47 protein-coding genes and 8 pseudogenes (2 of these 55 only partly in view) are annotated in these 57,671 nt (G+C 62.0%); 20 read left to right on the top strand and 35 right to left on the bottom strand.

Going from position 1 to position 57,671, the window contains the following annotated elements; all coding sequences use genetic code 11:
* Both OKW39_RS31100 and OKW39_RS31105 read left to right on the top strand, forming a co-directional pair.
* On the top strand, positions 1–1,009 hold the final stretch of the coding sequence (locus OKW39_RS31100) for a molybdopterin-containing oxidoreductase family protein (protein ID WP_429564410.1). Its footprint begins 1,139 nt before the window's first position; only the last 1,009 of its 2,148 coding nucleotides appear in the window; its start codon lies off the left edge, out of view; the stop codon is at positions 1,007–1,009.
* Positions 1,010–1,530: 521 nt separating this feature from the next.
* The gene (locus tag OKW39_RS31105) at positions 1,531–1,842 is read left to right on the top strand and encodes a hypothetical protein (protein ID WP_090806639.1); all 312 of its coding nucleotides are present in this window, start codon (positions 1,531–1,533) and stop codon (positions 1,840–1,842) included.
* Positions 1,843–1,848: 6 nt separating this feature from the next.
* On the opposite strand, the gene OKW39_RS31110 is transcribed toward OKW39_RS31105, so the two are convergent.
* From OKW39_RS31110 to OKW39_RS31120, 3 genes and pseudogenes are all read right to left on the bottom strand, one after another.
* Positions 1,849–2,742 carry a class I SAM-dependent methyltransferase gene (locus OKW39_RS31110; protein ID WP_429564411.1) on the bottom strand — a complete coding sequence of 298 codons (894 nt, stop codon included), beginning with the start codon at positions 2,740–2,742 and terminating at the stop codon, positions 1,849–1,851.
* A gap of 261 nt (positions 2,743–3,003) precedes the next feature.
* Entirely contained in the window at positions 3,004–3,687 is a 684-nt protein-coding gene (locus OKW39_RS31115) for a SagB/ThcOx family dehydrogenase (protein ID WP_429564412.1), read from the bottom strand.
* Between the two features lie 250 nt (positions 3,688–3,937).
* Positions 3,938–4,080, bottom strand: a pseudogene (locus OKW39_RS31120) (nitrate reductase); the annotation flags it as partial.
* Positions 4,081–4,261: 181 nt separating this feature from the next.
* Here OKW39_RS31120 and OKW39_RS31125 point away from each other — a divergent pair.
* From OKW39_RS31125 to OKW39_RS31140, 4 genes are all read left to right on the top strand, one after another.
* The gene (locus tag OKW39_RS31125; RefSeq protein ID WP_187610734.1) at positions 4,262–5,095 is read left to right on the top strand and encodes a class II glutamine amidotransferase; all 834 of its coding nucleotides are present in this window, start codon (positions 4,262–4,264) and stop codon (positions 5,093–5,095) included.
* 309 nt (positions 5,096–5,404) lie between these two features.
* On the top strand, positions 5,405–6,697 hold the full coding sequence (locus tag OKW39_RS31130; protein WP_429564413.1) for an NRAMP family divalent metal transporter: 1,293 nt from the start codon (positions 5,405–5,407) through the stop codon (positions 6,695–6,697).
* Between the two features lie 211 nt (positions 6,698–6,908).
* Entirely contained in the window at positions 6,909–8,270 is a 1,362-nt protein-coding gene (locus OKW39_RS31135; protein WP_429564414.1) for a metallophosphoesterase family protein, read from the top strand.
* Between the two features lie 300 nt (positions 8,271–8,570).
* The gene (locus OKW39_RS31140; RefSeq protein WP_429564415.1) at positions 8,571–10,817 is read left to right on the top strand and encodes a sensor domain-containing protein; all 2,247 of its coding nucleotides are present in this window, start codon (positions 8,571–8,573) and stop codon (positions 10,815–10,817) included.
* A gap of 102 nt (positions 10,818–10,919) precedes the next feature.
* Here OKW39_RS31140 and OKW39_RS31145 read toward each other — a convergent pair whose 3' ends face one another.
* Positions 10,920–11,171 carry a DUF4148 domain-containing protein gene (locus OKW39_RS31145; protein ID WP_262419825.1) on the bottom strand — a complete coding sequence of 84 codons (252 nt, stop codon included), beginning with the start codon at positions 11,169–11,171 and terminating at the stop codon, positions 10,920–10,922.
* A gap of 53 nt (positions 11,172–11,224) precedes the next feature.
* Here OKW39_RS31145 and OKW39_RS31150 point away from each other — a divergent pair, with 53 nt between their 5' ends.
* From OKW39_RS31150 to OKW39_RS31160, 3 genes are all read left to right on the top strand, one after another.
* A complete protein-coding gene (locus OKW39_RS31150; RefSeq protein WP_184066277.1) occupies positions 11,225–11,458 on the top strand; it encodes a hypothetical protein in 234 nt (77 codons plus the stop codon).
* Positions 11,459–11,517: 59 nt separating this feature from the next.
* Entirely contained in the window at positions 11,518–13,278 is a 1,761-nt protein-coding gene (locus OKW39_RS31155; protein WP_429564416.1) for a tannase/feruloyl esterase family alpha/beta hydrolase, read from the top strand.
* A 224-nt stretch (positions 13,279–13,502) separates the two neighbouring features.
* Positions 13,503–14,096 carry a ParB-like protein gene (locus tag OKW39_RS31160; protein ID WP_429564417.1) on the top strand — a complete coding sequence of 198 codons (594 nt, stop codon included), beginning with the start codon at positions 13,503–13,505 and terminating at the stop codon, positions 14,094–14,096.
* 13 nt (positions 14,097–14,109) lie between these two features.
* On the opposite strand, the gene tssJ is transcribed toward OKW39_RS31160, so the two are convergent.
* The 3 genes and pseudogenes from tssJ to OKW39_RS31175 form a co-directional block, all read right to left on the bottom strand.
* Complete coding sequence (tssJ, locus tag OKW39_RS31165) at positions 14,110–14,631, bottom strand: type VI secretion system lipoprotein TssJ (RefSeq protein ID WP_429564418.1); 522 nt, start codon at positions 14,629–14,631, stop codon at positions 14,110–14,112.
* Positions 14,632–14,654: 23 nt separating this feature from the next.
* A pseudogene (gene tssG / locus OKW39_RS31170) lies at positions 14,655–15,332 on the bottom strand (type VI secretion system baseplate subunit TssG); the annotation flags it as partial.
* 702 nt (positions 15,333–16,034) lie between these two features.
* On the bottom strand, positions 16,035–16,331 hold the full coding sequence (locus OKW39_RS31175; RefSeq protein ID WP_090806660.1) for a hypothetical protein: 297 nt from the start codon (positions 16,329–16,331) through the stop codon (positions 16,035–16,037).
* Positions 16,332–17,101: 770 nt separating this feature from the next.
* Between OKW39_RS31175 and OKW39_RS31180 the strand changes: the two genes are divergently transcribed.
* The 3 genes from OKW39_RS31180 to OKW39_RS31190 all read left to right on the top strand — a co-directional run bounded on the left by OKW39_RS31180 (position 17,102) and on the right by OKW39_RS31190 (position 19,893).
* Positions 17,102–18,394, top strand: coding sequence for a cation:proton antiporter (locus OKW39_RS31180; protein WP_429333650.1), 1,293 nt, complete (start codon positions 17,102–17,104; stop codon positions 18,392–18,394).
* A gap of 411 nt (positions 18,395–18,805) precedes the next feature.
* The gene (locus OKW39_RS31185; protein WP_018423012.1) at positions 18,806–19,084 is read left to right on the top strand and encodes a DUF1488 family protein; all 279 of its coding nucleotides are present in this window, start codon (positions 18,806–18,808) and stop codon (positions 19,082–19,084) included.
* 17 nt (positions 19,085–19,101) lie between these two features.
* A complete protein-coding gene (locus OKW39_RS31190; RefSeq protein ID WP_090806666.1) occupies positions 19,102–19,893 on the top strand; it encodes a phosphate/phosphite/phosphonate ABC transporter substrate-binding protein in 792 nt (263 codons plus the stop codon).
* Positions 19,894–19,926: 33 nt separating this feature from the next.
* On the opposite strand, the gene OKW39_RS31195 is transcribed toward OKW39_RS31190, so the two are convergent.
* Genes OKW39_RS31195 through OKW39_RS31210 form a run of 4 tightly spaced genes read right to left on the bottom strand, consistent with a single transcriptional unit; the run spans position 19,927 to position 25,725 of the window.
* Positions 19,927–21,996 (bottom strand): acetyl/propionyl/methylcrotonyl-CoA carboxylase subunit alpha, encoded by a 2,070-nt coding sequence (locus OKW39_RS31195; protein ID WP_429564419.1) that lies wholly within the window; start codon positions 21,994–21,996, stop codon positions 19,927–19,929.
* A 52-nt stretch (positions 21,997–22,048) separates the two neighbouring features.
* Positions 22,049–22,834 carry an enoyl-CoA hydratase/isomerase family protein gene (locus tag OKW39_RS31200; RefSeq protein WP_429564420.1) on the bottom strand — a complete coding sequence of 262 codons (786 nt, stop codon included), beginning with the start codon at positions 22,832–22,834 and terminating at the stop codon, positions 22,049–22,051.
* A gap of 49 nt (positions 22,835–22,883) precedes the next feature.
* The gene (locus OKW39_RS31205) at positions 22,884–24,491 is read right to left on the bottom strand and encodes a carboxyl transferase domain-containing protein (RefSeq protein WP_090806672.1); all 1,608 of its coding nucleotides are present in this window, start codon (positions 24,489–24,491) and stop codon (positions 22,884–22,886) included.
* 52 nt (positions 24,492–24,543) lie between these two features.
* Positions 24,544–25,725: an isovaleryl-CoA dehydrogenase gene (locus tag OKW39_RS31210; RefSeq protein ID WP_429564421.1), complete on the bottom strand. Its 1,182-nt coding sequence runs from the start codon at positions 25,723–25,725 to the stop codon at positions 24,544–24,546.
* A gap of 247 nt (positions 25,726–25,972) precedes the next feature.
* On the opposite strand from OKW39_RS31210, the gene OKW39_RS31215 reads away from it, so the two are divergent.
* From OKW39_RS31215 to OKW39_RS31230, 4 genes and pseudogenes are all read left to right on the top strand, one after another.
* Complete coding sequence (locus tag OKW39_RS31215; RefSeq protein ID WP_429564422.1) at positions 25,973–26,758, top strand: TetR/AcrR family transcriptional regulator; 786 nt, start codon at positions 25,973–25,975, stop codon at positions 26,756–26,758.
* A 39-nt stretch (positions 26,759–26,797) separates the two neighbouring features.
* Positions 26,798–27,070: pseudogene (locus OKW39_RS31220) on the top strand (DUF72 domain-containing protein); the annotation flags it as partial.
* Between the two features lie 188 nt (positions 27,071–27,258).
* Positions 27,259–27,579: an Arm DNA-binding domain-containing protein gene (locus OKW39_RS31225; protein ID WP_244145138.1), complete on the top strand. Its 321-nt coding sequence runs from the start codon at positions 27,259–27,261 to the stop codon at positions 27,577–27,579.
* A 141-nt stretch (positions 27,580–27,720) separates the two neighbouring features.
* Positions 27,721–28,497: a tyrosine-type recombinase/integrase gene (locus OKW39_RS31230; RefSeq protein ID WP_429564423.1), complete on the top strand. Its 777-nt coding sequence runs from the start codon at positions 27,721–27,723 to the stop codon at positions 28,495–28,497.
* A 308-nt stretch (positions 28,498–28,805) separates the two neighbouring features.
* On the opposite strand, the pseudogene OKW39_RS31235 reads toward OKW39_RS31230, so the two are convergent.
* The 6 genes and pseudogenes from OKW39_RS31235 to OKW39_RS31260 form a co-directional block, all read right to left on the bottom strand.
* Positions 28,806–29,953, bottom strand: a pseudogene (locus tag OKW39_RS31235) (IS3 family transposase); the annotation flags it as partial.
* Positions 29,954–30,007: 54 nt separating this feature from the next.
* Positions 30,008–30,409, bottom strand: a pseudogene (locus tag OKW39_RS31240) (3-keto-5-aminohexanoate cleavage protein); the annotation flags it as partial.
* 141 nt (positions 30,410–30,550) lie between these two features.
* Complete coding sequence (locus OKW39_RS31245; protein ID WP_429564424.1) at positions 30,551–31,897, bottom strand: MFS transporter; 1,347 nt, start codon at positions 31,895–31,897, stop codon at positions 30,551–30,553.
* Between the two features lie 53 nt (positions 31,898–31,950).
* Positions 31,951–32,742: an SDR family NAD(P)-dependent oxidoreductase gene (locus OKW39_RS31250; RefSeq protein ID WP_429364022.1), complete on the bottom strand. Its 792-nt coding sequence runs from the start codon at positions 32,740–32,742 to the stop codon at positions 31,951–31,953.
* A 76-nt stretch (positions 32,743–32,818) separates the two neighbouring features.
* Positions 32,819–33,289: a 2,4'-dihydroxyacetophenone dioxygenase family protein gene (locus OKW39_RS31255; RefSeq protein WP_429364024.1), complete on the bottom strand. Its 471-nt coding sequence runs from the start codon at positions 33,287–33,289 to the stop codon at positions 32,819–32,821.
* A gap of 118 nt (positions 33,290–33,407) precedes the next feature.
* A complete protein-coding gene (locus tag OKW39_RS31260) occupies positions 33,408–33,968 on the bottom strand; it encodes an RBBP9/YdeN family alpha/beta hydrolase (protein WP_090810162.1) in 561 nt (186 codons plus the stop codon).
* Between the two features lie 256 nt (positions 33,969–34,224).
* Between OKW39_RS31260 and OKW39_RS31265 the strand changes: the two genes are divergently transcribed.
* Positions 34,225–35,268, top strand: coding sequence for an AraC family transcriptional regulator (locus OKW39_RS31265; protein ID WP_429565466.1), 1,044 nt, complete (start codon positions 34,225–34,227; stop codon positions 35,266–35,268).
* 77 nt (positions 35,269–35,345) lie between these two features.
* Here OKW39_RS31265 and OKW39_RS31270 read toward each other — a convergent pair whose 3' ends face one another.
* Positions 35,346–36,263, bottom strand: a complete 918-nt coding sequence (locus OKW39_RS31270; protein ID WP_429564425.1) for a LysR substrate-binding domain-containing protein — start codon at positions 36,261–36,263, stop codon at positions 35,346–35,348.
* A gap of 99 nt (positions 36,264–36,362) precedes the next feature.
* On the opposite strand from OKW39_RS31270, the gene glaH reads away from it, so the two are divergent.
* The 3 genes from glaH (at position 36,363) to OKW39_RS31285 (ending at position 40,545) form a co-directional block, all read left to right on the top strand.
* Positions 36,363–37,298 carry a glutarate dioxygenase GlaH gene (glaH, locus tag OKW39_RS31275; protein WP_429564426.1) on the top strand — a complete coding sequence of 312 codons (936 nt, stop codon included), beginning with the start codon at positions 36,363–36,365 and terminating at the stop codon, positions 37,296–37,298.
* Positions 37,295–38,575: an L-2-hydroxyglutarate oxidase gene (lhgO, locus tag OKW39_RS31280; RefSeq protein ID WP_429553351.1), complete on the top strand. Its 1,281-nt coding sequence runs from the start codon at positions 37,295–37,297 to the stop codon at positions 38,573–38,575. The genes glaH and lhgO overlap by 4 nt, the downstream gene beginning before the upstream one ends.
* 242 nt (positions 38,576–38,817) lie before the next feature.
* Positions 38,818–40,545: a PHA/PHB synthase family protein gene (locus tag OKW39_RS31285; protein WP_090806685.1), complete on the top strand. Its 1,728-nt coding sequence runs from the start codon at positions 38,818–38,820 to the stop codon at positions 40,543–40,545.
* A 145-nt stretch (positions 40,546–40,690) separates the two neighbouring features.
* Here OKW39_RS31285 and OKW39_RS31290 read toward each other — a convergent pair.
* The 17 genes and pseudogenes from OKW39_RS31290 to OKW39_RS31370 all read right to left on the bottom strand — a co-directional run.
* Positions 40,691–40,900, bottom strand: a pseudogene (locus OKW39_RS31290) (acyl CoA:acetate/3-ketoacid CoA transferase); the annotation flags it as partial.
* 37 nt (positions 40,901–40,937) lie between these two features.
* A complete protein-coding gene (locus tag OKW39_RS31295; protein WP_429333634.1) occupies positions 40,938–41,873 on the bottom strand; it encodes an electron transfer flavoprotein subunit alpha/FixB family protein in 936 nt (311 codons plus the stop codon).
* A 14-nt stretch (positions 41,874–41,887) separates the two neighbouring features.
* Complete coding sequence (locus OKW39_RS31300) at positions 41,888–42,637, bottom strand: electron transfer flavoprotein subunit beta/FixA family protein (protein ID WP_090806690.1); 750 nt, start codon at positions 42,635–42,637, stop codon at positions 41,888–41,890.
* 216 nt (positions 42,638–42,853) lie between these two features.
* A complete protein-coding gene (locus OKW39_RS31305) occupies positions 42,854–44,062 on the bottom strand; it encodes a CaiB/BaiF CoA transferase family protein (RefSeq protein WP_429364028.1) in 1,209 nt (402 codons plus the stop codon).
* Between the two features lie 83 nt (positions 44,063–44,145).
* Positions 44,146–45,467 (bottom strand): annotated as a pseudogene (locus OKW39_RS31310) (methyl-accepting chemotaxis protein).
* 269 nt (positions 45,468–45,736) lie between these two features.
* A complete protein-coding gene (locus OKW39_RS31315; RefSeq protein WP_429333632.1) occupies positions 45,737–47,032 on the bottom strand; it encodes an MFS transporter in 1,296 nt (431 codons plus the stop codon).
* A gap of 517 nt (positions 47,033–47,549) precedes the next feature.
* Positions 47,550–49,145 (bottom strand): IS66 family transposase, encoded by a 1,596-nt coding sequence (tnpC, locus tag OKW39_RS31320; RefSeq protein ID WP_429562207.1) that lies wholly within the window; start codon positions 49,143–49,145, stop codon positions 47,550–47,552.
* Between the two features lie 92 nt (positions 49,146–49,237).
* Positions 49,238–49,594, bottom strand: a complete 357-nt coding sequence (gene tnpB / locus OKW39_RS31325) for an IS66 family insertion sequence element accessory protein TnpB (protein ID WP_165572787.1) — start codon at positions 49,592–49,594, stop codon at positions 49,238–49,240.
* Positions 49,591–50,046 carry an IS66-like element accessory protein TnpA gene (tnpA, locus tag OKW39_RS31330; protein ID WP_429354897.1) on the bottom strand — a complete coding sequence of 152 codons (456 nt, stop codon included), beginning with the start codon at positions 50,044–50,046 and terminating at the stop codon, positions 49,591–49,593. Before tnpA ends, tnpB begins: the two co-directional genes overlap by 4 nt.
* A gap of 534 nt (positions 50,047–50,580) precedes the next feature.
* The gene (locus OKW39_RS31335; protein ID WP_429364030.1) at positions 50,581–51,405 is read right to left on the bottom strand and encodes a GntR family transcriptional regulator; all 825 of its coding nucleotides are present in this window, start codon (positions 51,403–51,405) and stop codon (positions 50,581–50,583) included.
* Between the two features lie 526 nt (positions 51,406–51,931).
* Positions 51,932–53,062 (bottom strand): IS110 family transposase, encoded by a 1,131-nt coding sequence (locus OKW39_RS31340; RefSeq protein WP_429564427.1) that lies wholly within the window; start codon positions 53,060–53,062, stop codon positions 51,932–51,934.
* A 124-nt stretch (positions 53,063–53,186) separates the two neighbouring features.
* Positions 53,187–54,029 (bottom strand): TauD/TfdA dioxygenase family protein, encoded by an 843-nt coding sequence (locus OKW39_RS31345; RefSeq protein ID WP_090810166.1) that lies wholly within the window; start codon positions 54,027–54,029, stop codon positions 53,187–53,189.
* A 350-nt stretch (positions 54,030–54,379) separates the two neighbouring features.
* Positions 54,380–54,745: a hypothetical protein gene (locus OKW39_RS31350; protein WP_090806699.1), complete on the bottom strand. Its 366-nt coding sequence runs from the start codon at positions 54,743–54,745 to the stop codon at positions 54,380–54,382.
* Positions 54,714–55,196, bottom strand: a complete 483-nt coding sequence (locus tag OKW39_RS31355; RefSeq protein WP_176079014.1) for a hypothetical protein — start codon at positions 55,194–55,196, stop codon at positions 54,714–54,716. The genes OKW39_RS31350 and OKW39_RS31355 overlap by 32 nt, the downstream gene beginning before the upstream one ends.
* Before the next feature lie 37 nt (positions 55,197–55,233).
* Positions 55,234–55,951 (bottom strand): annotated as a pseudogene (locus OKW39_RS31360) (enoyl-CoA hydratase-related protein).
* A 209-nt stretch (positions 55,952–56,160) separates the two neighbouring features.
* Positions 56,161–56,535 (bottom strand): BON domain-containing protein, encoded by a 375-nt coding sequence (locus OKW39_RS31365; protein WP_090806701.1) that lies wholly within the window; start codon positions 56,533–56,535, stop codon positions 56,161–56,163.
* 28 nt (positions 56,536–56,563) lie between these two features.
* A protein-coding gene (locus OKW39_RS31370; RefSeq protein WP_429333628.1) for a porin crosses the window boundary here: on the bottom strand, positions 56,564–57,671 show its 3' portion. It continues 14 nt past the right edge of the window; only the last 1,108 of its 1,122 coding nucleotides appear in the window; its start codon lies off the right edge, out of view; it ends in the stop codon at positions 56,564–56,566.

The following is a 57,671-nucleotide window of genomic DNA, read 5'->3' on the forward strand; positions in this document are numbered from 1 at the left end:
GAAGATGAGCGGCACGCTGGCCCAGGAAATCACTACGCCTGGCGCCGGCCAGATCCGCGCGCTGTTGGTCGACGGCGGCAATCCAGTCGATGCCGTGCCCGACCAGCGCCGTATCGCCGATGCGCTGCGCCAACTGCAACTGCTGGTATGCATCGAGCCTTTCATGACTAACACTGCGCGGCTCGCGCACTATGTGATTCCACCGAAGCTGATGTTCGAGCGCGCCGACCTGCATTCGCGCGACTACGAGTCCTACATCATGTTTCAGCCTTACGCACAATACTCGGCCGCCGTGGCGACGCCGCCGGAGGGATCCGAAGTCGTGGACGACTGGTTCGTATTCTGGGATCTGGCGCGGCGCCTGGGCAAGACCATCATATTCGACGACGTTCCGCTCGATATGCGCGCAGCGCCGACCACCGAAGAGCTGCTTGCGATCCTGGTTCGCCACGGCTCGATCTCATTTGACGAACTGAAGCTGTACCCACAAGGGAAAGTCTACGAGATCGAACCGATGATCGTTCAGCCCGGCGAGCCAGGGAACGCCGCGCGCTTCGACGTGATGCCGGACGACGTCGAGTGCGAACTGGCGGGCCTACTGAACGAAGCGGGGGCGCCGCCGGGGTTCACGCATCGCCTGGCGGTGCGGCGCGTGCGCGACGTGCAGAACACCATGTACCACCACCTGCCCGCGGTCCGCCGACGCATGCCGTTCAATCCGGCCTTTGTGCATCCCGATGACCTGGCTGCTCAAGGACTGACCGAAGGCCAGTGCGTGGCCATTGTTTCGCCGCATGGCCGCATTCGAGCCATCGTCAAAGCGGACGCCGCACTGCGCCGAGGCGTCGTGTCCATCCCGCACGGCTGGGGACCGATGCCCGACGAGGAGCCCGAGACCTACGCCGGCGCCAATCCAAACCAGTTGCTCAGCACTACAGTTGGTCTTGATCCGATCAACGCCATGCCGGTAATGAGCGCGATGCCGGTACGCATCGAAGCTGTAGTCTGAATCGCAAGAGAGAACCCCGTTCGAATCGAACGATTTGTTTCCGAGCGCGACGATGCAGCTACCCGGCCGTCCTGCCTTGCCCGAAATCTGGTGAGCGAACGAAAGACTCGACGTCAACACAACGTCCAGCTCTCGCAACTTCGCGACATTGGCCCCCCGCGTCGGCGGCAGGCAGACCGCTTTGGCGGATGCGATAGAAGCCGCCGGGCAGCCGCTGTCGACGCGCTGCGTCACTTCATTGGCAATGAGTCAACGTGGCGGGAACCTCGCGGCGCGGGTCGACAACGCGCGCGATCGGCTGGACCAAGCTCACGACCGGGCGGCGACACGTGGCGCGCCGCTTGCTTCGTTCACAGATGCAGGCGAGATTGGGGAGGTGGTTTCCCCCCAATGGGGGCCGCAGATGGACGATCGAGCTTCGGAGTCGTGCGATCTGCAAAAAGCGAACAGGCAATGAGACTGAGCTGGGAAGAGTCGACATCCCGCTTGCGGCACCGGGCGGGATACGAATGAGGGTGACAATGGATAGCGTGCAGTGCGAGTACGACGATTGCATGGTGCTGATCCGCGCACTACGCAACTGGATTGCCCGCTACTGGCCCGCCGACTACCCGCGGGTCAAGGCCGAGATCAGGCAGCTCATCGACATGGTGGAACGGGCCGGACCGCGCGACGCGATGTTTCACGGTCGTCTCGATGCGGCCCGCTCGCTGATCGTGCTCGGGCGACTGTCGGACGCGCTGGACTGTGTCGATACACTACTGCGGGTCGTGCAACAAACTGAGCGCAGCCCAACGCGTCGGCCGATTACCGCTCGCGGCTGGCGCCCGTAGAACACGCTAAGGCTTGACGAATCTCAGCGTCATGCGATCCGATTCACCGATTGCAGCGTAGCGCGAGCGGTCGACGTCACCGCCCGCGTAGCCCGGCGGCAGCGACCATACGCCATGCGGATAATCTTTCGTATCTCGCGCGTTCGCGTTGATTTCGCTGCGTTGCGCGAGCACGAAGCCGGCCGCCTGTGCCCGGTCAATCACGAAAGCTTCAGTCACATATCCGGTTTCGATCATCTGCTGTACCGTCGAGCCGGGCCGGGCGCGATGTTCTTCCACACCAAGTTCGCCCCCGTGCTTCAGCGCGTCATGGAACGCACGCAGATTGGCATCGAGCTGCCCATCCTTGATCCAGTTGTGAATGTTGCGAAAAGTAAGTACTCGATCGAACCGCTCGTGTGCATCGAAGCCGAAAAACTGGCCCGCGTGCAATGTGCCGACCACGACGTTCCCGTAGATTGCGGGGGCGCCCGCGAGCTTACGCAAATACTCTGCATCGATTGACCGGTCTTCCGAGGCCAGGTCCGCGGACGTGCTCAGATATTGCGCTTCGTACAGATGACCCGCGTCGTGCAGATAGGGCGCCAGAATGTCCGTGTACCACCCGCCGCCCGGCGCGATCTCCAGCACGGTTTGCGTCGGACTCAGATCGAAGAAGCGCAACGTCTGCGCCGGGTGACGATAGACGTCGCGCGCCCGGGCGGTCTGACTGCGTTGCGGATTGGCGACCGCCAGGTCGAGCGCCTTCGCCTCGGAAACTTGCGAAGGTGTGACATGACCGCTCAGCTGTGAGGAGGAAACGCATCCGGCCATGATCGTCGCGATCACCGTCATCGCGAAACGGGCAGCACGACGCTTCGAAGATTCCACCAGGGTCGAGCGCACGAGAATCGGCTTCATAGGCACCACGCGGAGTTGACATGGCACACACGATACCCGCTCCTTCGAAGTTCGTGTTTGCCGCACTGCTGGCCGGTGCATCGATGTCTGCGCATGCCGTCGCGCCGGGAAGAACCCCAGTCCTCGAACCCGCGTGTCAGGGAGCGGGCGATGCCTTGTAGGTGTCTTCTATTGCCGTCAGCGTATCGAACGCGAGGTCCAGGTCCTGTTTGAAAGTATCGAGCACCTTTCGTTCGCGGGTGGGGCGCGTTCATTTCATTCTCACGCAATGACATAGACCGGAAAACCTACCGGGACCAAATAGACGACGGTCTGGGCGTGAGGCAGGCCGAGCTTGCGCGCCGCCGGAGCTCCGTCGACGGCGCCCACGGTCACCGCGACGAGCCCAAGCGAGACGACCTGGAGCAGCATGTTCTGGGTCGCGTGCCCGACCTCGAGATCGGCATACAGATTCGCTCTCCCGCCATACCTCGCGCTCAGCCGACTGGGATCGGCGGCCACCACGAGCAAGGCCGGGGCCGCCTCGACGGACGCCTGGTTGACCGCCAGTGCTCTCAGCTCGGGGCGCAGGTCGTGGGTCGCCCGCGTCTCGGCCCGGTGGCCATCAGGCAGATAGTGCATCACCTCCGTGGCGGTCACCACGTAAAGTTCGAGCGCGTACAAAGCGCCGGCCGCAGGAGCCGCGCGCTTGCCGTCCGAGCTGGTGATGCCCTGCCCGGCCCACAGCAGTTGGCCAATGGCCTCGACCGGCAGCGGCTTTGGCGCGAATCTGCGCACGGACCTGCGCTTCTCGATGGCTTCTTCGAGGGACATCGTGCCTTTGAGGTTGGGCTTGGGCAGATCGATCTGACCGGTGAATTTCGCCTGGCTTGCCTGCGCGAGGCCGGTAGAACCCTCTGCGAGCGCGCCTGCGGCCAGCGCAACCAACAGTTCACGGCGTTTCATCGGCACCTCCATCAGCAAAAAAGCAGGCTGGCTGGCAGAGCCTGCAGCCTGCGCGAATCTCAGTGCTGCACATTTGCCGCCTCGTCTTTTGCGGGGGGAGGTCCGTCGAGCGCCAACGGCGCAGTCGACCACTCGCGCGGAGCAAACACGAACACGGCTAAGCGACGGAACCCACGACCGCTGTGCGCCGCACTTCCGACAGGTAGATCAGGATCAGCGAAACCCAGACGATCCCGGTGACGACGCCCATGGAGCGAACTATCTTGTCGTGCTGCCAGCGCTGCGGTAAGCATCCTCCCATTGCCGGTCTTCATCTGTGACAGCACCATGACCATCCGAGAACTGGGGACGGGGGGCCGTGAAGTAACGTAACCTGTCCAGAAAGTGGCTCATGCGCGTCCTGCCTCTGTCAGATCAGGCCGGTGCAAGCTCAAAGCGATGCCCGGCACGCAAGCACCTAAACGCCATCTGGCATAGTGACAGGTAAGGTGTCTGCCTCAATCGGACTTTGGTCCTACAATCGCCGCCCGCGGGTGGTGTAGGGTTGTCATGCGCAACCGACAGGAGAGCAATCATGTGCCGCTGGCTCGCTTATACCGGCAATCCGCTTCAGCTCGAAACCGTGCTGTTCAACGCCCGGCATTCGCTGATCGATCAGAGCATGCATTCCCGGCTCGGCGCCACCACCACCAATGGCGACGGTTTCGGGATCGGCTGGTACGGACATCCCACTGACATTCCGTTTCGCTACCGCTGCATCCAGCCCGCGTGGAGCGACCGCAATCTACGCGAGGCCGCGCGGGCAATCCACTCGCCGCTGTTCGTCGCGCACGTGCGCGCGGCGACCGACACGCCGTCGCAGGAAACCAACTGTCATCCGTTCCGCCACGGCCGCTGGCTGTTCGCGCACAACGGCCTGGTGCGCAACTATCCGGCGGTGCGCCGCGACCTGATGGTGAAGATCGAGCCCGATCTGTTCCCGTCCATCGAAGGCTCGACCGATTCCGAGGTGCTGTTTTTTCTCGCGCTGACCTTCGGGCTGGAGCTCGCGCCCGTCACCGCGCTCGAACGGATGGTCGGATTCGTCGAAGCCACCGGCCGCCGGCATGGCGTGGATGAACCGCTGAACATGACCGTCTGCGCGACCGACGGCGAGCAGATCATCGCGGTCCGCTACTCGAGCGAAGGACAGTCGCGCTCGCTGTTTCACAGCACGTCGTTCCGTCATCTGCGCGAGTTGTATCCCGACGACGAGCGCATCAAGACGGCCGGCGAGAATGCGTTCCTCGTGTTGTCCGAGCCGCTCGCGGACTTGCCGGGCTTTTGGGAGGAAATTCCCGAGAGCACGGCGGTGGTCGCGCGCGGCGGCGAGATTGGGCAGTATGCGTTCAAGCCGCGACTGGACTGAGCCGCGCATGGACTGAGTCGCGTCAAGCCAATCGTGCTCGAAGACTTGCCTGACGCGATCGACGAGATCCACTTGCGGACGAAGCCTCTTGCGCACCATGCGTGACGGTGTCCGCCGGCACGGCCCAAAGTTCGTTACTCCCGTTTAGAAACCCGCATTTCCGCGCACTGTCAGCGGAGGCGCCTTGCGCATCTTCGCCGGTGCGCTCGTCGAGCGCGTCCATGATGTGCAGCCTCCCGAAGCCGCGCGACGCTGGCACGAACGCCCGGGCCCGCGACTTGCTAAACGTTGCCGCGAGGTGACACATATATGAACGACGAAGAATTGATCGAGCCGGAATCCGCCGTACGCGATTCCGTGGAGCGATCCTGGATCAGACGCCTGGGCCCTGGCCTGATCACGGGCGCCGCGGACGACGATCCGTCAGGAATCGGCACCTATTCGCAGGCCGGCGCGCAGTTCGGATTCAACCTTCTTTGGGTGATCCTGATCACGTATCCATTGATGACCGCAATACAGCTGGTGAGCGCACAGATTGGCCGGGTAACCGGCAAGGGCCTCGCGTCCAACATACGCGCGCATTATCCAGCATGGCTGCTGTACGGCGCGGTCGCCCTGCTCGTCGTGGCGAACGTGATCAACATCGCCGCCGATCTGTCGGCGATGGGCGCCGCGGCCGGATTGCTGCTGCCAGGTCCGCAGCACCTTTATGTCGTCGGCCTCGGGACGCTCTGCGTCGTTCTGCAGATTTTTGTCCCCTACGACAGTTATGCGCGCGTTCTGAAGTGGACCGCCCTCTCGCTTCTCGCGTACGTCGCGGTCGCATTCATCGTTCCGGTCCCCTGGGGTGAAGTCGCGCGCGCCATTGTGTTGCCGCGCATCTCGCTGACGTCGGACTATCTGACCATGGTCGTCGCGGTGCTGGGCACGACGATCAGTCCGTACCTGTTCTTCTGGCAGGCGTCGCAGGAAGTCGAAGAAATGCGCTCGGCACCGGAACAGGCGCCGTTGCGCCGCGTACCGCACCAGGCGCCCGCGCAGTTGCGAAGGATCCGTTTCGATACGTGGGTTGGCATGGGGGTGTCCAATTTCGTTGCATTCTTCATCATGTTGACGGCGGCGGCTACGCTGCATCTGCATCACATCGACGTGAAAACCTCGGCCGATGCCGCGCGCGCGCTCGAGCCGTTTGCCGGGCGCTTCGCTTACGTCCTGTTTGCGCTCGGCATCATCGGAACCGGCCTGCTCGCGCTGCCGGTCCTCGCCGGCTCGGCCGCCTACGCCGCCGCGGGCAGCTTTCGCTGGCGCAGCAGTCTCGCGTTGCATCTGACGCTCGCGCGTGAATTCTATGCGGTGATCGCACTGGCCATCCTGGGCGGTGTGGCCATCACCTTCATGCATTTCGACCCGATCCGCGCGCTGTACTGGAGCGCGGTGATCAATGGCGTTACCGCGGTGCCGATCATGGTCATCATGATGCTGATGGCGCGAAGCCGGCGGGTCATGGGACAGTTCGCCGTCAAGGGCATGCTGGCCTGGGGAGGATGGCTCGCAACGCTCGCGATGGCGCTGGCGGCTGTGGGCGTGTTCGTACCGTCGTAACAGACGCGTGCCACCGTAAACCCGGCTATGCACGGAACAGCGGTGCGCCGCAATTCGGGCCGCACGGGTTGCGCAACGGCATGCGGATCTGAACTTCCCCGTTTCAGGTTCGTCTGAACGGTGCATCCGGCCGGCGCCAGCGCCGTCACATGCTGACGGTTTGCCGACAACAGCGTGGCCGCTCCCGTTCGACGATCAAGGAGGATTGCAAATGCCGAAAAAGCGTTCAGATGAATCGTCAGCCGCACGCGGCAACCGCAGCGACAGGATTCTCGCCGCGCCCGTTTTCTCGCAGCCACAACCCACGCCGGACCCGCAAACTTTCGTGGTCAGGCACGCATCCGATGCCGCAGCCTACAAGGTCATCGACGAACTGAACCGCGAGCACAAGCTGAAGGCGCTGCCGTTTCCGCCACCGCGCGGCGGCACCGAGCCCCGGCTGACGTTTGCGGAGGTGGTGGACAACAACCAGAAGCTCCTCGATACGATCAGCGCGAACGGACAGATCGTCTTTCACGCCACCGGCGATTGCGGCAGTACGAAAGGTCCGGCCACCCAGAATGAAGTTTCGGACAAGATGGTCAGCGACTTCGACGAAGCCGATCCCGCCGAGGTGCCGCAATTCAACTTCCTGCTGGGCGACATCGTCTACAGCTTTGGCGAAGCGCAGTACTACTACGATCAGTTCTATGATCCGTACCGCAACTATCATGCGCCGATTCTCGCCGCTGCCGGCAACCACGACGGAATGGTTTCGCCGTTGCAGCATGAGAAGAGCCTGCAGGCGTTTCTGAGGAACTTCTGCTCCGACTGCTTCCAGGTCTCTCCCGATGCGGGCAACCTTTCACGGACGGCGCAAATTCAGCCAGGCGTTTTCTTCACGTTCGAGGCGCCGTTCGTGCGCATCATTGCGTTGTACAGCAATACGCTCGAGGACCCAGGCGTGATCGCGGACCGTCACATCGGCAACAGCCAGTTGAAGTTCCTGAAAGCGGCGTTATTGCGGGTGAAGAAAGAGAACTATCGAGGCGCCCTGCTTTTCGCGCATCACCATCCGCCCTATGTGGCGCGTGGCCGTCATGGCTGGAGCGTCGAAATGCAACAGCAGATCGATACGGTTTGCAATGAGGTCGGTATCTGGCCGCATGCCGACCTCGCGGGACACGCGCACAACTATCAGCGCTTTACGCGAACCCGTTCCGATGGCACCCACATCCCTTACATCGTTTGCGGGAACGGCGGTCACGCCGTGCAGCAACTCACCACCAACGGACAGCCGCCCCTACGCGCGCCGCAACTGATCCAGGCTGCGTCGAAAGACACGGATGCCGTGGTCCTCGAAAGCTACGACGACCGCAACTTCGGCTATTTACGGCTCGTCGCCAACGCGAGGCAACTGCGTATCGAATACCATCCCGCCGTTGACGGACCCAACACGAAGACCCCCGACGATCAGGTGACCATCGATCTGGCCACCCGGCAGGTCGCTCACTACGTGGCTCGCGACTCGGGAATACCCGCTCTTGCGCAGCGCATTCGTCAGTTCGCGCAGGTCAAGCCCCACCAAGGCTAATGGGCGCGCAATCCGCCCCCGATCTCATGCGAACCGCGGTTCCCGCGCGTTTCCCCGCATTAAAGATTTGTGACTTCCTACCGTAATAATTAAAGTGAGGCCGGCTCGCAGCGTTCGAGCCGTCGCTCAACCGGGTAGTCGGAGAACAGCGTGAGATTCAAAGCGGCTTCGTGCCCTAAAGAAACCAAACCGATTGAGTCCCGGGTCGATAGCGACGCACATGCCAATGGCTGGGCAGCCCGCAACCAGCAGTTTCTTTCCTATTTCCTGTCGCGGTACGGTCAACGCAGGACCATACCGTTGTCGAGTCTCTGCATTGCCGTCGTTGCCGGCGTTGGCATCGGTGCTCTTGTGCATCAAGCGGCCGGTGAAGCGGCGATTACCCTACGTGTCGCATTGTCGATGGTGTCGGGCGTCGCCGGTCTCGCGATCGTTCGTCGCAAACTCGGCCTGGATTACGCGCGGCAAAGCGCCGCCACCGCACTGGCGAGCGGGCTTCTGCACGCGAATCGCGACTGCCTGAAGGTGCTCGCTACCGACGGAAAAATGCTGCGGGTGTCGGAGCATGGCGCGATGTTGATGGAAGCGGAGTCACCGGAGCAACTGTCCGGCTCGGACTGGCTCGCATTCTGGACCGGCGAGGACCGCACGGCGGCCGAGAAGGCTTTGGCGGGCGCCGTTTCCGGCAAGAGCACATCGTTCACTGGAAGCTGCGCGACGACGAGGGGGCGTACCAGATGGTGGAACTCCACGCTCACGCCAGTGACGGGCGACGACGGTGCGGTGAGCGCGCTGCTTTGTGCTTCCGAGGATGTCACCCAGCAATCCGAGCTGTTGAAGACACTGCGCGAACGCGATGAATTGATGCATGAGATGGAGTTGCATGTCCGGCTCGTGTTCTATTCGTATAGCTCGCATTTTGAACACTGTCATCATGTCAGCGCAGGTGTCGAAAGCGTGTTCGGCATTACGCCTCAAGAGCTTGGCAACAGGCCTTCCGCGTGGCTCGATCTCGTGGTGCCGGAGGATCTGGGACCATTGCTCGCCGAGATGAACCGCGTCGCGTCCGAGGTGGCGGAAGGTCGCGTCGAATACCGCATCCGCCGTCCGGATGGTTGCCTGCGCTGGATCAGAAGCACGGCCTATCCCGTGTGCGACGGCTCCGCGAACGTGGTGCGCATCGTCGGTGTCAGCGAAGACATCACGCTGGAACAGGAACGCCTCGCGGCGCTCGACCGTCTGGCCTACACCGATGGCCTGACGGGTTTGGCTAACCGGGGTGCGCTGATCCGCCAGATGAAGACGCTTTGCAGGCAGAACGTCGCCTTCAGTCTGATGTTCGTCGATCTCGACCGATTCAAGGTCCTGAACGATACGCTGGGCCATACGGCCGCTGACCGTCTGTTGCAGGACATCGCCAAAGTCATTCAGGGAGCGCTTGCGCCGGATGCCTGTGTAGCGCGCCTCGGCGGAGACGAGTTCGCGGTGATCGTCAGGGGCGAGAGCGACAAGGCCACGTTGGCGAGCCTGGCGCAGTCTCTGCTGAACCTGTTTTCAAGCGACGTTCGAAAAGACCACGCTGCGCCATTCGTCACGGCGTCGATCGGCATATCGATCTTTCCCGAGCACGGCCGCGATCACGAGGCGCTGCTGACGAGCGCGGATATCGCGATGTATGCGGCGAAAAAAGGCGGTCGCAACGGCTTCCGGTTCGCCGACGAAGCATCCAGCGACGTGCTCGGCGATTTCGAACTCGAGTGCAATCTGCCCACGGCGCTGGCGTCGAACCAATTCGTGCTGCATTTCCAGGGTATTCATGAGCCAGCCTCTCTGGCGGTGAAAGGCGTCGAAGCACTGGTTCGATGGAATCATCCAGCACGAGGCCTGGTGGGTCCGGGCAGCTTCATTCCGATCCTCGAAGAAAGTGGGTTCATCGTCGAAGTCGGGGCATGGGTCGTGGACGCGGCCCTCGCTCAACTGGCCGTCTGGCAGGCCGCCGGAAGGAAAGAGCTGTCCATGTCGGTGAACGTGTCCGCGCGTCAGCTCAGGGATGACTCGCTTGTCGCCATAGTCGACCAGGCGCTGCGAAAGCACCGGGTGCCGCCGCGCTGCCTCCAGATCGAACTGACCGAAAGCGCGTTGATGGAAAACCCCTCACTCGCGCAGGCAACGCTGATGGCGCTCAAGCGGCTTGGCGTGCGCATCGCCATCGACGACTTCGGAACGGGATACTCGAGCCTGCGTTATCTGGCCGATTTTTCGCCGGACATCGTCAAGATCGACCGCTCGTTTACGGCAACGCTGGGACGCGACGCGGCGGCCGCCTCGATCGTTCGGGGCATCATTCAGATGTCGCACGAACTCGGCATCAAAGTGACGGCCGAAGGTGTCGAAACGAATCAACAGCTGCATGCGCTGCGCGACGCAGGCTGCGACTACGTGCAAGGGTTCTTTTTGACGAAGCCGATGAATGCGGAGAATCTGGTTCAGTGCGAAAGCTTCGTGCCTTTGTCCGCAGCGGGAGCAACGAGCGACTGCTCCAACTGACGAACAGCTCCGCGACGACCGCGCGCAATTAGCGATTGCCGGCCTCGACCTACATACGATGACGCAGCCAACCCGGTCCCATTCCGGTTCTCGCCTTTGCCCTCAATGCGTGCGCACCGGTTGCCCGCTCTGTCCCGCACTCATCGCCGCGCCCCTTTCCGCTCGATGCATGGCCGCGACCTTCGCTTCGGCAGCTTGAATGTCGGCGGGATACGAACCGTCGTCGCCGACCGACGGGTTATATCCGGCCGCTTCCAGCTCCTCGAGTTCGTGCATGACTTCCGCGCGGGTGACTTGATGAGGTTCGGGCTCCGACGCAGTTTGCGCATACAGGCTCGCCGAATTGGCCATCAACCTCGTACCGGCTTCGCAGTGTCGAGCGAGTACGACACTCTGGCGTGCCCGCGATGACGATTCGGCGCGCGTTGCGTGAGTTAGCGACTATGATTGATTGGTTGATTTTGGCCGACCGGAACCACATCGACAGGCCGATGAAAGACTTCTACCAAATCGAATGCAAGTGCGGATATGCGGTGTCGGGCGGTATTGCGCGCAAGACGCGACGTGGCGTTGCGCACGCGGTGGCCGCGCCGTTGGCAAAAACAACAAAGGTCAAAGGTCATGGGTACGTCATGGCATAGGGGGCTGATGCCGCGACGTCCGGTGCCGTCTCCAGGCCTCATTGGAAGGAGACACGGCGATGAACTTGAGCAGAGAGTCGTGGCGCGCGCGTGGGCGCGTGCCGTCGTGGGTGGGGGCGTGCTGTGTGCTGGCGCTGTGCGCCATGTGGAGCCACGGCGCGTACGCGGGTTCGACAGCAGGACAATGCCAGGGCGAGGCATGCAAAAGGCACGAGCCACCACCCCGATCGAAACTCAGCTGTCCGAATCTGAATGGATTGACCATCCGCGCCCGTGAGATCGGTCTGCCGACGACAGGCGCCGTCGTCACCTCGACGACCCAGGTGGCGGCGAGCGGCAGCGGCGCGACGGCTACCGGATCGTACTGCCTCGTGGCCGGCGCGATTCATCCGGTCGATCCATCCGCGCCAGACATCCTGTTCAACGTCGCGTTGCCGGAACAGTGGAACGGCAAGATCCTGATGCTCGGCGGCGGGGGTTTCGACGGCTCGATTCCCGCCATCACAGGTAACGTGCCGAGCGCGCCGGCGGCTCTGCCGGGACCGTTGTCGCGCGGCTACGCGGTGTTCGCGAGCGATTCCGGGCACGAGGCGAGCAACGGTTCGGTGAACGGCGCGTTCTCCGTCAACGCCGAGGCCTACGACAACTTCATGGGAGAAGCGCTGAAGAAAACGCATGACGCCTCGCTCGTGATCATCGACGCGCATTACGGCACGCATCCGTCCAGGGCGTATTTCGCGGGCGGCTCAACTGGCGGGCGCGAGGCGCTGACCGTCGCGCAGCGCTGGCCGCGCGACTGGGACGGCATCATCGCGTTCTATCCCGCGTACGACTTTACGACGCTGAGCCTTCAGCAATTGCGCGTGACCGAAGGCTTCGCAGCGCCCGGCGCGTATCTCGACACAGCGCAGCGCGCGCTGCTGCTCAACGCGGTCATGCAGGCTTGCGACGGACTCGACGGTGTAGTCGACGGTCTCATCAGCAACGTGCAGGCGTGCAATGCGACGTTCAACCCGGCGACGGCCAGCGTCGACGGCAAGCCTTTGCGTTGCGCCGGCGGTATCGCGCGCGGCGACACCTGCCTGTCGGACCGGCAGATCGCGGCGCTGAACACGATGAACACGCCGCTCGTGTTTGCGTACCCGCTCGAAAGCGGCGAAACGCTGTATCCCGGCTATAACGTGTATGGCGCCGATCTCGGGGTGGGCGGCAGTTCACCGCTCGAAGGCACCGTCACGACGCTCGCGCTCGGCACGACGCAGCCGTCGTATCCGCTGCAAAGCACCGCGATGTTCGACGGCCAGATCGCCGACGACTTCGTCCGCTACACGGTGATGGACAACCCGGACGCAGACTCGCTGCAGTACAACCCCGCGATTGCCGGTCGATGGTCCGGCCGCGTCAGCATGCTGTCGGGGCTTGACGCGACCGATGCGAACCTGACGCCCTTCATGCGGCACGGCGGCAAGTTGCTGATGGCGCACGGCACCGTCGATCAGACCGTCAGCACGCGGGCAACCGAGATTTACTATCAGCGCATGCTGGTGACGATGGGCTTTGGCGCGGTCGGCTCGTTCGCGCGCTTCTATGAGATTCCGGGGCTGCAGCACGCGGTCGGCACCGAGTTCAATGCGTCGTGGGACTCGCTGACGACGCTGGAGAACTGGGTCGAGCACGGCACACCGCCGGCGCACCAGGTGGTCACCGACACGGAGGGTGTGCCGGGACGCACGCGGCCGCTATGCCAGTATCCGGCGTGGCCCAGCTATAACGGCGCGGGCGACGTGAACAGCGCGAGCTCGTTTACCTGCGTGCAGTGAAGCCGGTCATGGAGAGGCTTGCCGGTCGCGGCGCTAACTGGATGAATCGACATCGTGCCGGAATCGACCGGGCCTGCCGCGTCTGATGCGGATTGTCTGGTCAGCGATCCGGTGCTGTGTGTGGACGATGCGCCGTAGACGTCTGGCGGAAAGTGGGCGACGCCTCGCCCGGCGGCATGAAATTTGCGGGAGCCGCGTCAACGCATCCAGACAAGGAGACCGACATGGACACGCGGCAAATCGAAGAGCTCCGTCCCACACAAATGACCCACGGCGCGCGGGAGGTCCGCGAAAAAGCCCGCCAATACCGGTCCCTGAGCAGCCATGACCTGGAGATGGCCATCGCCGAAAAGCCGATACCGGTCGTCTGCGGACCCAACGGCATACCGTTCGCGATCGATCATCACCATGTGGCGGCGGCGCTGTGGCAGGTGGGCGTGCGCGCGGTTCCGGTCGTGCTCGTGCGGGATCTTTCGTCGTACACGTGGGCATCGTTCTGGCTCAGCATGGAAAATCAACGATGGACCTTTCCGTATGACGCGCAAGGCATGCGCCGGCCGTTTGCCGAATTGGCGGAGCACGTGTGGGAAATGAAGGACGATGAATACCGAAGCCTCGCGGCAGCGGTCCGCGATGCCGGCGGCTATGAAAAAACCAGTGTCCCGCTGGAAGAATTTCGCTGGGCCGACTTCTTTCGCGCGACGTTGCCGCAGCCCGATAGCGACGAAAAGTTCACAGCTTTGCTCAAGGAAGCCTTGAAGCTGGCCAGGAGCGACTCTGCATTGGGGCTACCGGGCTATCTCGGTCGCACGGATTGAGTCGGCGGCCCACTTAATCGTGGGCCGCTCTGCCCGCCGGCACTAGAAACTGATCCATCAACGATATCTTCAACGGCTTGTCCGCATCGAGCGTCTTCTTCTCGATTACATATTTCCAACCATCCCCGCTGCCCGGATTGCGATAGAACGCGACGACCGCCACATAGTTCGTGTCGGCCCGCATCGGTTGCGACAGGCTTGCCGACGCACCGGGATTCAGCACCGATGCCATGCTCGCCTGCAAGTCCTGCGCGAGCACCGTGCGGTCGTTCTTCAGCAGATCCTCGTACGACGCCCCATCGAACATCTTGCGGTCCTTCAGCTGATACACGCGCACCGCGACCGATGTCGCACGACCAGCATCGTCGGGGTTCAGCGCTTCGCGCGCGGACAGATCGATGTCGAGCACCTTGATCTGCTTGAAAAACACCGCGTGATAAGCGCTCGACGACGCGTCCGATACGGATTGCCAGGCGCCGCATGCCGACAGCAGCGCGGCGGACGCAAGGGTGGAAACGGTAAAACGAAGGTTCATCAATGGTCCTTTCGGCGCGTCGTTCATGACGCGGCATGAGTCAGGTACGGATTGGCGGCGGGCTTCGGAAGCGCCCGATAGACCCCCAGTGCGACGTCGATCAGGCGTTCGTTCACGGCAGGCAGCACGGTCGTCCAGCCGAGGCGCGGCGCGGGTCCGGCCGACGACGTCAGCGGCTGCGGCTCGCCCGCGCGCGCGAGCGCGGGAAAGAACTCATCGACGCGCACGTCCGCGCCGGGCACCGCGAGCGCGATCACGCCCGCGAGCCCTTCAGGTGTGCGCGTTCGCTGGATCAGCAGGCCGAGCAGCGCGAGCATCCGCGAATCGCACAAGCCGGCGCGTTGCGGCTTGTTGCCCCAGCCAAAGCCGGCGAGGCACAACAGATTGCGCGAATGCGCATCGCTGCCGCCGGCGCGAAAGCTTTCCGGATAGCGGTACTTCTTCCACGCCCGATACAGCAGCGTGACGAAACGATGATTGAACTGATCGAGAAAGGCCTCGACCGCTTCGTGCCCTTCCTCGCGCATCACGATCTCGTCGATCATGTGCGACGGCATCGCCGCGTCGACGCCGTAAAGACCCATGAACGTCGTGCGCACGGTCGGCGCCGCGGCATTGACCAGGGAATCCGGATCAGCAGCGAATTCGACTGCGGCGATCTCGCCCGCCGGAAAGCCTGTGCGCGCTGCTAATCGAATCCGACGCTACGATTCAGATTTATTCGCGAATTCGCCAGTCGATTCGACCGCGACATTTGTTCACAGTTGCTCGGCGGATAACTGGCTATAGTGGGCAAGGTCGATCACGGGTCCGATCGACCTTCCCGGACAGGCATTGAGTCTGTCCTTCGGCAGCCTCGATCACGCCTCGTGTTCGAGGCTTTTTTCCTTGCTGCTCCATTAGCAAGCGATCACGTGGCCAGTGTGCCGTCCGCCGCATTCATGCGCGCGGGCCGTTCATGAGGATCGGGACTATCGGTCTAAGCCGTCCCCGCCACGGAGACAATAACGGCAAACAGAAAGGATTTTCAAATAAGCATTATTTGTTCCGCTTGCTTTTTCACCCGCATTTCACACAGCCGACATAAATCGCGAGCTAAACATGCTCTTTTCGTGCGGATGTGGCAGTGCATTACCGAGCGCACGCAATGTCGACTGACAAAAAAAATCCCGCACAGGGGGGCGGGATTAAAACAACAGGACGCTGAGGAGACGAGCACGCCCTGCCTGGGACCCACACGCACCGCGGGGATACGCGTGGTTATTTCGACGCTCGCCACGACCGACAACCGTAGTCGACGGTCAACGATCGCGAGCGCTTTGAAATGCCGGGACCGCTTGGGCACCCCTGTGCGCGATCACGCTGCCGCGTGGCACCACGGCGCCGAGCGCCCCGTGTGGAACTCAGGCCGCCTTGCGCGCGAACCCATCGCCCATCACGCTCACCACGTCGTCGACGACCCGAGTGGCGGCCGCGAATCCAGCCGCCAGCACTTCCCGCAGATCGGTCGACGAACGACCGGGCACCGAAGCTACCCGGAAAGCGGTCGACCACTCGTCGCCGATCAGCCGCGTCTTCAACGTGACGCTCGCCACGTACGCGCGCCGCGCCGTGGCACTGCCGACACGGGTGGACATATCGGTCGCGCGCAACGCGTTGACCACGATGTCGAATCCCCGATAACGATAGGTTTGCTCCATGCTCTTCTCCGTCTTCACCCATTGCTACATAACAGCATTTCGCTATGTATCTATGCTGCATCATTCTCGACTCGCATTTGTCAACAATTGTCATATCCTGGGCAATTCCCGGTTAGGGCTTTCCCTGCTCTCGACCTGCCAATTCCGGCGTCAACCATGCTCAATGACGAGCAAAACAGTTTTACTGTGAGATTAGATATATGCTTTACAGATTTTGGAACAATGAATCACAAGGCTCCATGCAATGTGAAGTCATCGGACCGGCAAATTCGGATTACAAATTCATACCGTTTATTCAGATTCGATTGAATAGCCTGGACGAATCAAGCCCCGCGAACCATCTCGAAATAAAAAGCTATATCCCAAAATAAAGACCGGAACTCCTCCGGCGCTTCGGTAGTCCGAACACTGCCATTGCCCATCGTGGCGCCCTCTGGCGAGCCTGGCTCCGCCCGGTTCGCCGTCATCCGCTCGTGGTCCAATAAAAAGTACGCTGCGTCTGGCCGCATCGTCCGCTGCGTTTGAATAAAGCGTCCGTCCCGGTACGTCGCTCGATCGCCAGCGGCAAAGATCGTGTCATTACAGACCGCAGATCGCTTATCGGATTGAATGAGCCTGAATAAGGAATTGCTGGTGAAACATCTCGCTGGTTCAATATCGCAATTGTGTCGGCATTCTCTGCCTGCCTGTTTTATGCCTTGTCGCGCAAGTTACCTCGGTGCCACGGTGATCACGCGTTCGCGCCGCCGCGAAGCGGGGGAGCGTGCACGATGAGCGTCTTCCAGATTGCCGGTGCGCTGTTCGCCATCGTCGCGCTGTTCGGCGTCCTCAATTATCGATTCATCAGGTTGCCCGACACGCTCGGCATCACCGCGGTCGGGCTCGTCGTCTGCGTCGGCATTTCTGCGCTCGGGTTCTACTATCCGGCGATGGCGATCGCCGCGCGCAAGATCGTCGTGCAGATCGATTTTGCCGACATCGTGTTTCACGGCCTGCTAAGTCTGCTGCTGTTCGCCGGCGCGCTGCACGTCGATCTGTCGAAGATGCGCACGCAGCGGCGCGCGGTGCTGATGCTCGCGACGATCGGCGTATTGATTTCGATCGCGGTGGTCGGCTTCGGCTTTTACTACGCAGCGCAATGGCTCGGCCAGCCGGTGAGCCTGCTGTGGTGTCTCGTGTTCGGCGCGCTGATCTCGCCGACCGATCCGATCGCGGTACTCAGCGTGCTCAAGCGCGCGGCGGCGCCCGAAAGCCTCGAAACCAAGATTACCGGCGAATCGCTGTTCAACGACGGCACGGCCGTCGTCGCATTCGTCACGCTAGTCGGACTCGCGACCGGCGCGAACGAGTTTTCCGGGGGCGCGATCGCATTCGATCTGCTGCGCGAAGTCGCCGGAGCGCTCGTGCTCGGCGCGGCGCTCGGCTTCGGCGCGTCGCTGCTGCTGCGAGGTATCGACAGCTATCCAGTCGAAATCCTGATCACACTCGCGCTCGCGACCGGCGGCTATAGTCTCGCCGAAGCGCTGCACGTGTCAGCGCCTCTCGCGGTCGTGATCATGGGGCTCGTGATCGGCAATCACGGCGCGTCGACGTCGATGTCGGAGAAGACGCGCGAGCATCTGTTCAACTTCTGGGACCTGCTCGACGAGTTGCTCAATCTCGTGCTGTTCGGGCTGATCGGACTCGAAATCATTGCGCTGTCGCTGCGCGTCGAGATCGTTTGGCTCGGGCTGGCGGCGATTCCGGTCGTGCTGTTCGCGCGCGGCGTCAGCGTCGCGATTCCGCTGCTCGCGCTGCAGAACTTCCGGCGGCTCAGTCCGCATTCGGCTGTCGTGCTGACGTGGGGCGGACTGCGCGGCGGCATCTCGATTGCGCTCGCGCTGTCGCTGCCGGAGTTTCACGGGCGCGAAATGTTCATCGGCGTCACGTATCTCGTCGTGGTATTCAGCCTACTGATTCAGGCAACGACATTGGGCCCGCTGATCCGTCGGCTCAATATCCCGGCCGCTCACGCAACCCGGCCAGCCCCGCCGGACGCATCGCCTGCACAAAACGCGCGCTAATCGTAAAGTGGATACCTACGCCGATCTGCACCGCGAGATTGGTGAGAAAATCCAAATACAGTCCGAGACCGGCGCGAGCGGTTCTCGCGTCGATTTCGACATTGGATTGGAGCGCCCGATTTAAGCGTTTTCTGAGCAGTGCCGCCGCGATTCTGACCCGGGGCGGCCCATCAGCAGGCGAGACCGATGGCGAGTCGAACCGCCGCCGTCTCCCTCCGGCCACGGTTCGCGCCGCGGCCCTGGCTCGGACTTCAACGAGTCCGCCGCCAGTTTCTGGCTTACTTTCCGCCAGTTTCCGGACCGTCGCGCCTGCCGCGGCGCCGGGCATTTGGCCGTCAATGCCGGTTCTCCCACATACCTGGCAGGCGCGGTTTGTCATTCTGTCGATTCAGGCGTCCGAAGGAGTTCGCCATGTCGGTCTATGTCGATGAAGGGTTCCGGCCCTGTGTGACGGAATGCGCGACGGTCGCGTTCCGCGTGTGCTGCGACGATCGTGCGCAGATTTTTGAAGTCAGCGCCGACGCGCTGGTCGAGTTCTGTGGCGCCGTGAGTCGTCGCAAGCAGGACCTGTTGGTCGCGTTCGAGGATGCGCAGGACGAGATCCTCTCCGTAGCCGCGCAGCGATGGCAGTTCACGCCGAGCGAGCCGGTGCGGCTCGGTCTCGACGAATTCAAATTGGTCAGACATTAGGCGCGAGAAACGCCTTCATGAGCTGGATCGCCGCCCTGCCGATGTACAACGTGACACCCGCGCTCGACCTCGAATGGCGCGAGTGGCTCGACGACGTGCTGCGCCGGGTCAAGCCCGCGTGCCGCATCGTCGAACCGGACGAGGAACTGCACGGCTTCTGGCGGCGCCCGAATCTGCTGATTTCCCAGACCTGCGGTTATCCGCTGATGCAGGGGCTGCACGCGCAGGTGCAATTGGTCGCGACACCCTGTTTCGATGCGCCCGGCTGCGACGGCGCACATTACTCGAGCGTACTGGTCACGCGCGCCGACGCGCGCTTCGACTCACTCGCCTCGTGCCGAGGCGCACGCGCCGCCTACAACCAGGACGATTCGAACAGCGGCATGAACGCATTTCGTCACGCGGTCGCGCCGCTCGCGCGCGCCGGCATGTTCTTCGGCGCGGTGCTGCGCACGGGCTCGCATCTCGGCTCGCTGCGCGCGGTCGCGGACAATCGCGCGGACGTCGCCGCGATCGACTGCGTGACCTTCGCCTTCGTTTGCGACGTGCTGCCGGAACTCGCGGGGCGCGTGCGCGCGATCGGCATGACCGCCGCCTCGCCGGGCTTGCCGCTGATCGCCGCGGCCAATGTGCCGCCGGCCACGATCGCCGCGTTGCGCGACGCGTTGAACGAGGCGCTGAGCGTGCGCCCCGAGCGCGCAAAACGCCTGCGTTTAAGGGGTTTTTCGACGTTGCCGCTGACCGACTACGCGCGCATCGGCGAGTTGGAAAGCGAAGCGCGCGCCGCGGGCTACGAGCGGCTCGCTTGATTCACCTACTCGCTCATCTGCCACTCGACGCGCTTATTCACCCGCCTGCTGCACCTCCAGCACCAGCAGTTGCGCGCCGTCGGTGACCTGATCACCGACCGCATACAGCACCTCGGCGACCGTGCCCGCCGCCGGGGCGCCGATCGTATGCTCCATCTTCATCGCTTCCACCACGATCAGCGGCGCGCCCTTCTCGACCACCGTGCCTGGTTCGACCAGCACCGCGATCACTTTGCCCGGCATCGGCGCGGTCAGCCGGCCTTCGCCGTGCTCGGCATCCGCGGCATGCGCGAGCAGGTTCTGCCATTCGAATGCGAGCGTCTCGCCATGGCAGAACACGTGGAACCTGTCGCCGTCGACGAATACACGCCCCGTCACGCGCGCATCGCCGATCGTCGCGCGGAATTCATGGGCGCCCGCGCCGACCGACCATGTGAAGTCCTCGCGCACGCCGTCGTGTTCGAGTGTTTGCACGAGCGCTTGCGTGTCCCCGTTGCGCGCGAAAACGACCGTGAACGCGTCGGGGCTGTCGTCGTTGGCGCCGTCGTCGATCACGCGCCAGCCGAGCGTTTGCGTGTAGCCGCTATTGAGCCGCCAGTGCGACAACGCGTCCCACGGCGACGCGCCGTGCGCGGTGCCGCCCTCGCGCGTCAACAACGCGGCGCACGCGAGCGCGAGCGCTTCCTTGAACGGCTTCTGTGCCGGCGCGAACAGCACGTCGTGATGACGCTCGATCAAACCGGTGTCGAGCTCGCCGCTCGCGAACGGTTCGCTCGCGACGATGCGCCGCAGAAACTCGACGTTCGTATGCGGCCCGACCACCTCGCAGGCATGCAGCGCACGCGCGAGGCGCACCAATGCCTCCTCGCGCGTCGCGCCGTGCACGATCAGCTTGGCGATCATCGGATCGTAGAACGGCGTGATCGTGTCACCCTCGCGCACGCCGCTGTCGATACGCACCGGCGCCTTGCGGCCCGGCTCGCCGAGCCCGGCCGCGTCGATCGCGAACTCGACGCCTTCGGGCATGCGCAGATGCTTGAGCGTGCCGGTGGACGGCAGAAAGCCGCGCGCCGGATGCTCTGCGTAAATGCGCGCCTCGATCGCGTGGCCGTCGAGCGTCAACTGCTGCTGGGTGAGCGGCAAACTCTCGCCCGCGGCAACGCGCAACTGCCATTCGACGAGGTCCTGCCCCGTCACCATCTCGGTGACGGGATGCTCGACCTGCAGCCGCGTGTTCATCTCCATGAAATAGAACTCGCCGGTCGGCGTCATGATGAACTCGACCGTACCCGCGCCAACGTAGTTGACCGCGCGCGCGGCGGCCACGGCCGCTTCGCCCATCGCGCGCTTGACCTCGGCCGGGAGCCCCGGCGCGGGCGCTTCCTCGAGCACTTTCTGATGACGCCGCTGCACCGAACAGTCGCGGTCGAACAGATAAACGGCGCCGCCGTGCCGATCGGCGAACACCTGGACCTCGACGTGACGCGGCCGGGTCAGATACTTCTCGATCAGCACGCGATCGTTGCCGAAGCTGCTCGCCGCCTCGCGCTTGCACGACAGCAGCGCGGCCGCGAAGTCCGCGCTGCGCTCGACCACGCGCATGCCCTTGCCGCCGCCGCCCGCGCTCGCCTTCAGCAGCACCGGATAGCCGATCGTGTCCGCCTCGCGCTGCAACAGCTGCGGCTCCTGGTCGTCGCCGTGATAGCCGGGCACGAGCGGCACCGCGGCCGCGTGCATCAGCGCTTTCGCGGCGGCCTTCGAGCCCATCGCGGCAATCGCTTCGACCGGCGGTCCGATAAAGACGATGCCAGCCGCCTCGCACGCATGCGCGAAGTCTTCGTTTTCCGAAAGAAAGCCGTAGCCCGGATGCACGGCCTGCGCGCCGATCGCGCGCGCGGCTTCGATGATCCGCTCGATGCGCAGATAGCTTTGCGCCGCCGTCGAACCGCCGATATGCACCGCTTCGTCGCAGGCGGCGACGTGTTTCGCGTTGGCGTCGGCGTCCGAATAGACGGCCACGCTCGCGATGCCGAGCCGCTTGCAGGTCGCCGCGACGCGGCACGCAATTTCACCCCGGTTGGCGATCAGGATCTTGTTGAACATGAGTGTCTCGATGAAATGGGCGGTACGGGGCGATGGTTGTTAGCGGAGCATGTCAGTTGCGCCAGCCCGGCGTGCGCTTTTCGAGGAACGACGCCACGCCTTCGCGGCCCTCTGCGCCGGCCCGCGTTTTCGCAATCCGCACGGCGGTGTCCTCGATCAGCGCGTCGCTCAACTCGCGGCCCGCGATGTCCTGCACGAGCCGCTTGCAGGCGCGCACCGCTTGCGGGCCGTTCGCGCACAGCGTCTGCGCGAGCTGCGCGACCGTTGCATCGAGCTGCTCGGCGCTCACCGCTTCGCTGACCAATCCCAGCCGCAACGCGGTCGCGCAGTCGAACGCCTCGGCGGTGAGGAAGTAGCGCCGCGACGCCTGCTCGCCGAGCGCACGAATCACGTATGGCGCGATCGTCGCGGGAATCAGCCCGAGCCGCGCCTCGGACAGGCAGAAGTGCGCGCTGTCGACCGCGACGACGATGTCGCACGCGGCAATCAGGCCCATGCCGCCCGCGTATGCGTCGCCGCTCACGCGCGCGATCACCGGCTTGTTGCAGCGATACACCGCCGACAGCATGCCGGCGAGCCGCATCGCATCGGCGCGGTTCTCGTCGTCCGAGTAGCCGGCCATTTTCTTCATCCAGTTCAGGTCGGCGCCCGCGCAGAACGCCTTGCCGTTCGCGGCGAGCACGACCGCGCGCACGTCGTCGCGCGTGTCGAGCGCGGTGAATGCGGCAGTCAGCTCGGCGATCATCGTTTCGTTGAACGCGTTGCGCACGTCCGGACGATTGAGCGTGACCGTCGCGATCTGGCCGGCAAACTCGACCTTCAGCGTTTCGTATTGCATGCGTAGCACTCCTTCGCCTTGCGTCGTCGCGTCGCGGCGCCGCGGGCCATCACATTCTGAACACGCCGAAACGCGTGTCTTCGATCGGCGCGTTCATCGCCGCCGACAAAGCCAGCCCAAGCACGTCGCGAGTTTGCGCGGGGTCGATCACGCCGTCGTCCCACAACCGCGCGCTCGCGTAGTACGGATGGCCCTGACGCTCGTATTGCTCGCGGATTGGCTGCTTGAACGCCTCTTCTTCCTCCGCGCTCCAGTTGCCGCCCTTCGCTTCGATGCCATCGCGCTTGACGGTGGCGAGCACCGACGCGGCCTGCTCGCCGCCCATCACCGAGATGCGCGCGTTCGGCCACATCCACAGGAAGCGCGGCGAATACGCGCGGCCGCACATGCCGTAGTTGCCCGCGCCGAACGAGCCGCCGATGATCACCGTGAACTTCGGCACCTTCGCGGTCGCGACCGCGGTGACCATCTTCGCGCCGTTTCTCGCGATGCCTTCGTTTTCGTACTTGCGGCCGACCATGAAGCCCGTGATGTTCTGCAGGAACACGAGCGGAATCTTGCGCTGGCAGCACAGCTCGATGAAGTGCGTACCCTTCAGCGCCGACTCGGAAAACAGAATGCCGTTGTTCGCGACGATGCCGACCGGATGCCCCCAGATATGCGCGAAGCCGGTGACGAGTGTGGTGCCGTAGCGCGCCTTGAATTCGTCGAACGCGGAATCGTCGACGATACGCGCGATCACTTCGCGGATATCGAACGGCTTGCGCGTGTCGACCGGAATCACGCCGTAGATGCTCTGGGTGTCGTAGCGCGGCGGCTTCGGCTCCTGCAATACGAGCGGCGCCGGCTTCACGCGGTTCAGATGGCCGACGATGCTGCGCGCGATACCGAGCGCATGCGCATCGTTCTGCGCAAGATGATCGACGACGCCCGACAGACGCGTATGCACGTCGCCGCCGCCGAGATCTTCGGCGCTGACCACTTCGCCGGTCGCGGCTTTGACGAGCGGTGGGCCGCCGAGAAAAATCGTCCCCTGGTTCTTGACGATGATCGACTCGTCGCTCATCGCCGGCACATACGCGCCGCCCGCGGTGCACGAGCCCATCACGACCGCGATCTGCGGAATGCCCGCGGCCGACAGATTCGCCTGGTTGTAGAAGATGCGGCCGAAGTGATCGCGATCGGGAAACACGTCGTCCTGATTCGGCAGATTCGCGCCACCCGAGTCGACGAGGTACACGCACGGCAAGCGGTTTTCGCTGGCGATTTCCTGCGCGCGCACGTGCTTCTTCACGGTGACCGGATAGTAGGTGCCGCCCTTCACGGTCGCGTCGTTGCAGACGATCACGCACTCCTGTCCCGCGATCCGGCCGATGCCGGTGATCACGCCGGCGCCCGGCGCGTCGTCGTTGTACATGCCGTACGCGGCGAGTTGCGACAGTTCGAGAAACGGCGTGCCCGGATCGAGCAGTTGCGCGATCCGCTCGCGCGGCAGCAGCTTGCCGCGGCTCGTGTGCTTGTCGCGCGCGGCCTGGCCGCCGCCCTGCGCGAGTTGCTCGATCTTCGCGCGCAGATCGGCGACGAGCGCTTCGAGCGCCGCCGCGTTCGCGCGAAAGTCGTCCGAGCGTGGGTTCAGTTTCGATTCGATGATCGGCATGACGTCGCTTCTCCAAAGTGCGGCGTATTGAGGGGGTTCACGCGCGCTTGTATCACAGCGTTTCGGCAAACAGCTCCCGGCCGATCAGCATGCGACGAATTTCGCTCGTGCCCGCGCCAATTTCATAGAGCTTCGCATCGCGCCACAGACGACCGACCGGATACTCGTTGATATAGCCATTGCCGCCGAGAATCTGGATCGCCTCGCCAGCCATCCAGGTCGCCTTTTCGGCCGTGTACAGAATCACGCCCGCGCAGTCCTTGCGGACCTGGCGCACATGGTCGTTGCCGAGCGTGTCGAGTTGGCGGCCCACCGCGTACAGATATGCGCGGCATGCCTGCAGCGTCGTGTACAGATCGGCGACCTTGCCCTGGATCAGCTGGAATTCGCCGATCGACTGGCCGAACTGCTTGCGGTCGTGGATATACGGCACGACCGCGTCCATCACCGCGACCATGATGCCGGTCGGGCCGCCCGCGAGCACCGCGCGTTCGTAGTCGAGACCGCTCATCAGCACGTTGACGCCGCCGTTCAATGCCCCAAGGATATTTTCCTCCGGCACTTCGACGTCCTGGAACACCAGCTCGCCGGTGTGCGAGCCGCGCATGCCGAGCTTGTCGAGCTTCTGCGCGACCGAGAAACCCTTCATGCCCTTCTCGACGATGAACGCGGTGATGCCGCGCGAATTCGCTTCGGGATCGGTCTTTGCATAGACGACCAGGGTGTCGCAGTCGGGGCCGTTGGTGATCCACATCTTGGTGCCGTTCAGCACGTAACGATCGCCCTTCTTCTGGGCGCGCAGCTTCATGCTGACCACGTCCGAGCCCGCGTTCGGCTCGCTCATCGCGAGCGCGCCGACGTGCTCGCCCGACACGAGCTTCGGCAGATACTTGCGCTTCTGCGCGTCGGTGCCGTTGCGATGAATCTGGTTCACGCACAGGTTCGAATGCGCGCCATACGAGAGGCCGACCGAGGCCGAGGCGCGCGAGATTTCCTCCATCGCGACCATGTGCGCGGTGTAGCCCATGTTCGCGCCGCCGTACTCTTCGGAGACCGTCATGCCGAGCACGCCGAGGTCGCCGAACTTGCGCCACAGGTCCATGGGGAACTGATCGGTGCGATCGATTTCCCCGGCGCGCGGCGCGATTTCTTTGGCGGCGAACGACGCAATGCTGTCGCGCAGCATTGCGATCTCTTCGCCGAGCGGGAACTGCAAACCGGGCAGATTGGGCATTGCGGTGTCTCCTGAGTTCGTGGGCGGCCGCTGGTGGAGCGCGAAGCGGCACGCGAAAGCATGTCAACGCGCATTTCACGCCAGATTGACGTATGCGTCAATAGGTATTTCTGAGTGTTACTCAGAAATCTACAAACCCGCATTAGCTGGCCGATTCGGTGCTACGATCGCGCTCATCGGGCACAGACGCAGCGTTCAAACGCCAGCTCGAGCCCCAATCCGCACCAAAAATCTGAATTTTACTCATATGACGGTTGCCGAGAAGGCCGGATTACCTGTCTCGCGTCGCCAGCCGGCCGGGCGCAAGTCGCAGCAGCGCGTGAAGGAGATTCTTCAAGCGGGGCGCGACGTGTTCTCCGAAAAGGGCTACGAACGCGCGACGACCGCGGAAATCGCGCAGCGCCTGGGCGTTTCCGAGGCGACGGTGTTCAGCTACTTTCGCGGCAAGCGCGAGTTGTGCGCTCGTGTCATCGGCGATTGGTACGACGAGATCATTGACGCGATCGAAGCGGGCCTGCCGCGCGACGGCAACGTGCGCCAGCAGTTCGCGTTCATCGTGCGCATGCATCTGCGGCTGATGCTCGTGAATGGCACCGATCTGTGCGCGCTGGTGCTGTCCGAAGGGCGCGCGCGGCATCACGAACTGAGCGAAGCGCTGACCGAACTGCAGCGCCGCTACACCGCGCCGTTGATGCGCGTGCTCGCGCAAGGCCAGCAAAGCGGCGAGATTCGCTCCGACATGCCGCTGCGCCTGTTGCGCTCGATGGTGTTCGGCCCGATGGAGCATGTGCTGTGGGACGCAACGCTGACGAACCGGCAGATCGATATCGACGCCACCGCCGATCAGTTGATCGACGTGCTGTGGATCGCGCTGACGCCGCCCGACCTCGCGCTCGGCGCGTTGCAGCGCTTTCGCGTGGAAGTGGCCGCAGCGAGCCGTCGTTTCGACGAAGCCAGCGCCGCGGCCGGCGAAGGCAAGGCCGAGGCCCCCGGCCGCCCGGCAAGCGCCGCGCGCCGCGAGAAAAGCGGCTAATCTACGAGCTTTCCCGCCGCAGCCCGAAGGAGAGCCCAAGTGCCCGCAGCGACAAGCGCGAAGGAAAGCAACAAGCGAAGCGAGAAGTCTGGCGAAGAACGCGGCGACAAACCGCAAGCCGCAAAGAAAGCGCCAACGAAAAAATCAACCGAAACGTCGTCCAGATCCACGTCCGCCGCACGCATTCGCATCGGCATCGGCGGCTGGACCTATGCGCCGTGGCGCGGGCCGTTTTATCCGGAAGACCTGACGCAAAGCCGCGAACTCGAATATGCGAGCCGGCATCTGACGTCGATCGAGATCAACGGCACTCATATGGATTGATTTCCGGCAGCATCCGCCACCGTCCGGTCAGTCTTTTTTTAATATATTCAATCAGCTACCTTCCTATAGCGTCCATTTTTGGCCGATAACATCCACTTTGAAACGGGTAGCTAGTTGGGTGGCTTGAAACACGTGTGGGTAGCTATAATGGGCAAGTCCACCAGAGGAGCTACGACATGCCCAAACAGCTTCACGTTCTGGACGATATCCAACTCCGCGCCTGGATAAGCAGAGGTGAGCCGGTTGCCAAATCGGACGGTGACGGCCTCACGTTTACGCTGTCAAAGACCGGGACCGCGAGTTGGATTCTTCGCTACCGTCTCGGCGGCAACACCCGGCGCGAGTTGACGCTTGGCAACTACCCGGACATGTCCCTCGCCGCGGCACGCAAGCTCGCCCGGCAGCACCGGGTCAAGATCGATGGCGGCGGCGACCCGGCGCGCGAGAAGCGCATCAAGAAGGCGCGAGCTGCCGCGGACTGGACCTCAATCTGCTGATCGACGACTATCAAGAAAAGATCATGCCCTCGCTGGCCGAGGGGAGCGCCGGCGCTCGCAAGCGACACTTCAAGAAGAGGATCCGCCCCCACCCTTGGCCCCCTGTCCGTGTCCGTCGTGACTGCTGCGGATATCGTGCTCATGATCGAACGCGTCAGCAGTTGGTCGATGGCAGAACAGATCCTGTGCTCGGTGTCGCGCCTCTTTTATCACGCGGTCGGCCGACGCCTCATCAACGCGAACCCCTGTGCTGGCATTTCGCTCGAGGCCATCATGGGAGCCACGCCTCCTCCGAGAAAACGCGTGATGCTAACAGCTGAGGAACTGCACGACATCCTGTCTAAGATAGACCATGCAGCGGGTCGAAGGTACGGTTTGATGTTTCGCTGCCTGCTCGGGACGTGCGTCCGGACCGCCGAGTTGGTTAAGTCGAAAAAGGACGACTTTGACCTCGACAAAGGGACGTGGTGGGTCGTACCGGAAAACGTCAAGACGCGCCACGGAATGCTGATCCCTCTCAGTCCGGCCCTGACCGAATGGGTTCAAGAGTTGATGGAGATGTCAGGGGACTCGGAATACCTGCTGCCAGGGATGTACACGCGCGAGGGGAGTCATATGAGCGTGACCACCCTGTGGGACGTCTTGTCGGGGCTTCAAGACGATCACGTGTTCAACACGCGCTACTTCACGCCACACGACACCCGCAGCACCGCGAAAGGTCACATGCGCAACCTCGGAGTGTCAAACGAGATTAGCGAACTGGCATTGAACCATAAACGCCGGGGCATCGAAGGAATCTACGACGTGCGCGTAGAGGTTCCGGAACTGCGCGTCGCGCTGCAGTTGTGGTCCGACTATCTAGTGCGTTGCGAGCGAGGGATAACGAACGTCGTGCCGATCACTTCGGCGCGAGCGTGAAATGCTTGCTGGGTCAGGAAAAGCAAAGGAACGCAAGCATCGGTCATCTGATGCTCACATTCTTGGCATGCCCCACTCAATTAACAACCACCTGCTGCAAATCCAACGTTGGGCCTCGCTCGGGTCCCATTGCGGCTGAGGTTGACCCGATTCGACGGATAGATCTGCAGTTGAGTTTAATGCGGTGTGGCACCTCCCGATAAGATCAAATCGCGGGTTGTCCACGGCCGGGCGGCGGGTCGCCTGTCACGACCACGACGCTGCCCGGCGGTGGGCAACCCGCGCGACGATAAGCTTTGATTTTGCGCATGCAGGTTTTCGAATTCGAGCGGCGAACAGTAGCCGATGCTGCTGTGGAGGCGGCGTATGTTGTACCAGCTCTCCAGAAACGAGAACAGACGCCGCCTTGCCTGTTCGTGGGTCGCGAAGTGTTCGCGACAGAGCAGTTCGGCTTCGAGCGTGCCGAAGAATGACTCGCACATCGCGTTGTCATAAGCGTCGCCGGTGGTCCCCATCGACGGTTGTACGCCGGCTTCTCGGCAGCGCCGCCCGAAGGCAATGGAGGTGTATTGACAGCCTTGATCGGAATGTAGAATCACACCGTCATGGCGTCGCTGCTGCAACGCCATGTCAAACGCCCGCAACATCAGTTCGGTGTACAGATGGTTGGACATCGCCCAGCCGACGACGCGACGGCTGAATACATCCAGCACAACCGCCAGATAGAGGAATCCTTCACCCGTGGGTACATAGGTCGCGTCTGCGACCCACAGCACGTTTGTCGCCTCGGCACTGAAGTGCCGGCGCACCAGATCAGGCGCACGCCGGGCGCCTGCGCGTGGCCGTGTGGTGCGCGGCCAGCGCCGCCGGCTTGCCCCGCACAGACCCGCCATACGCATGAGGCACGCCACCCGCTTGCGCCCCACGTGTATGCCTTCGCGCGCGAGTTGCGCATGAATACGCGGTGCCCCATACGTGCCGCGCGAGCTTGCATGGAGCGTGCGGATATGCGCGAGCAGTTGCGCATCGCTACGCGTGCGCATCGCGGGCTCCCGCACCAGCCATGTGTAATAGCCGCTCGTCGAGACGCCGAGCAGCCGTGCCATCATCGCGATGGGCCAGCGGGCCCGGTTCGCTTTCATGAATCCGTACCGCCCTTCGGTGGAATGGATCCCGTCTCCCTCGCGAACCAGGCTGCCGCGTGAGAGAGTATGTCGCGCTCCATCTTCAGTTGCCGGACTTCGCGACGCAACCGTGTGAGCTCCAGCCGTTCGGCTGTGGTCAGACCGTCATGCCGCACGCCTGTGTCGCGATCAGCCTGCGCCACCCAGTTGTAGATGGTCTGTGCAGTCGGCTCGAACTCCTTTTCCAGTTCCTCCGGCCTGCGTCCGGCCTTCACCAGCCCGACCATTTGCGCCCGAAATTCCGCCGGGTACGGGGTACGATGCTTGCCCATAATCGGCACCTCCTTCTCCAAAGGATAGATGTCCGTTTTTCTGGGTCAACTTCAGATCGTCACCGTGACCTGATCGGGTTTGGGATCGAGCTCGGCCAGCATGTGGCGCGTGTCGTCGCTCAGCCACTTGGCCGCGGCACCTTCGGTCTCAGGCGCGAAGCTGATCGAGCCGCCCACCTGGATGACCATCTCGGGTACGCGGGCGCGCACACCGGCGATTAGCTCGTTGAACTTCGACAGGCGCTTGCTGCCCTTGCCGTCGAGTTCGCGAACATGCAGGTGCAGCACGGTAGCGCCGGCGTTATAGCAATCCACAGCCTTCTGGATCTGCTGCTCCATCGTGACCGGGATGTCCTCAGGGAAGTCGGACGGCAGCCATCCTGGGGCATAGGGCGCGGCCGTGATGATCAGGGGTTGCTGGTTTTCAGGGTAAAGGGAACCGTCGAGAAAGTTCATGTCATGTTTCCAAAGGCAGGTCGGGAGTAAGGAAAGAAACAACCAGCGCGAGGCCAGTGGCGTGGAGAGAATTTTCTGACGCCGTATCCAAAGGTGCTTGGCACACGGCGCCACGGCGTCTCCTTGACCGTCCCCCCCAACTCAGACCGCAGCGCCGGTGCCCAGGGTGCCGGTGAGGGCTGGCGCCACATCCAGCTTCACGTCGGAGATACCGGCCGCATCCGAGTCATAACTGCGCATTGCGATGACAAAAAGCACCGCGGCCAATATGCTGAAGAGAGGAATGACGGTCAGTGCCCACTGCAAACCCCATTGGTCAGACAGGACACCCGCCAGGAACGGACCCACCGCCAGTCCAAGCACGTTTTGAAACAGGGAAAGTACGGCCGCGCCGGTCGAGCGCACACCTGGGTGAATGACGTCCATGGCAACACCGGCAACCAAACCGACGGTGCAGTTCATGAAGAAACCGCCAAGCAGGATCAGCTTGAACTGTGCATTCCCCGTGTATGAGCCGCCAAACGCCACCACGAGAATCACCGATGTGATCAGGCACAACACGGACAGCGCGGACAGTTTGTTGCGCGGTGTGCGAAGTGCCAGGCGGCCCACCACGATGCCCCAGAACGTGCAGCCAAACGCGCTGACCAACACCACCGCCGCGGCCGACTTGGCTGCAGCCTCCGGGGCCATGCCGTGGAAACGGTTCAGGTAGCTGGGCAGCCACGACCACATGGCTGACACCGTAATCAGTTGTGCCGCCGCTCCAACGCAAACCCATAGCAGCGTTCGCGTGCGCGCCATCGCGACAAAGATGTGCTTGAGCGTCCCGCCCAGAGACCGGGTCGCCTGGTTCAAGCCTGGCGTCAGTGCCACCGTCTTGTAGTCGCGCACGAAGAGATAAAGCAGTGCCAGCACGAGCCCAGGTACACCGACCACACCAAAGGCGGCCTTCCAGCCCCACCTCGCCGCGATCATGCCCCCCAACACCACACCGAGTACTGAACCCAGCGATGGAGCAGCGTAGAAGATGCCGAGCGCGGCGCTCCGCAAGCGCTTGGGAAACAGTGTCGAGATAAGGGCTACTCCTACCGAGCCATAGCCGGTTTCACCCACCCCCACCATCGCACGCGCCGCAAACAATTGACTGTAGTTGGTCGTGAACATGCACGAGATCGTGGCAAGGCTCCAGGTGATAGCCATCACCACGATGCTCTTTACACGGCCCATGCGGTCTGCCACCAGCGCTACCGGCAATCCCCCCACCCCCACCACGATGGAAATGATGGAAACCAGGGAACCCAGCTGTTTGTCACTCAGGTTCCATTCGCTCTTGATGTGGGGAAATAGCGAGACGATCACCTGCCGGTCGATAAAATCGAAAAACATGAGCGCGAAGGTCATCGCAAAGGCAAACCAGGCCTGCCGCCTGCTCGTCAGGTAGTCGTCGTTGTTGCCGCCCTCAGGGTCATCGGGTATCACGTGCATGCTTGTCTCCTAACATTTTTGAAATACCGGCCACGGTCCTGACTTCGCGCGCATCAACCCATCACGAAGCGCTGCCCGTCATCGACCGAAAGCGTCGCGCCCGTCATGAAATCGTTCCCCGGCGATGCAAGCAGCAACAACGCACCGTCGAGCGCTTCGGGCGTGCCGAGCCGTCGGCGCGGCAGTCCTTCAACAATCTTCTTGCCGGCCAGCGTCTGAAACAGTGCACGATTGATGTCGGTCTCGATGAAGCCCGGATTGATCGCGTTGACATTGATGCCGTAAGACGCCCATTCGTGAGCCATCGATCGGGTCAGATGCTCGAGCGCCGCCTTGCTCGCGCTATAGATCGACAGATTCGGCGAGTGCGTTTGCGCAGCGAGCGAACAGATGTTGATGATGCGTCCGGGCAGCGCGCTGGCGACCAGCCGTCGCGCGAACGCCGTTGCCGTGAGAAGCGCGGCCTTCGTATTGACGCCAAACACGCGGTCGAACATTTGCGCGTCGACATCGATCAACGCGGCGCGACCGCCCGCTCCAGCATTGTTGACGAGCGCCCAGAGCGGCGCCATGGTTCGCTGGATTTCGTCGAACACGAGAGCAACCGCCTCCTGGTCCGTGACATCGACCGGAAAGTGGCGCGCTACGCCGCCATCCCGCACGATCATGTCTTCTGTCTCGCTCAACGGATCGGCCCGCCTGCCCAGCAGCGCGACCTGCGCGCCGGCTGCGGCTAGCGTGCGCGCCGCCTGGCGGCCCAGGCCTGACCCTGCACCCGTGACGACGACCGTCAGATCTGACAGGTCGAAGTATCGGGCGACAACACTCCTATTCATCGAACTCATGGTTATCCTCAGTTTGGCGTTATGTGCCGTGCCAGGTGCGAGCGCAAGATCTCGCCACCCGTGCCCCTGCGCTGACTTACTGCGAGAAGCTCGAGAGATCCTTCGGTTCGATGCCGTCCTTGTGGCAATGATCAAGATAGCGGCGCATCGCAGTGCGCCAGTTTTCTGTCGCGGCCAAGTTGCCCTTTCCGTCGAGATAAAGCAGCTCGCCAGAGACGACATTGAACGTGACAACTTCACTGTCCGACACGGCAATGGGCGTATGACTCGTGGCGGCAGTCTCGTAGACCACGCTCCCTTCCCTTGCGACCCAATCGTGCTCCAGATACTTCCAGCTACCCCGAACCGTATAGACAATCACGGTGCTGGTGTGGTGATGCGTCGCGAGTTTCGCGCCCGGCGGTATCTTTAACAGGCTGATCGTTTCGCCGCGGACCGGATCGATCTTGAAGTACTTGATTTGCACGTCGTCCGAATACGGCGCGTAAGGCATCCAGGGAAGGTCTTCATCATTGCGACAACCGGTATCGATGGTTTCAAACAACATGTCGCGCATTCCTCATAGAAAATCCCACGCCTTCGATGCGTGGCTCGGGCACTGTCGTCTTCAAATCCCGCAGGCCCGTCCCTTTTTTCCCCGCCAGTGGCACGTGGCGATCGTTCGGTCATGAGAGTTCGCGAATGAACTCTTCGGCCCGCGGCCACTCGCCATGGCCCGAGGCCGGATTCAGATGCCCGACCTCGCCGAGTTCGACGAAGCGACTGCCCCACGCCTGCGCGAACTCGCTGGCGCGATCGAGACGCGTCAGAGGATCGTTGCAGCCGGCCGCAACGATGCTCGGAAACGGCAATCTGCCGCGCGGTATCGGCAGCCAGCCATGCTCTTTCAGTACGTCGATTGCCGGGTAGCCTGCCGGCATGGGCGTCTCGAGATCCGCGGGTGCCGCAAGCAGTGCGCCGCGTACCTCGCGTGTCGCACCCCGGGCCACCCAATGGGCGACCATCATCGCGCCGGCGCTGTGCGCCACGATGATCACGGGCCCCTCGATGGTGGCCAGAGCGCGGTCGATCGCGTCGACGCGGGCCGCGCAGCTCAGCTTGTCGTGCTCAAGCGGGGCGACGCTGCATGCAGGGGGCAACTTCGCGGCCAACAGGGTCTGCCAGTGGTCCGGCACATGCTCACGCAGGCCAGGGACGATGAGAACGGTTGGCGTCATAGAGTTCATGTCGATCATTCAGTAAGGCCTGTCACCGATGAGGGTGATGCGTTCCATCTTGCGGTGGCACGGCGGTTAGTCCATCACTGCGCAGTGCTGGGTTGAGCGGTTGCCCCGGAACGCAACGGTGTCTTTCTTCCAACGAAAACGCGCGTGACGTAGTGTGGGTGTGGCGTGACGTAGTGTGGGTGTGACGGGTTTCCCCCGCTTGACATTACATGACAGGGACTTACCATTCTGTGCCAGTCTTCTATTCAGATCTCAGATGTCGTCACTTGTCCGCGCTGCGAGCCTCACCAACTACAGCGAGGTCGCTCGTGCCGCCGGACTGGACCCGGTGCGGATGCTCCTTGACGCGGGGTTAAGCCCGGGCGTACTGCGCGAGCCGGACCTCATGATTCCGGTCGAGCGTGTCGGGCAACTGCTGCATGCCTCTGCAACCATGTCGGGCAACGAGAGTTTCGGACTGTGCATGGCCGAGTCGCGCCGGTTGTCCAATCTTGGGGCGGTAGGATTGCTGATCCGCGACCAGGCGACGCTGCGCGACTCGCTTGACATGCTGATGCGCTATCAGTCCTTGCTCAACGATGCACTTTCGCTGGCGGTCGAGGAATGCGGTGAACTGGTCATCATTCGCGAAGCGGTCATTGCGGGCAATGCGCATCAGCCGACGCGCCAAAGGGTCGAACTGGCGCTAGGTGTCATGGTGCGGTTGATACGCCAGCTCCTCAAGGCCGACTGGCAACCGCGGCGGGTGTGCTTCGAACATCCGGCGCCGCACGACACGAGTACACACCAACGGTTTTTTGGCGGTTGCGTCGAGTTCAACTATGACTTCAACTGCATCATCTGCGCGAAGGGCGATCTCGACGCACGCAACCCGTCAGCCGATCCCGCGATGGTGCGCTACGCGCAGCAGTTGCTAGACGCGTCTGTCGCGTCGAAGCAGGCGACCGTGCTTGAGGACGTGCGGCGCACGATCTTGCTGCTGTTACCCAGTGGACGCTGCGGCATCGAACAGGTGGCCGAGCACCTCGGCGTGGTGTGCCGCACAGTCCAGCGCCGGCTGGCGGAACAGGGGCAGAGCTTCTCGTCGATCGTCAACGACGTCCGCAAGGAACTCAGCACGCGTCATGTCATCGAGAGCGATCGTCCGTTGACCGAGGTGGCGACCCTACTCGGTTTTTCCGCGCCGAGCGCATTCTCCCGCTGGTATCACACGCAATTCGGTTGCAGCGCCAAGGAGAGCCGGGCGGCGCGCGGCGCAGTGCACGGACAGACAGCACCTGCGCCGGCGAGAAGGGCATAACCCTTTACTAAGCCATGTGTATCGCCGAGGACGGCTGATCCAGCGCGTGAAGGAACCGGGGGTGCTGTAGCCCAGTGTCAACTCGTCCCCTGGCGCTTAGCGAGGCCGCCGTATGACAGCGCTGTATCGATGAACCCCCGCACGCAAGGCGAATGCTCGCGAACACGATAGGCCACTGCGAGTTCGACCTGATCTTTGAAGTCGCTTAAAGGTTTGAACACCACGCCGGGTTGGGCGAATCCCTGGATGGATTGAGGCACGAGGGCTACCCCGTAGCCCGCAGACGCCATGCTGACCGCAGTAATGAAATCGTTGACCCGATACTCCGGTTGCGCGTCGAACCCACCGACGCGGCCAAGTCTGGCGAGATCCTCCGCGAAGCCGGCCGCCTCATTGAACTGCGGCGCAATGAATGACATCCTCCGCAACTGGGAAGCCTTCACGGCTTTCGCGCGCACGAGTGGGCTGTCCGCCGGCAGAGCAATCAGCAAGCGTTCGCGCTGAACGACTTTGGCTGTGACCCCGTCGGGATAGTGCGCGCGAGGCCGAATGAAACCGACATCGAGGGTCTCGTCCGACAAACGTTCCAGTTGCGTCGGTGTTTCCATCGCCACGATGTGCATGCGGACGTCCGGGCTCGCCATCCTGAATGCCTTGAGCGTATCGGGCAGCAGCCCGGTCGTAACGGCCGAGCCGATATAGCCGAGCGAAACGTGACCTGCTTCTCCTCTTGCGGCCAGACGCCCGATGCGGTCGGCGCGCTCCAGTTGCCGCAGTGCGGCCTTGGCTTCGAACAGAAAAACGTCGCCTGCATTGGTTAGCGTGATCGCCGCACGTTTGTTGCGGTTGAGCAGCCGTACGCCGAGATCGGTTTCGAGCCTCTTGATCTGCTGGCTGAGCACCGATTGTGCGATATCGAGCCGGTCGGCTGTGCGAGCGAAGTGCAAATCTTCGGCCAATGCGACGAATAGTTTGAGTTGCCGGCTATCGATCATCTTTAATCTCGATTTGCAAATAAAAAAACAGTTTATACGTATTTAACGAATCACAGATAAGGAGTCAAATAACCATACTTTCTTCACAAGGACACATTCATGAGCTCTGTCACCACATTGCCGATGGCCGCACCGGTCGATTCGCAACTGAAGTTTTCGATCGAGCGTCATCCGCATCACGAACGTCTGCGTCATATCACGGTGCAACGTGACGCGTTGCAGAAATTCTTCTCTTCAGTCAAAGAAATCGACCTCCAGAACCTCGAGTACGTACCGTTCATGCGCTTTATGGTTGCGGACGCACTCGAGCGCGCAGTCGGCGACAGTTTCGCCCCGGCCCTTCGGCAACTCGTGCGGGACCGATCCACCGGAGGATTCACGTTAGGCGTCCAGGACGGGACCACCGATCCTCGCGATTTCGTCCTTTTCGGAACGGCAGTCGGGTACCTGCTTGGACCGGCGAATCACGACGCGATGTCCGGCACGTATTACGCGCGCTTCCTCGTGAAGGACACGGACAACAGCGACTCATACCTGCGTCAGGCATACCGCCTGTTCACGCTGCACACAGACGGAACCTTTGTCGAAGAGCCGACCGAATGGCTGCTCATGATGAAGTTCGCGGAAAAGAACGCGCTCGGCGGCGAGTCGCGCTTCATGCATCTCGACGACTGGAGCGAGCGCGACACTTTCCTCAACAATCCACTCGGCACCCGGCCATTTCTCTACAAGGCGCCCGGCTCGAAGAACGTCGATGCGCAAGTCGAACGCCCCGTGTTCTTCCAGACCGAGTATGGCCTGGCGATGTCGTTCATCGATCAATTCGTGCAGCCCCGTTCATCCGCCGAAGCGGTTTATCTGCACGACTTGTCGGCGTCGATGGAAGCGTCCTCCGCGACGCGCGAGGTACCGCTTCCCGTGGGCGACCTCGTGGTCCTCAACAATTATTTCTGGCTGCACGGCCGGGCGCCGTTCAAGAAGGATCCGGCGCTTCATCGTGAACTGATGCGCCAACGCGGAGTGTTCTCAAAATGACAACCGTCCAGCATCACCGCGGCTATGACGCGGACGTCCTTATCGTAGGCGGTGGCATCGTCGGTGTATCGACGGCCACGCAACTGATCGAACGTCATCCGGGACTGAGCGTGCTGCTGCTCGAGAAGGAGGCCTCACTCGCAGCTCACCAGTCCAGTCACAACAGCGGCGTGATCCACGCCGGCGTGTACTACGCGCCGGGAAGCCTCAAGGCCGAGTTCTGCAGGCGAGGTGCCGCCGCGACCTATGAGTTCGCCCGCCGCCATGACGTGCGGGTCGAGCAATGCGGCAAGCTGATCGTCGCGACCGAACACGTCGAAATCGAAAGGCTGAATGCGCTCTACGCACGTTGCGAGCAGAACCGGCTCGAACCACAGATGCTCGATGAGGCGGCGTTGAGGGAACTTGAGCCGCGCATCGCGGGTCGCGCGGCGATCCGCGTGGCGTCGAGCGGCATCGCGGACTATCCGGGCATGACCATGACGATGGCGCGACTCGCGCAGGAGCAAGGCGCGCAGATTCTGCTGAACCAGCGTGTCGACGCGCTCCACGAGGACGAAAACGGCATTACCGTGGAGACCTCGGGCGGCCGCTTCCGGGCAAAGCACGCCATCGTCTGCGCAGGGCTGATGGCGGATCGCCTCGCGAAGATGTGCAATGTCGATCTCGATTTTCGGATCGTGCCGTTTCGCGGCGAATACTATCGGTTGCCGGCGTCGAAGAACGACATCGTGAAGCACCTGATCTATCCGGTGCCAGATCCTGAGCTGCCCTTTCTCGGCGTGCACCTGACGCGCATGATCGGAGGATATATCACGGTGGGTCCAAACGCCGTGCTGGCGCTGGCGCGCGAGGGCTATCGCTGGCGCGACGCAAATCTGAAGGATCTCGCCGGCATGGCAGCGTTCCCGGGCTTCTGGAAGATGCTCGGAAAGCATGGCACATCGGGGCTCATCGAAATGCGCAACTCGCTGTGGAAACGGGGCTATCTCGAACTTTGCCGCCGATACTGTCCGGAACTCGAACTGTCCGACCTCGAGCCTTACCCATCCGGCGTACGCGCGCAGGCTGTGATGGCGGACGGCAGCATGGTGCATGACTTCCTGATCCGTTCGTCACAGCGCAGCCTGCACGTATGCAACGCACCTTCACCGGCGGCGACCTCCGCGTTGCCGATCGGCAGCTATCTCGTCGATGAGTTCGACAAGCGTTTCGATCTTGCTCCACTTACCCGCTCGCACTCGACAGATCAGGCACATGGTCTGGCGACCGGGTAAGCACACGGCCAGGCGACCTTCTGCATAGGAGATCAAAGGAGGCGCCTGCGCATGGCGTGCGCCGTGCGGATGACTTTGGGTCGCGGCCAGTGCGCACGGTGCATACTGCAACTCAAGCTGCGGTATATTGAGCCGGGACAGGAATCTGGGGCTTGACCCATTCAATTCAGAAGCTCGTCAGCCGGGACACTCGCCGCCAGGAGGGAGTTAAGAGATGCTGACGACGGGACTCAGGAGATAGCATGGTTTCCCCGTTCAATATGCCGGACGAGTTCGTCCAGGGTTTCTTCAAATCCGGGCAGAGCCTGCTGCACGCCTTCACCGGCATGAGCGGTGATGCACCCGCCAGCGCAGGAAGCACGCCGGTGCCGGCGTTGGCATTGACCCAGGCGCAAGCCCATTACTGGCAGCAGCAGATGGCCTTGTACATGGGCATGGTCGCGAGCGCTACCGGGAAAGCCCCGGCGCCTACCGTCCAGCCCGAGCGCGGTGACCGGCGGTTCAGCGCGGACGCCTGGAACGACAATGCCTGGTACAGTCTTCTGAAGCAGACATACCTGCTCAACTCGCGCCTGCTCAGCGACATGGTCGAAGCGACGGCCCTCGGTGAGAAGGAAAAGCACAAGCTGCGTTTCTACGCGCGTCAGTTCATCGACTCGATGAGCCCGGCCAACTTCGCCGCCACCAACCCCGAGGCGATGAAAACCGCGCTTCAGACGCGGGGCGAGAGCGTGCGTACCGGTTTCGCCAATCTGCTCGAAGACCTGAAGCGCGGCCGGATCTCGATCACCGATGAAACTGCCTTCGAGGTAGGCCGCAACGTGGCCGTGTCAAAAGGCTCGGTGGTGTTTGAGAACGAACTGTTCCAGCTGATCCAGTACGCACCACTCACCGACGAGGTCGCCGAGCGGCCGCTCGTGATCGTGCCGCCCTGCATCAACAAGTTCTACATCCTCGACCTCCAGCCGGAGAACTCGTTCGTGCGTTTCGCGTGCGAACAGGGGCAGACGGTGTTCCTCGTGTCGTGGCGCGACCCTGACGCGGACCTGGGCCACATCACCTGGGACGACTACATTGAAAAGGGCGCGATCAAGGCGATCGAGGTCGGGCGCGCGATCTGCGGCGCTGACAAGGTCAACGCGGTCGGCTGGTGCGTGGGCGGCACGATCCTGTCGTCAGCGCTCGCGGTGCTGCGCGCGCGCGGCGACGAGCCGGTGGCAAGCCTCACGCTGCTCACGACCATGCTCGATTTCAGCGACCCGGGCGATCTCGGCGTGTTCATTGATGAACAGGGCGTGTCGCAGCGCGAGCAGACCATCGGGCGCGGCGGCATCTATCCGGGCGGCGAACTTGGCTTCGTCTTCCAGACCCTGCGTGCCAACGATCTCATCTGGCCGTATGTCGTCAACAACTACCTGAAGGGCCGTGCGCCGCAGGCCTTCGACCTGTTGTACTGGAATGCCGACGATACCAACCTCCCCGGCCCGATGTACGCCTGGTATCTGCGCAACATGTATCTCGAGAACAACCTGTGCAAGGCAGGGCGGCTCTCGATGTGCGGCACGCCGGTGGACCTTGGGCGGATCGACATGCCGAGCTATATCTTCGGCACGCAGGAAGATCACATTGTTCCGTGGCAGGGCGCGTATCGCTCGACGCAACTGGTGGGCGGCGAGACGCAATTCGTGCTTGGCGCGAGCGGACATATCGCGGGCGTCATCAATCCGGCATCGAAGAACAAGCGCAGCTTCTGGGTCGACGGCACGCTCGGCGATGACCCGCAGGCATGGCTTGCGACGGCGAAGTCGCAGCCGGGAAGCTGGTGGACGCACTGGATTAACTGGCTGAAACCGCATGCGGGCAAGCAGATCAAAGCGCCTAAGCGGGCGGGCAATGCGAAATACAAGCCGATCGAGCCAGCGCCGGGGCGCTACGTCGCGAGGCACCCGCCGGAAGTGATGGGCGCGTGACCGGCAAGGTCCTTTAGGCCCAGCCCTTTCAAGGGCTTCACCATGAAGTCATGTTGCGGGCGAGTTTGCCCGCAACATACGTCAGGATTGGTCCGCCTGCCCTAGTTCGCGCAGATGCGCCTGCGCCTCCTCCGCGCTTTCAAAGATAACGGCCACTGCAGGTGCGGTGCTCCACTTCGTTCACGAACTTGCGCGCGGCGCCCTCCTCGACGATCCTGAGCTTGCCGTTGCCGACGGTGAGCCGCAGCCGGCCAGCAGTGAAGGTTCCGACAAACACAACCTTCTTCGCAGCCTGCGAGATGTTGATGAAGCCGCCCGCGCCGGCGAGCCTGGGCCCGAACCTGCTCACATTCAGGATGGAGTCTCATGAGGAAGTGTTGCGTTAGTGGCGGTTAGCCGAGCTCGCTAACGAGCTCCGGCACGATCGTGAACAGATCGCCCACCAGACCATAATCGGCGACGCTGAAAATCGGCGCTTCCGGGTCCTTGTTGATCGCCACGATGACCTTCGAGTCCTTCATGCCGGCCAAATGCTGGATTGCACCCGAGATACCGACGGCCACGTACAGTTGCGGCGCGACGATCTTGCCGGTCTGGCCGACCTGGTAGTCGTTCGGCACGAAGCCCGCATCGACTGCCGCGCGCGATGCGCCCAGCGCGGCGTTCAGCTTGTCGGCCAGCGGCTCCAGAACCTTCGTGTAGTTCTCGCCGTTGCCCAGACCGCGGCCACCCGAGACGATGATCTTCGCCGAGGTCAGTTCCGGACGGTCCAGCTTCGTCACCTCACGGCTCACGAACTGCGAGATGCCGCTGTCTGCTGCCGCTTCGATCTTCTCCACCGATGCGCTGCCGCCTTCGGCCGCCACGGCGTCGAAACCGGTCGTGCGCACCGTGATGACCTTGATCGGGTCTTGCGATTGCACCGTTGCGATCGCGTTACCGGCGTAGATCGGGCGCTCGAACGTGTCGGCGGAATCCACTGCGGTGATGTCGCTGATCTGCGCGACATCGAGCTTCGCGGCGATGCGCGGCGCGATGTTCTTGCCGTAAGCAGTTGCCGGCGCGAGGATGTGCGTGTAGTCCTTCGCGATGTTCAGCACCGTCGCTTCGATGTTCTCAGCGAGACCTGCTTCAAGTTGCGGCGCGTCGGCGAGCAGCACTTTGCTGACGCCTTCAATCTTCGCCGCTGCATCGGCCGCAGCCTGTGCGTTGTGCCCTGCCACCAGCACGTGAATATCGCCACCAATCTTCTGCGCCGCTGCAATCGTGTTCAGCGTCGCGGCCTTGATCGACGCGTTGTCGTGTTCTGCAATTACCAGATTCGTCATTTCGTCCGTCTCCCTTACAGCACCTTGGCTTCGGTCTTCAGCTTCTCGACCAGCGTCTTCACGTCCGGCACCTTCACGCCGGCGGAGCGCTTCGGCGGCTCGGCGACTTTCAGCGTCTTCAGACGCGGCGTGACGTCAACACCAAGGTCTTCCGGCTTGACGACTTCCAGCGGCTTTTTCTTGGCCTTCATGATGTTCGGCAGCGTGACGTAACGCGGCTCGTTCAGGCGCAGATCGGTCGTGATCACAGCGGGCAACGTCAGCGACAGCGTTTCGGCGCCGCCATCGACTTCACGCGAAACCGTAGCCTTACCGTCGGCCACGACAACCTTCGAGGCGAATGTGGCTTGCGGCAGATTCGCCAGCGCAGCCAGCATCTGACCAGTCTGGTTCGAATCGTCGTCGATGGCCTGCTTGCCGAGGATGACCAGCCCAGGCTGTTCCTTATCGACCAGCGCCTTCAGCAGCTTGGCGACGGCCAGCGGCTGCAGGTCTTCGTTCGACTCGATCAGGATCGCGCGGTCCGCGCCAATGGCCAGCGCCGTACGCAGTGTTTCCTGCGACTGCGTCACACCGCACGACACGGCGATCACTTCGGTCGCCACACCCGCTTCCCGCAGACGAACGGCTTCTTCAACCGCGATTTCGTCGAACGGGTTCATCGACATTTTCACGTTCGCGATGTCGACACCCATGCCATCCGACTTGACTCGGACTTTCACGTTGTAATCGACCACGCGTTTGACTGGTACCAGAATCTTCATACTGTTCTCTCAAAATGATGACGAGTGTCTGCGTAAGCGTGCAACACTCCCGAAAACCCGCTCAGTTGAACTACGCGTCCCGTCAGACGCGCCAGCACACGCTCCATGTCGTACCCGAGACGAATGGCGATGTCGGTCGGAGGCTTGGTCCCGTGGAGAAAAGTCCCGGCATCGGATCACGTAATCAGGGGCGCAATGTTGGGTCCGCGCGCGACGTCAAATGACGCCGTCAGCCTTCAACCGGGAGAGTTGCTCACCGGACAGCCCGAGCAACGTCTGGAGCACGTCGTCCGTGCCCTCCCCCAGTCGAGGCGGCGCGGTTCGTACCGGCAAGCGCGCGCCGTCGAAGCGCCAGGGCGGAGCGAGGACTTGCGTGCTGCCAACCTCGGGATGCGGATGCGCCGTCACGAGCGCGCCATCCCTCGCGCGCTTCGAGGTCAGCGCTTCGTGGAGCCCGAGAACTTCACCGCATGGAATGCCGGCCTGCGTCAAACGGTCGAGCAGACTGCGGCGCTCTCTTCGTCCAATTTCGCGATCGATTTCTGGCACCAGTACCGCCCGATTCGCGGCGCGGCCGATATTGGTCTGAAAGCGATCGTCCTCGGCAAGATCGGGCCGTTCGATTACCTCCCGGCAAAAGCGCTCAAACTGTTTATTGTTGCCGACCGTGATGACGAGCGGCCCATCCGCGGCATCGAACACACCGTAAGGTACGATTGAAGGATGCGCGTTTCCGTAACGCGGCGTGTCTTCGCCCGAGATCAGCGCTTCCACCCCGCAATACGAGGTAATCATCAGTCCGCAATCGAATAGCGCCATTTCAATGTGGTATCCCTTGCCGGTTCGTTGACGCTCGAAGAGCGCCGCCAGAATGGCCTGGGCCGAGTACATCCCGGTGAACATGTCGACTGCGGCAATCCCGAACTTCAACGGGGGCTGGTTGGTCTCGCCGTTGAGCGCCATCAGCCCGGCCTCGCCCTGAACCACCAGATCGTAGCCGGGACGCGCGGCTTCCGGTCCCGTGCGGTCGTAGCCGGAAATCGAGCAGTAGATCAGATCCTCGTGGTCCTGCTTCAGTTGCTCGTAGCCGAGACCCAGCTTCTCCATGCCGCCGAACTTGAAGTTCTGGATCACGACGTCGCTCTTCTGAGCCAGATCCCGCGCGATCTGCTGGCCCTCGGCGGTTTGCAGGTCGAGGCTTACGGAGCGCTTGTTGCGGTTGACGCTATTGAAATAGGCCGTCTCGGTCGATCCGACGCGCAAGCCCCAATCGCGCGTGTCGTCGCCGCGTTTCGGGTGCTCGACCTTGATGACTTCGGCGCCGAGATCGCCCAGCACCATGCCGCACCACGGGCCCGCCAGTACGCGGGAAAGATCGAGCACGCGTACACCCGCGAGCGGCAGCGATGGATTCAGGTTTGACATAGCAAGTCCGTATTTGCAGGAGTTTCTGGTGAATAGCGAGCGAAGACGCTCTTACTGGCGCGAATGAGCAGTCGGAGCGCAACTCAGGGCTGCGACAGCCCCCTGGCGCCGGCGTCGTGCGAAACGTCCAGCCTGAACATCGAAACGGCGGTTTTCAGGTCGCCTGCCTGTGACTTGAGCGAGCTGGCTGCGGCCGCTGCCTCTTCGACCAGGGCCGCGTTCTGCTGTGCGACTTCGTCCATCTGCGTGACGGCCTGGTTGACCTGGCCGATGCCCTTGCTCTGTTCCTGCGACGCAGCGCTGATTTCACCCATGATGTCGGTCACGCGCCGGATCTCGTGCGTGATCTCGCGCATCTTCGTTCCGGCTTCCTGTACATGGCCGGCGCCTGTCCGCACCCGTTCGACGGAATCGCGGATCAGATCCTTGATTTCCTTGGCTGCCGCCGAAGAACGCTATGCCAACGAACGCACTTCGGAGGCCACCACCGCAAAACCCCGCCCTTGCTCGCCCGCCCGCGCCGCTTCGACGGCCGCGCATTCAACGCAAGGATATTCGTCTGGAAGGCGATACCTTCGATGATGCCAACGATATTGGCGATCCTGTCCGAGCTGGCATTGATGCCTTCCATGGTTTCCACCACGCGTGACACCACGGTGCCGCCCTGCTCCGCCACCTGGGCGCCCTGTGCCGCGAGCTGGTTGGCCTGACTCGCATTGTCGGCATTCTGGGTAACGGTAGAGGTCAGTTGCTCCATGCTAGAGGCGGTTTCCTCGAGCGAGGCGGCCTGCTCTTCGGTGCGTTGCGACAGATCCTGGTTACCCGCTGCAATCTGATGAGCGGCGGTGGCAATCGAGTCGGCCGAGATCTTGATCGCGCCGATCGTTTGCATAAGTTGCTCCTGCATGCGCTTCATTGAAAACAGCAGGCTTGAGCGGTCATCTGGGGCGGTCTTCACTACGGCCGGCTTTGCAGCGGTATAGGCGGTAAAGCCCTTACCGTCGTGTTTGATGACCGCGACCATCTCCCTGAAGAGATACACACCGTTCGGATCCTTGTAGTCGACGACATCCATGCCGTTCAGCTCCGCTTTCGCCGGGTGCATCAGGATGTGCGACTGCGAATTGAGGATCATGAAATAGCCATCTTTGCCGAACCGCATGTTCCGGATGCTGTCCATGGCGCGTTTCTGCGCTTCCGCTAAGGGCATCGAGCCGGCTGCCACCTGGTCGCCAACGGTCTTGACGACACTCAAGGCGAGCTCCGACGCGTGTTTCAGGTCCGCCTTGCGCTCGTCCAGCCGCACCTCTCTCGTCTGATACGCTTCGTAGATCGATATTCCCGCGAGACACAACAGGCTCAGGATCAGCGGCAGCCAGAGCTTCTGGACGAAAGACAGCTTCATATGTTTGTGAACCTTCCAGATCGATAGCCGCGAGCAGGCAAAATCGATGTGCTGCGTTGGTAATGGTCAGCCAGGCTCGCACGCGAGTTCCGGCACCGCCGTGGCAAGACGGAAACGTCACGCGGCAATGCGATCCCGGCCATCGATGCTGTGCAGAGCACAAAGCTCGCCCGGCGTAAGCGGTGTAGCTGGCCCATCAAGGCGAACCACCCGGAACATGGACATCAGAAACCGTCCAGTCGAGGAGGTTCGCCACGCCGGCAGCACGCTCAGCCGCGTCGCGCTTCCGCGATGTGCCACCACCGGCCAATGAGGTACACCGTCAAGGGCAGAACTGCCGCGAGGGGAAGCAGGCGCAACGCGCCTTGAAGACCAACCGAGTCCGCTATCACACCGGTGAAGAAGGGACCCGCTGCGAGGCCTAATATATTGTTGAACAGCGTCAGTGTGGCAAATGCCGAGCCATGGATAGCTGGCGGTGTGGCCCCAGCAATAATCGCGCTACATGTGCCGAACGAACTGGCAAGGAAAAACACCGCGGGCGCAAGGAGCGCGAGCTGCAGATTGCCCGGTGGCAAGCGGAACGCGACCGCCAGCAGGATGCCTAGCACGAGGCAATAACCAATGGCCATGTTCCACCGCTTAAGCGACGAGTCCCGGCTGATCCCGTCGGTGATCACACCGCACAGGAGTTGGCCCATGCCGCTGACAAGGACAAGGCCGGCCGCCGCTACGGCCGCCTTGCTGACAGGCATGTCCCAGTAGCGATTCAGGTAGCTGGGCAGCCACACGAAAAGCGTGCCCTGAATGAAGATCTGCAGGGCGCTGCCAAGGTACGCACAAAAGACGGAACGGGACGGAAACAGACCAGAGAAAAGCGCTTGGGGCGTCAGTTTCAGACGCTCGGCCACCGGCGTTCCGCTCGCATTGGCCGCATGCGCACGCGCGAGCCTTTTTTCCGAGACGACGAAGAAGTAAATGATCACCAGCACAAAACCAAAGACCGCCATCAGGCCCATCGACCAGCGCCAGCCAAAGCGAGTCGCAACGACGCCGGAAAGCGAAACACCGAGCACGGACCCAAAGGCAGCGGCAGACGTAAAGCCGCCGGCAATGGTAGAGCGCAGACGCTTTGGAAAGATGCTCATGAGCATCGCGAGTCCGACACTTCCGTAAGCAGCCTCGCCAACACCAACGAAGATGCGCGCGAGAAACATCTCGTTGTAGCTGCTGGCAATCGCGCACCCGAGCGTGGCAACACTCCACAGCACAGCCATCAGTGCAATGCTTTTGACACGTCCCCAACGGTCCGCGATTATGGAAAATGGGAGGGTCAGCACGCCGACCGCCAACGGCACCACGCCGCTAATCGAACCGAGCTTTGTATCGGTCAGTTGCCACTGCACTTTCAAGATCGGAAACAAGGCATTGAGCGCCTGCCGCGACATGTAGTCAGACAGCAGAAGGCAAAACATCAATGCAAATACCACCCAGGCGTAGACTCGGGCGCCACTGGTAGCCGCCGCCGACTCGGCCGGCACTACGTTACTTGTATAAGGGCTCAATTCTGTCTCCTCCAATGATTCTCTAAATTCATATTGAATCGTGCCGCCTGGCGTCGTCTGGCCCGTGTGAAGCAAGACCGCTAAACCGGGACCGGCAGTAGTTTCTGCTGACCGCCAGCATCGCCGAACGCTTTCTGTATATCGCCGTGCGCGCTTTGGATTTCGACGCTTATTTCAAGCGTCTTGATGACTTGTGGAAGGCGCTCGCCAGCATGAACACTCTCCGTATAAGTGTTGCACCAAAGCCTCCCTTGCGGCTGCGAAGCTCCAGACGACGGACACTGATTTCAGGATAGCACCGAGAATTATTTTTGGCGACATTAATTATTTCCCGCACGCGAAACGTCACGCCTGAGCGCAGGAACGAACTGTTTCGAAGCGGCGTAAACCCCCAGCAAAGCTAAGGTTCGGTAAGCGCACGATCCAGCACACGGAATTGACGTCCCTGGGTGGTGGGGAGATGGCGTCTCACGACAGCGCGTCGATTGGTGAAGTTCGCGCCAATGCGCTGGTCAAATCAAACGGGGTTGCGTGCTGCAGCCGTGAGCTTCGCGAAGTTGAAGGGCAGCAGGTCTGTGACATCGGCATCCGGTGCGCGTTGCGGCAATTCGGTCAGCACATGCACGAGATATGCGTAGGGTTCGACATTGCAGGCTCGACACGTGAGCATCAGGCTGTAAACGATTGCGCTCGCTTTCGCCCCGGCAACAGTGTCACTGAACAGCCATGAGGATCGGCCTGTACAGAATGGTCTGATGTCGCGCTCGATGACGTTGTTGTCGACGGCGGCACGCCCGTCGCTCACGTAGCGGCAGAGATACGTCCACTGGTTGCGTGTATATGAGATTGCCTTGCCCAGCAGGCTTTCTGGCAGAACCTGCGGCGCCTGTTCGTCCAGCCACTTTCTGAACGCTTCGAGTAGTGGCACGCTGTGCTGCTGGCGCAGCCGGTATGTGTAGTCAACGCGCGTCTCGCCTTCGGGCATATCGGCTTTGGCCAGCGCCTCGACCTGATACAGCGCCTTGAAGTATTCCAATGCCTGCCCGGCGCGGCCGCCGGGTTTTTTCATGCCCTTGAGCGCGTCGACGAAGGCCCGACGGGCGTGAGCCAGGCAGCCGAAGTGGGTTGGTCCTTCGAGCGTACGCCAGGCGGCGTATCCGTCCGTCATCAGCAGATCTTCATAGCCGGCGAGGAATGCCTGAGGATATTCCTGCCCCCGCCCCGGCTGATAGTCGAACAGTACGACCGGCTCCGCACAGTCTTCGGCACTGCGGTAGACCCACATATACGATGTGCTCTGCGCGGTCTTGCCGGGCTCCTTGAGCACCTGCACCGTTGTCTCGTCGCCATGGATCAACGGCTGCGACAGCAGCGTCTTGCGCAATGCCTCATAGAGCCGGCGGTAATGCAGTTCAGCGGGCCGGATGATCCAGTTTGCCAGCGTGCCACGTCCGACTTCGATGTCTGCGCGCGCCAGTGCGTGAGCCATCCGGTATAGCGGTGTCCCGTCGACATACTTGCCGGCAGTAACGGTGGCGATCATCGCCGCACTGGCATTGCTGCCCGGCAATGGCTGCGCTGGCATCGGTGCGGTGATCACCGGCGTGCGTTCGGCATGGCGTTCGCAGTGGCGGCACGCGTACTTGAAGCGCACGTGCTGCAGCACGGACGCCTTCACCTCGATATGCAACTGTTCGCTGACCTCTTCGCCCATGCGGTGAAGTGCGTGTGCGCAGCATGGACAGATCTTCTGCTCTTCGGGCAGGTCGTATTCGATGCGCTGACGTGGCAGGTGCGCCGGCAGTGGTTTGCGTCCGGGCCTGTTCCGTGCCGCCCCGGGTACATCTGGCAGGCCAGTATCGGGCAGCGCGAACGTGCCTTCGGCATCGCCGGCGTCATCGTCGTCGTGGTCGGTGGCGGCGATCTGTTCGGCCTCGTCGAAGACACGAGCCCCGAGCTTCTCGCTACTCGGCGCGAAGCGCTTGCTCTGCGCCAGGCGGAACTGCTCCTCCAACTGGGCAATCCGTTCGCCCAGCTGCCGGTTGCGTGCCTCGAGTTCACGGATATAGGCCTGGGCGACCGACGGCAATCGGGAGAAGTCGTCTTCGTTCATGCTCCCAGGATAGCGAATGATTGCGCGCGACGGGTTTACGGGAATTTGTAACCGTCCACCCGCCCGTTGTTTTTACTGGGAACGCCCGGCGTTCAGCTCGCGTGACGGTACCGCCGTGCCGGATGGCGGCGCACTGCGTCAACGTCAATGCCCTCAAGGAGCCAATGCAGCTGTTCGGTCGTCAACTCGATCACAGCCTGTTGCCGACGTGGCCAGACGAAGTGGTCCTGCTCGAGGCGCCGCAGCATCAGCCAGAAGCCGGTGCGCTCGTAGAACAGTAACTTGACCCGGTTGCGTCTGCGATTGTGGAAGGCAAACACGGCACGTGCAAATGGGTCGAGTTGCATGGACTGCTCGACCAGTGCCACGAGGCTATTGATACCGGCACGGAAATCGATCGGCTCACGATGCAGGAAGACCTTAATGTTCGCCTCGAACCGGAACATCATTGGGCTCTCAGTGCGGCAATCATCGCGCTCACCAGTGCGGCGTCGCGCCCTGAGCATTCGAGCTCAAGCTTTACACCGTTGGGCAATCTGGCCGACAGGCGCGCAGCTTGTGTCGCCGGTGGCGACAGATCTGCGCGATCCAGTTCAGGCGTCGGCTGCGCAACATGTGTCGTCGGCGCCGCGTCGTCGATCGCGACGACCGGCACGAAGGCCGACAACCCGACAGCAGTGTTGAATCTCGCGGAGGAAGTCGACTGTTCGCGCAGCCGAACCCATTTGCGCAACTGGTTGGCGTTCACCCCAGCCTTCAGGGCGAGGCCAGACAGCGATGCGCCTGGCTGCAGGCAGGCGTCGACCAGTCGTCGCTTGTCTGACGGGTGGAAACTGCGCTTGCCGCCGACACCAACGCGTGTCACCCGCAAGGGCAAAAAGGTCAGGTCATTCTCGGTCATGGATTGCGTCCGCAAGTTTGGGTTGCGGACGCAATCGTGGACCTTCTCAAAGGCAGAAGCTAGGTGCGTGAAAACTAGCGCTTACAAGGTTCGTAATAGTGGGGGCACGACGAAACGATCCTCGATAGGGATTTCTCGCACCGGATCGAGCTGGTCCGGCGCAAGTAAAGTTGGAACGTGCGTGGCCTGATCGCGGGATCGGCATGATGCTCTGCGTGTACGCGAATCCGCAGACGCGGGAGCATGATCCCCGCATCGGCGTGTAGCAAGCAACCGGAGGTGCTGGTATACGGTGTCTGCTATTAGGTGAGCGTACCAGCGTCCAGGAGAGGATGGATGAGCGGGAAGCGAAGTCGATTCCGACGACATGACATCCCAACGTGCCGCCACTATGCAGGGAATGTTCCAATCAATTCGTGCCGCATCGCGGCCACGATAGACGGGTCACTGGCAGCGGAAAACCCACCGCGGCGTTCCAAAAGATGGAACGCCGGGCAATCCGGATTCAACCGTCCAGAGCACGCCGGGAGCGACTCACTCTGTAGAGGTGGCGGCTCCTTCGGCCCGCGCCGCCTTTGGGGCACGTGCGGGTCGACTGTCTGCCGGTTTTGCAACGATTGCGCGAATGGCAGCATCCCTGGCGTCGTCCAGCCGCGAGGCTGCAAGGGAAAGCAGTAGCTTGTTGTCCCGTTTGATCGCGGCCTTCTGCAGCGCGCTCCAGACTTTTAAAGATGTGCGAACCGATTGAGGCTTAGCCACAAATCCTAGCCGGACATATCGCAGGGTTCGCAATGAGATGGAGTGCAGGACATCGACCAGAAGCCGGTTGCGGCACAGATCGACCGTGTTGAAATTCAGGAGGAAGCTTTCCACAGCATAGGCGTCTACCGACTCCTCGGCCGCCCTGATTAGCCTTGGCATATGCGCGTTCAGCAACGCCTCGAGTTCGGACGGGCTTTCGCGCGCCACCTGCTCCAACATCGTGACGTAAAGCACGCTGCGCACACGGAAAATGTCCCGAAGTTCATTCTCGTCGGGCGCCGTAACAATCGCCCCGCGCCTGGCCTGAAACTCGACCAGGCGGTCCCGCTCCAGAATACGCATCGCTTCGCGCACCGGCGCGCGGCTGACGTGCAACACCTCGCTGATATCTTTCTCCAGCAAGCGTTGCCCCGACTTCACCAGGTCAAGCGTAATGACCCCGGCCAGCCGGGCAGCGATCTGCTCGGCAATCGGCACCGAGGCATACGCCCAGTCCTGCCCACGCAGCACCGCCCGCTCGACTGCCAGCATCAGTGAATTCTTGGGCGTAAGAAGCGAGGAAAGATCGGGAAGGTTCTGCGTTTTATTTCGGGCCATGGCGTATAGCGCAATGAATTTTCGTCGAGTTTAATCCATTGACCATTATAGTCTCCAGCATTGTAATGTCGACAACAACTCCCTGGCCAACGGGCGTATCGAGTATACGGTGGGTACCAAGGGCGACAGCCATGACGACGCGCTGACCGAGGCAATCAAAGATCCATACAAAACCGGACTGCGACCACGGGCTGGAGCCCGAACACCTCGAGCCTCGCGAGGACAGGCAAACGGTTGATATGACTCCGCTTGTCAAGAGGGGATCGGTTTTGGGTTTTGAGCTGCCATCTGAATTTCCTGAGGGCGACGTAGCAGTAAATCTCGACGGTGGATCATGCTGATATCCGCGGGTTGGTTACCGCATTACAGAAGTCCGCCCAGCGAGCCTGCCGCTATCTAGTGCCGCAAGTCGAATCAAATCCGTTGCCTAACCGTCTCGCGGGTTGCTCGGGTGCCGGGCTACGCCGCTTTCAGGAAACTCTTGCTCGGGTGGTGAGGTTGATTTACTTGTTGCTCAAGGGTTCGGTCACGCCATGCGCACCTCGGGCCGTACGGAGAGCGACATGGCGAGCTGGCTGATGTCCCAGATGAAACCGGCGAGTTCGCGAGCGACCGCGACCACCGCAATATTCTTCTGCTTGCCGCGCGCGAGGAGCTTCCGGTAGCGCCGGCACAGGCGCATCTGCGCGTCCCAGGCGCGGTCAACGATGGGCTTGGGGATGCCTTCGTGGCGGCGCTGGATTTCGGGGCTCACGCGGGCCCGATGCTGGTAGCTCCAGGCCGCTTCCACCAGCAACTTTCTTGCATAGCTGTTGCCGTTCTTGGTGATGCTGCCCTGACGGCGCTTGTCGCCCGACGAGTGTTCGGATGGCGTCACCCCCAGCCAGGCCATCAGCTGGCGCGGGTGGGCGAAGCGTGACAGATCCCCGAGCTCAGCGAGCATGCCCACTGCCGTGGTGAACTGCACGCCGCGCATCGTCTGCAGGCCCAGCACGGCAGGATAGAATCGCCAGTTGACGACAGCCTCGCGCAACGCGGCCTCCAGCCGGTCGCATTGCGCCAGGCGATCCTCGATCGTGCGCCGATACTCCTCGAACGCCAGTTGCTGCCAGACGCTGTCGAAAGCATAGGCGCTGAGCCAGCGCCGGTGCGCAGGTCCCCAGTCGGCGCGGCCGGCATAGCGCACGCCATGCAAGAGCAGAAAGGCCTTCAGCCGTTGCCGCGCACGCTTAAGATCGTCCTTGGCGCTGACCCACGCGCGAGCCAGATCGCGGAATGCTTCGTCTTCCACGCTTGGCACGTACACCGCTGACAGGTCGCCGGCGCGCAGCGACCGCACCAGCTTGATCGCATCACGCCGGTCAGTCTTGACCCGATCGCCCGGCTTTTTCGGAATCAGCGACGGCGCGCACACCAGGCAGTCGAATCCCTTCTGCACGAGCTGACGATAAAGTCCATAGCCGCACGGGCCCGCCTCGTAGACGATGCGGATGTGCCGCGCCTTCGATTGCAGGCGCGTACACAGCCGATCAATATCCGTCTTCGTCGTGCCAATCTTGCCGAGCAGTTCGACCTCGCCTGTGCCCAGCGCATAGGCAACCGTGATCGAATCCTTGTGAACGTCGAGCCCTACGTACAGTGTGATATCTTTTTCCACGCTGGCCTCCGTGATGGATATCGCCGGGTGTGGCCCTGTCCACACCGTGCGGCTCTGGCAGAAATACTAACCCGCGTTTGAGTCCTCGCGGCGGGCCAGCCTCTACCTCGCGGAGTCATACTGACTAGTATGGTTTATCGCCTTCGATTCCTGCTCGCTCCATCTTGCGCGGAGCCGGCCAATAATCCATAACCGCGTAGTGCTGCGTTGGCCGGTTGTCCCAGATGGCAATACTGTTCGGTTTCCACCGGAAGCGAACCTGATACTCAGGGATCGATGCCTGGCTCTGCAGATAATTCAGCAGAAGGCTCGCACCTGGCGTCTTGTCCAAACCGTAACGCACATTCTCAGGTGTGTGGTAGTTGGCGAAATGCGTCGTGAAGCTGCTGACGTATAGAATCTTTTCGCCAGTTTCCGGGTGCGTCCGCACGACAGGGTGCTCCACCTCTGGATTCCGCGCCGCAAGTTTTCTTCGTTCCTCCAGATCCATTGCCGCACCGAACGAGTGCTCAATGCTGCTTTTTGCTCTCAATCCCTCGATGCGCTTCTTGATCTCTTCTGGTAGTTGCTTATAAGCCTCTACCATGTTGACCCAGATGGTGTCACCCCCAACCTCTGGACACTCGACGCAGCGCAGCACGGCGCCCATAGATGGGTTCGGCCGCCAAAGTCCGTCACTGTGATAGTTATTTTCGTAAGGATTCTTTTGTTCCGATCGATAGATCTGCACGAGGCCCGGGTTTTCCGGATCGCTCTCCGCAACGGGATGTTCTTCCAATTTCCCGAAACGGCTCGCAAAGGCTACATGCTCTTTCCGAGAGATATCTTGATCTCGAAAAAAGAGGACTCGGTGCTTAAGCAACAAAGCCTTGACTTCTGCGAACAGCGATGCATCTCGAGACGCATCCCCCAGGCTCACACCGGACACCTCGGCACCAATGCAAGCGGTCAGTCTTTCTACCTTAATCATGAGCGATATCTCCTTGTTCTGGTAGGAATTTCGCCAATTCCCCCACCGTCGCCGCGTGGCGCCGCAGCTTTACGAAACCGTAAAATATTGTTGCCCTGCATCTGTACAAACACGATAGCAGACCATTTTATTTATGTCGACATTAAGTTATGTACCTTAGGCTTGGTCGGTCGCGAAATACGATGGCAGGTATGGCTAGCCGTGCGCCGCGCCCGCCGCAGGCCGGGTTGATCGCGAGTTATTGATGCCGCCGCTCGGGCTGTCGGTAGTGCGTGAGCACTCATTTGATCGCGCAACTGGAGCTTGAATAGCCGGATGGATCATCGCGACGCTCTCTGCTGAAGCAGTCATGGCGGGCGCCTGGCGAGCGCGCTGATCAACTGAAGCAATTCCAGCGCTCGCGCTGCGGCGCGAGAACCGTCTGGCAAATCTCCCCGAACATAAAGAGGGCGAAGCTCCTCGATTTCGGTCAGCGCACCAAGCAGTGCGCCTTCCGCAAGGGAATACTTGCGCAGCATGTTCACGACCAGCATCGAGTTGTGGACGATGTCCTCACTGTCTGAAGTGACGCCGCGGCGATGCAGCGCATAGTTCGCCCAGTGTGTCCCAGCCAGCATCGCTGCCTCAATCTTCATTTCCCAGTCATCTTTGCCGAGAAACCTCAGTGACGTCTCGATGTTTTCAGCCTTGAGCCGATGATTCTCTGTTTTCATACTCGGTACCCTTCAACGCCTGTTCGAATGTGTACATGACTTGTGTAAACGCTTGCTCACATTCGTCGACAATGGCTTGTACTGGAACGCGATCTCCGCGAATGCATGGATCCCGGTGATGTTCGATGGTATGCAACGCGTGTTCGAGTTGCCGAATGGCCTGAGGTACGTCTCCCGCGATCTCCGGCCAGCCAACATGGCTCACATCGCCGAGCCCACGCAACTCGCGTGCGTAGCTGCCGTCCGGTTGCTTCACAACGTGCACGCCGGGAATGGTGGAGAACACAGGGTCGTCACGCGTCAGACCAGCGAGATGAAGCGTTGCGTTGAACACGTTGATGCTCGCGGTCAGCGTGGTCCAGAACCACAATTCGAAGTCGGCTAACGGGTCGAGGTGCTGCCGAAGCACCGCCAGGCGTCGCACCTTGTCGAGGTGAGAGATGACTTTCATGACAGGTTCCTCCTTACGTGAACGGCCGGCCTGCATATCAGTGAAGGGCGACAGACTCCATCACATGCCGGGCTTCGAGTTCCAGTTGCGCTTCGAGGGTATTGTCAGCGTGACGACGCAATTTCTTGATCCGGACGATCACCCGCTGCGGACCGGTCGCGAACGTCACTGCCATGGAGATCGCCTCGGTGAGCGCGCGCCCTGAGTCAACGAGGCGGTTGACGATACCCAAACCATGCATGCGTTCGCCCGTGACAGGCTCGCCCGTCAGGCATAGTTCCGTCAGCACTCGCCGTGAGACGAATTCGGACGGGAGCACGGCGGTTCTGTCGCCGGGCGAAAGGCCGACCTTCCCATACGCCACAAAGAAAGACGCATTGCGAGCGGCAACCAGCATGTCACACGCGAGCGCAATCGATAAACCCGCACGCTGAACCTTCGACTGCGGCGATCACCGGCTTGCTGCAACTGCGAATCGAGCGGATCAGGTCATGCAGACGTTCGATTCCTGCGCGAAGCTCCAGCAGCGTCGTCGTGGGTCGTTGCGCATGCCGGTCCAGATCGCCGCCAGCGCAGAAGGCATTGCCAACGCCGGTGAGAACGATTGCGCCTATACCCGGATCGGCCTGCGCTTCAGCCAGCGCGGCCGGAAGGGCATCACATAACTCATGAGTCACCGCATTGCGCGCGGTCGCGTTGTTGATGGACATCACTTGCACCGCGCCATCGCGATGCTTGAGAACCGCTTCGTTCATGGCTTTAACTCCGGCCAAGCGCGATATAGCGCGCGAGTTAATGGTCTTCGTCGCCTAGTCGACGATCGATCATTACGGTCCATCGGAAACCCTGACTCCCGCAAGGCGCAGTCGACCGGGAAAAGTCGCACCCGGTTTGCAGACTCGAATCAGATTCAAATCCATTGGGCAAGTCTGTCAATTCAAACTGAACTGGCCTGCGCGCTGCACTACTGACCGAACGGCCGCTGCACCGTGAGCTTGCTGGTCACCGACGCCACCCCCGCGACGCCATTCACGACCTCCGTGACGGTATTGATCTGCGACGCCTCCGGGACAGTGCCGCTGATCATCACGGCCCCGCCTTTCGCAGTGACGCTGATGTTGCCCGCGTCAATCTCCTTGTGCTTCGCGAGCGCTGCGTACACCTTGCGTCGCAGCGCGCGATTCGCCTGCCGCGCGGCTTTGGCCGTCATGCCGCTCGACGCGGAGGCTGCGGTGCCAGCCAATGCCCCTGCCGACGCGCCGTCCTGCGCCCACGCACCGATCGACACTGCCGCGATCGCGACGCCAAGAGCCACCCTGAGTCCATTCATCGTTTTCATCGTTGCTCTCCGTTTCGATTTCAATGCATCAGAAGCTGTGACGCAGGCCGATCATCGCGGCCGTGGTCGATACGCCCGGCGCGACGATCTGGCCGTACATGATCGTCTGGTTCATCGTCCCGCGGTTCGCAACGTACCCGACCTGCGCAGAGACTATCGTGCGCTTCGACAGGCTGTATTCCGCGCCCACTGCGTATTCGCTCGAATGGTTCGCCGAGTTGTTGCGATCTTTCAGGTAGTAGAAGCCAGACGTGATCTTGAAGAACGGGGTGAACTGATAGCCCAGACCACCCGAAATCATTTCGTAGTCCGCGAGGCGCGTGTTCGACGGATTCTTGCCGATCCCGTACGACGCCGACACCGATACGCCGCGGAACGTGTACTTCGCGCCGAAATAATAGAGGCGGTTATTGTCGTACCCGGTCGGCGCGGCCGCCGCGAGGTTCGTGTCGTGGGCGTTGTAGTAGACGGCGGACAGATTGAGGCCGTAGTTCGAATACCTGAGCACCGCCGATTCGCGCGTACCGCCCTGAATCTGGCCCGCCACGCCGCCCGGCGCGTACTCGAGCGCGGCTGACGCGCCGTAGAACTTCGGTGTCTGGTAGACGAGCGCGTTGCTGTCATACAACGCGCCGAGGGGCACATTCGTGTTCGTCCCGGGCCAGCCGGCGGCCTGGTTCAGCCCGAGCCATGCGCCCAGGATGCTGCCGAAGTACTGCGCCGCGCGGACGTCGGTATCGGCCATCGCGTAGATCATCGGCGTGTATTGCCGTCCGGCGTCGAACGTGCCGAACGGTCCGGAGAGGCCGACCGTCGTCTGCTGGTTGAATATCGCAGTCGTGCCCGTCGTGTCGGGCAGCCCGACCTTGCCGTTGCTGCTGTTGAACACCCCCTGTAGCCTGAAGTTGACCTTGTAGCCGCCGCCGATGTCTTCGGTCCCCTTGATGCCCCAGAAACTCCCATAGAGGCTGCCGTCCTTGATGCCGTACACGTGCCCGTTGTTGTGGGCGTTCGGCGCGAACGAGGACGCCGCCGTGCTCTGAAAGAAAACGCCCGAATCGATTGCGCCATACAACGTGACCGACGACTGCGCATGCGCTGCGCTGGCGAATACCGCGAGTATTGCTACTCCGCTC

Origin of the sequence: Paraburkholderia sp. MM6662-R1 (genome assembly GCF_050436245.1) — a bacterium.
Classification (GTDB): Bacteria; Pseudomonadota; Gammaproteobacteria; order Burkholderiales; family Burkholderiaceae; genus Paraburkholderia; species Paraburkholderia tuberum.

Coding starts and splice junctions, on each gene's coding strand:
- OKW39_RS31190 (WP_090806666.1), top strand. CDS start 19,102: ATGAGCTGGATCGCCGCCCTGCCGATGTACAACGTGACACCCGCGCTC.
- OKW39_RS31135 (WP_429564414.1), top strand. CDS start 6,909: ATGCCGAAAAAGCGTTCAGATGAATCGTCAGCCGCACGCGGCAACCGC.
- OKW39_RS31350 (WP_090806699.1), bottom strand. CDS start 54,745: ATGAAAACAGAGAATCATCGGCTCAAGGCTGAAAACATCGAGACGTCA.
- OKW39_RS31335 (WP_429364030.1), bottom strand. CDS start 51,405: ATGGCCCGAAATAAAACGCAGAACCTTCCCGATCTTTCCTCGCTTCTT.
- tnpC (WP_429562207.1), bottom strand. CDS start 49,145: ATGAACGAAGACGACTTCTCCCGATTGCCGTCGGTCGCCCAGGCCTAT.
- tssJ (WP_429564418.1), bottom strand. CDS start 14,631: ATGAACCTTCGTTTTACCGTTTCCACCCTTGCGTCCGCCGCGCTGCTG.
- OKW39_RS31185 (WP_018423012.1), top strand. CDS start 18,806: ATGTCGGTCTATGTCGATGAAGGGTTCCGGCCCTGTGTGACGGAATGC.
- OKW39_RS31260 (WP_090810162.1), bottom strand. CDS start 33,968: ATGAACTCTATGACGCCAACCGTTCTCATCGTCCCTGGCCTGCGTGAG.
- OKW39_RS31210 (WP_429564421.1), bottom strand. CDS start 25,725: ATGCCCAATCTGCCCGGTTTGCAGTTCCCGCTCGGCGAAGAGATCGCA.
- OKW39_RS31225 (WP_244145138.1), top strand. CDS start 27,259: ATGCCCAAACAGCTTCACGTTCTGGACGATATCCAACTCCGCGCCTGG.
- OKW39_RS31355 (WP_176079014.1), bottom strand. CDS start 55,196: ATGAAAGTCATCTCTCACCTCGACAAGGTGCGACGCCTGGCGGTGCTT.
- lhgO (WP_429553351.1), top strand. CDS start 37,295: ATGACAACCGTCCAGCATCACCGCGGCTATGACGCGGACGTCCTTATC.
- OKW39_RS31150 (WP_184066277.1), top strand. CDS start 11,225: ATGACGATTCGGCGCGCGTTGCGTGAGTTAGCGACTATGATTGATTGG.
- OKW39_RS31265 (WP_429565466.1), top strand. CDS start 34,225: ATGTCGTCACTTGTCCGCGCTGCGAGCCTCACCAACTACAGCGAGGTC.
- OKW39_RS31130 (WP_429564413.1), top strand. CDS start 5,405: ATGAACGACGAAGAATTGATCGAGCCGGAATCCGCCGTACGCGATTCC.
- glaH (WP_429564426.1), top strand. CDS start 36,363: ATGAGCTCTGTCACCACATTGCCGATGGCCGCACCGGTCGATTCGCAA.
- OKW39_RS31365 (WP_090806701.1), bottom strand. CDS start 56,535: ATGAAAACGATGAATGGACTCAGGGTGGCTCTTGGCGTCGCGATCGCG.
- OKW39_RS31300 (WP_090806690.1), bottom strand. CDS start 42,637: ATGAAGATTCTGGTACCAGTCAAACGCGTGGTCGATTACAACGTGAAA.
- OKW39_RS31215 (WP_429564422.1), top strand. CDS start 25,973: ATGACGGTTGCCGAGAAGGCCGGATTACCTGTCTCGCGTCGCCAGCCG.
- OKW39_RS31175 (WP_090806660.1), bottom strand. CDS start 16,331: ATGGAGCAAACCTATCGTTATCGGGGATTCGACATCGTGGTCAACGCG.
- OKW39_RS31205 (WP_090806672.1), bottom strand. CDS start 24,491: ATGCCGATCATCGAATCGAAACTGAACCCACGCTCGGACGACTTTCGC.
- OKW39_RS31125 (WP_187610734.1), top strand. CDS start 4,262: ATGTGCCGCTGGCTCGCTTATACCGGCAATCCGCTTCAGCTCGAAACC.
- OKW39_RS31285 (WP_090806685.1), top strand. CDS start 38,818: ATGGTTTCCCCGTTCAATATGCCGGACGAGTTCGTCCAGGGTTTCTTC.
- OKW39_RS31245 (WP_429564424.1), bottom strand. CDS start 31,897: ATGCACGTGATACCCGATGACCCTGAGGGCGGCAACAACGACGACTAC.
- OKW39_RS31180 (WP_429333650.1), top strand. CDS start 17,102: ATGAGCGTCTTCCAGATTGCCGGTGCGCTGTTCGCCATCGTCGCGCTG.
- OKW39_RS31155 (WP_429564416.1), top strand. CDS start 11,518: ATGAACTTGAGCAGAGAGTCGTGGCGCGCGCGTGGGCGCGTGCCGTCG.
- OKW39_RS31305 (WP_429364028.1), bottom strand. CDS start 44,062: ATGTCAAACCTGAATCCATCGCTGCCGCTCGCGGGTGTACGCGTGCTC.
- tnpB (WP_165572787.1), bottom strand. CDS start 49,594: ATGATGTTCCGGTTCGAGGCGAACATTAAGGTCTTCCTGCATCGTGAG.
- OKW39_RS31195 (WP_429564419.1), bottom strand. CDS start 21,996: ATGTTCAACAAGATCCTGATCGCCAACCGGGGTGAAATTGCGTGCCGC.
- OKW39_RS31230 (WP_429564423.1), top strand. CDS start 27,721: ATGATCGAACGCGTCAGCAGTTGGTCGATGGCAGAACAGATCCTGTGC.
- tnpA (WP_429354897.1), bottom strand. CDS start 50,046: ATGACCGAGAATGACCTGACCTTTTTGCCCTTGCGGGTGACACGCGTT.
- OKW39_RS31295 (WP_429333634.1), bottom strand. CDS start 41,873: ATGACGAATCTGGTAATTGCAGAACACGACAACGCGTCGATCAAGGCC.
- OKW39_RS31255 (WP_429364024.1), bottom strand. CDS start 33,289: ATGTTGTTTGAAACCATCGATACCGGTTGTCGCAATGATGAAGACCTT.
- OKW39_RS31110 (WP_429564411.1), bottom strand. CDS start 2,742: ATGAAGCCGATTCTCGTGCGCTCGACCCTGGTGGAATCTTCGAAGCGT.
- OKW39_RS31115 (WP_429564412.1), bottom strand. CDS start 3,687: ATGAAACGCCGTGAACTGTTGGTTGCGCTGGCCGCAGGCGCGCTCGCA.
- OKW39_RS31160 (WP_429564417.1), top strand. CDS start 13,503: ATGGACACGCGGCAAATCGAAGAGCTCCGTCCCACACAAATGACCCAC.
- OKW39_RS31250 (WP_429364022.1), bottom strand. CDS start 32,742: ATGAGTTCGATGAATAGGAGTGTTGTCGCCCGATACTTCGACCTGTCA.
- OKW39_RS31105 (WP_090806639.1), top strand. CDS start 1,531: ATGGATAGCGTGCAGTGCGAGTACGACGATTGCATGGTGCTGATCCGC.
- OKW39_RS31200 (WP_429564420.1), bottom strand. CDS start 22,834: ATGCAATACGAAACGCTGAAGGTCGAGTTTGCCGGCCAGATCGCGACG.
- OKW39_RS31270 (WP_429564425.1), bottom strand. CDS start 36,263: ATGATCGATAGCCGGCAACTCAAACTATTCGTCGCATTGGCCGAAGAT.